53 protein-coding genes (2 of these 53 cut by a window edge) are annotated in these 55,794 nt (G+C 72.1%); 34 read left to right on the top strand and 19 right to left on the bottom strand.

The window, feature by feature from the left end; all coding sequences use genetic code 11:
• Positions 1-82, bottom strand: partial view of an SDR family NAD(P)-dependent oxidoreductase gene (locus ACQPZP_RS42985; protein ID WP_433475357.1) — the 5' portion only. 800 nt of this gene lie to the left of the window's left edge; 82 of the gene's 882 nt are visible here — the first part of the coding sequence; it begins with the start codon at positions 80-82; its stop codon lies beyond the left edge, outside the window.
• Positions 83-115: 33 nt separating this feature from the next.
• Between ACQPZP_RS42985 and nth the strand changes: the two genes are divergently transcribed.
• From nth to ACQPZP_RS42970, 3 genes are all read left to right on the top strand, one after another.
• Positions 116-856 (top strand): endonuclease III, encoded by a 741-nt coding sequence (nth, locus tag ACQPZP_RS42980; RefSeq protein WP_433475356.1) that lies wholly within the window; start codon positions 116-118, stop codon positions 854-856.
• 43 nt (positions 857-899) lie between these two features.
• Positions 900-1,559 (top strand): NUDIX hydrolase, encoded by a 660-nt coding sequence (locus ACQPZP_RS42975; protein WP_433475355.1) that lies wholly within the window; start codon positions 900-902, stop codon positions 1,557-1,559.
• Between the two features lie 191 nt (positions 1,560-1,750).
• Positions 1,751-2,947 carry a MarP family serine protease gene (locus tag ACQPZP_RS42970; RefSeq protein WP_433475354.1) on the top strand — a complete coding sequence of 399 codons (1,197 nt, stop codon included), beginning with the start codon at positions 1,751-1,753 and terminating at the stop codon, positions 2,945-2,947.
• Between the two features lie 55 nt (positions 2,948-3,002).
• Here ACQPZP_RS42970 and ACQPZP_RS42965 read toward each other — a convergent pair whose 3' ends face one another.
• The 5 genes from ACQPZP_RS42965 to acs form a co-directional block, all read right to left on the bottom strand.
• A complete protein-coding gene (locus ACQPZP_RS42965) occupies positions 3,003-3,359 on the bottom strand; it encodes a DUF309 domain-containing protein (RefSeq protein ID WP_433475353.1) in 357 nt (118 codons plus the stop codon).
• Positions 3,360-3,477: 118 nt separating this feature from the next.
• Entirely contained in the window at positions 3,478-4,401 is a 924-nt protein-coding gene (locus tag ACQPZP_RS42960) for an alpha/beta fold hydrolase (protein ID WP_433475352.1), read from the bottom strand.
• An 8-nt stretch (positions 4,402-4,409) separates the two neighbouring features.
• Complete coding sequence (locus tag ACQPZP_RS42955) at positions 4,410-4,841, bottom strand: phage holin family protein (RefSeq protein ID WP_433475351.1); 432 nt, start codon at positions 4,839-4,841, stop codon at positions 4,410-4,412.
• Between the two features lie 13 nt (positions 4,842-4,854).
• Positions 4,855-6,093, bottom strand: a complete 1,239-nt coding sequence (gene nhaA, locus ACQPZP_RS42950; RefSeq protein ID WP_433475350.1) for a Na+/H+ antiporter NhaA — start codon at positions 6,091-6,093, stop codon at positions 4,855-4,857.
• Between the two features lie 164 nt (positions 6,094-6,257).
• On the bottom strand, positions 6,258-8,225 hold the full coding sequence (gene acs / locus ACQPZP_RS42945; RefSeq protein ID WP_433475349.1) for an acetate--CoA ligase: 1,968 nt from the start codon (positions 8,223-8,225) through the stop codon (positions 6,258-6,260).
• A gap of 246 nt (positions 8,226-8,471) precedes the next feature.
• Between acs and ACQPZP_RS42940 the strand changes: the two genes are divergently transcribed.
• The 6 genes from ACQPZP_RS42940 to ACQPZP_RS42915 all read left to right on the top strand — a co-directional run bounded on the left by ACQPZP_RS42940 (position 8,472) and on the right by ACQPZP_RS42915 (position 14,742).
• Entirely contained in the window at positions 8,472-9,263 is a 792-nt protein-coding gene (locus ACQPZP_RS42940; RefSeq protein ID WP_433475348.1) for a Fic family protein, read from the top strand.
• 31 nt (positions 9,264-9,294) lie between these two features.
• The gene (locus ACQPZP_RS42935) at positions 9,295-9,912 is read left to right on the top strand and encodes a pentapeptide repeat-containing protein (protein ID WP_433475347.1); all 618 of its coding nucleotides are present in this window, start codon (positions 9,295-9,297) and stop codon (positions 9,910-9,912) included.
• A gap of 939 nt (positions 9,913-10,851) precedes the next feature.
• The gene (gene ssd / locus ACQPZP_RS42930) at positions 10,852-11,928 is read left to right on the top strand and encodes a septum site-determining protein Ssd (protein WP_433475346.1); all 1,077 of its coding nucleotides are present in this window, start codon (positions 10,852-10,854) and stop codon (positions 11,926-11,928) included.
• Between the two features lie 78 nt (positions 11,929-12,006).
• On the top strand, positions 12,007-13,158 hold the full coding sequence (locus tag ACQPZP_RS42925; RefSeq protein WP_433475345.1) for a TadA family conjugal transfer-associated ATPase: 1,152 nt from the start codon (positions 12,007-12,009) through the stop codon (positions 13,156-13,158).
• On the top strand, positions 13,155-13,850 hold the full coding sequence (locus tag ACQPZP_RS42920) for a type II secretion system F family protein (RefSeq protein ID WP_433475344.1): 696 nt from the start codon (positions 13,155-13,157) through the stop codon (positions 13,848-13,850). Before ACQPZP_RS42925 ends, ACQPZP_RS42920 begins: the two co-directional genes overlap by 4 nt.
• A gap of 322 nt (positions 13,851-14,172) precedes the next feature.
• Positions 14,173-14,742: a type II secretion system F family protein gene (locus ACQPZP_RS42915; protein ID WP_433475343.1), complete on the top strand. Its 570-nt coding sequence runs from the start codon at positions 14,173-14,175 to the stop codon at positions 14,740-14,742.
• Between the two features lie 58 nt (positions 14,743-14,800).
• Here the strand turns inward: ACQPZP_RS42915 and ACQPZP_RS42910 are convergent, their stop codons facing one another.
• Positions 14,801-15,997, bottom strand: a complete 1,197-nt coding sequence (locus tag ACQPZP_RS42910) for an RNA-guided endonuclease InsQ/TnpB family protein (RefSeq protein WP_433475342.1) — start codon at positions 15,995-15,997, stop codon at positions 14,801-14,803.
• A gap of 55 nt (positions 15,998-16,052) precedes the next feature.
• Here ACQPZP_RS42910 and ACQPZP_RS42905 point away from each other — a divergent pair, with 55 nt between their 5' ends.
• The 12 genes from ACQPZP_RS42905 to ACQPZP_RS42850 all read left to right on the top strand — a co-directional run bounded on the left by ACQPZP_RS42905 (position 16,053) and on the right by ACQPZP_RS42850 (position 30,247).
• Positions 16,053-16,727 (top strand): hypothetical protein, encoded by a 675-nt coding sequence (locus ACQPZP_RS42905; RefSeq protein WP_433475341.1) that lies wholly within the window; start codon positions 16,053-16,055, stop codon positions 16,725-16,727.
• A 623-nt stretch (positions 16,728-17,350) separates the two neighbouring features.
• Positions 17,351-17,545, top strand: a complete 195-nt coding sequence (locus ACQPZP_RS42900; RefSeq protein ID WP_433475340.1) for a DUF4244 domain-containing protein — start codon at positions 17,351-17,353, stop codon at positions 17,543-17,545.
• An 11-nt stretch (positions 17,546-17,556) separates the two neighbouring features.
• Positions 17,557-17,901, top strand: a complete 345-nt coding sequence (locus ACQPZP_RS42895) for a TadE family type IV pilus minor pilin (RefSeq protein ID WP_433475339.1) — start codon at positions 17,557-17,559, stop codon at positions 17,899-17,901.
• A 283-nt stretch (positions 17,902-18,184) separates the two neighbouring features.
• Positions 18,185-18,907 carry an Rv3654c family TadE-like protein gene (locus ACQPZP_RS42890; protein WP_433475338.1) on the top strand — a complete coding sequence of 241 codons (723 nt, stop codon included), beginning with the start codon at positions 18,185-18,187 and terminating at the stop codon, positions 18,905-18,907.
• 172 nt (positions 18,908-19,079) lie between these two features.
• A complete protein-coding gene (locus ACQPZP_RS42885; protein WP_433475337.1) occupies positions 19,080-20,354 on the top strand; it encodes a hypothetical protein in 1,275 nt (424 codons plus the stop codon).
• Positions 20,355-20,850: 496 nt separating this feature from the next.
• The gene (locus tag ACQPZP_RS42880; RefSeq protein ID WP_433475336.1) at positions 20,851-21,711 is read left to right on the top strand and encodes a methyltransferase domain-containing protein; all 861 of its coding nucleotides are present in this window, start codon (positions 20,851-20,853) and stop codon (positions 21,709-21,711) included.
• Between the two features lie 185 nt (positions 21,712-21,896).
• Complete coding sequence (locus ACQPZP_RS42875) at positions 21,897-22,664, top strand: SDR family NAD(P)-dependent oxidoreductase (RefSeq protein ID WP_433475335.1); 768 nt, start codon at positions 21,897-21,899, stop codon at positions 22,662-22,664.
• A gap of 468 nt (positions 22,665-23,132) precedes the next feature.
• The gene (locus ACQPZP_RS42870) at positions 23,133-24,065 is read left to right on the top strand and encodes an NAD-dependent epimerase/dehydratase family protein (protein ID WP_433475334.1); all 933 of its coding nucleotides are present in this window, start codon (positions 23,133-23,135) and stop codon (positions 24,063-24,065) included.
• Positions 24,062-24,985: an RNA polymerase sigma-70 factor gene (locus ACQPZP_RS42865; RefSeq protein ID WP_433475333.1), complete on the top strand. Its 924-nt coding sequence runs from the start codon at positions 24,062-24,064 to the stop codon at positions 24,983-24,985. The genes ACQPZP_RS42870 and ACQPZP_RS42865 overlap by 4 nt, the downstream gene beginning before the upstream one ends.
• A gap of 245 nt (positions 24,986-25,230) precedes the next feature.
• Positions 25,231-28,278, top strand: a complete 3,048-nt coding sequence (locus ACQPZP_RS42860) for an ATP-binding protein (protein WP_433475332.1) — start codon at positions 25,231-25,233, stop codon at positions 28,276-28,278.
• A 17-nt stretch (positions 28,279-28,295) separates the two neighbouring features.
• Complete coding sequence (locus tag ACQPZP_RS42855; protein WP_433475331.1) at positions 28,296-29,702, top strand: FAD-binding oxidoreductase; 1,407 nt, start codon at positions 28,296-28,298, stop codon at positions 29,700-29,702.
• A 173-nt stretch (positions 29,703-29,875) separates the two neighbouring features.
• Entirely contained in the window at positions 29,876-30,247 is a 372-nt protein-coding gene (locus ACQPZP_RS42850) for a hypothetical protein (RefSeq protein ID WP_433475330.1), read from the top strand.
• A gap of 38 nt (positions 30,248-30,285) precedes the next feature.
• Here ACQPZP_RS42850 and ACQPZP_RS42845 read toward each other — a convergent pair whose 3' ends face one another.
• Positions 30,286-32,595 carry a DEAD/DEAH box helicase gene (locus tag ACQPZP_RS42845; RefSeq protein ID WP_433475329.1) on the bottom strand — a complete coding sequence of 770 codons (2,310 nt, stop codon included), beginning with the start codon at positions 32,593-32,595 and terminating at the stop codon, positions 30,286-30,288.
• Between the two features lie 249 nt (positions 32,596-32,844).
• Between ACQPZP_RS42845 and ACQPZP_RS42840 the strand changes: the two genes are divergently transcribed.
• The 5 genes from ACQPZP_RS42840 to ACQPZP_RS42820 all read left to right on the top strand — a co-directional run bounded on the left by ACQPZP_RS42840 (position 32,845) and on the right by ACQPZP_RS42820 (position 37,494).
• On the top strand, positions 32,845-33,198 hold the full coding sequence (locus ACQPZP_RS42840) for an STAS domain-containing protein (protein WP_021597910.1): 354 nt from the start codon (positions 32,845-32,847) through the stop codon (positions 33,196-33,198).
• 15 nt (positions 33,199-33,213) lie between these two features.
• The gene (locus ACQPZP_RS42835) at positions 33,214-33,654 is read left to right on the top strand and encodes an ATP-binding protein (protein WP_433465237.1); all 441 of its coding nucleotides are present in this window, start codon (positions 33,214-33,216) and stop codon (positions 33,652-33,654) included.
• A 527-nt stretch (positions 33,655-34,181) separates the two neighbouring features.
• Complete coding sequence (locus ACQPZP_RS42830) at positions 34,182-36,722, top strand: sodium-translocating pyrophosphatase (protein ID WP_433475328.1); 2,541 nt, start codon at positions 34,182-34,184, stop codon at positions 36,720-36,722.
• Between the two features lie 156 nt (positions 36,723-36,878).
• Positions 36,879-37,007: a hypothetical protein gene (locus ACQPZP_RS42825; RefSeq protein WP_433475327.1), complete on the top strand. Its 129-nt coding sequence runs from the start codon at positions 36,879-36,881 to the stop codon at positions 37,005-37,007.
• A gap of 19 nt (positions 37,008-37,026) precedes the next feature.
• Entirely contained in the window at positions 37,027-37,494 is a 468-nt protein-coding gene (locus tag ACQPZP_RS42820) for a SixA phosphatase family protein (RefSeq protein WP_433475326.1), read from the top strand.
• 4 nt (positions 37,495-37,498) lie between these two features.
• Here ACQPZP_RS42820 and ACQPZP_RS42815 read toward each other — a convergent pair whose 3' ends face one another.
• The 5 genes from ACQPZP_RS42815 to ACQPZP_RS42795 all read right to left on the bottom strand — a co-directional run bounded on the left by ACQPZP_RS42815 (position 37,499) and on the right by ACQPZP_RS42795 (position 44,126).
• The gene (locus ACQPZP_RS42815) at positions 37,499-39,748 is read right to left on the bottom strand and encodes an FUSC family protein (protein WP_433475325.1); all 2,250 of its coding nucleotides are present in this window, start codon (positions 39,746-39,748) and stop codon (positions 37,499-37,501) included.
• A gap of 37 nt (positions 39,749-39,785) precedes the next feature.
• The gene (gene serB, locus ACQPZP_RS42810; RefSeq protein WP_433475324.1) at positions 39,786-41,021 is read right to left on the bottom strand and encodes a phosphoserine phosphatase SerB; all 1,236 of its coding nucleotides are present in this window, start codon (positions 41,019-41,021) and stop codon (positions 39,786-39,788) included.
• A 62-nt stretch (positions 41,022-41,083) separates the two neighbouring features.
• Positions 41,084-42,106 (bottom strand): S-adenosylmethionine:tRNA ribosyltransferase-isomerase, encoded by a 1,023-nt coding sequence (locus tag ACQPZP_RS42805; protein WP_433475323.1) that lies wholly within the window; start codon positions 42,104-42,106, stop codon positions 41,084-41,086.
• Positions 42,103-43,461, bottom strand: coding sequence for an MFS transporter (locus ACQPZP_RS42800; protein ID WP_433475322.1), 1,359 nt, complete (start codon positions 43,459-43,461; stop codon positions 42,103-42,105). The genes ACQPZP_RS42805 and ACQPZP_RS42800 overlap by 4 nt, the downstream gene beginning before the upstream one ends.
• Positions 43,458-44,126: an SDR family NAD(P)-dependent oxidoreductase gene (locus ACQPZP_RS42795; protein ID WP_433475321.1), complete on the bottom strand. Its 669-nt coding sequence runs from the start codon at positions 44,124-44,126 to the stop codon at positions 43,458-43,460. Before ACQPZP_RS42795 ends, ACQPZP_RS42800 begins: the two co-directional genes overlap by 4 nt.
• 212 nt (positions 44,127-44,338) lie before the next feature.
• Here ACQPZP_RS42795 and ACQPZP_RS42790 point away from each other — a divergent pair, with 212 nt between their 5' ends.
• Genes ACQPZP_RS42790 through ACQPZP_RS42780 form a run of 3 tightly spaced genes read left to right on the top strand, consistent with a single transcriptional unit; the run spans position 44,339 to position 46,985 of the window.
• Positions 44,339-45,478, top strand: a complete 1,140-nt coding sequence (locus tag ACQPZP_RS42790) for a GAF domain-containing sensor histidine kinase (protein ID WP_433475320.1) — start codon at positions 44,339-44,341, stop codon at positions 45,476-45,478.
• Positions 45,475-46,176 carry a response regulator gene (locus ACQPZP_RS42785; RefSeq protein ID WP_433475319.1) on the top strand — a complete coding sequence of 234 codons (702 nt, stop codon included), beginning with the start codon at positions 45,475-45,477 and terminating at the stop codon, positions 46,174-46,176. Before ACQPZP_RS42790 ends, ACQPZP_RS42785 begins: the two co-directional genes overlap by 4 nt.
• Positions 46,177-46,199: 23 nt before the next feature.
• On the top strand, positions 46,200-46,985 hold the full coding sequence (locus tag ACQPZP_RS42780) for a PP2C family protein-serine/threonine phosphatase (protein WP_433475318.1): 786 nt from the start codon (positions 46,200-46,202) through the stop codon (positions 46,983-46,985).
• Between the two features lie 9 nt (positions 46,986-46,994).
• On the opposite strand, the gene ACQPZP_RS42775 is transcribed toward ACQPZP_RS42780, so the two are convergent.
• Positions 46,995-47,150, bottom strand: coding sequence for a hypothetical protein (locus ACQPZP_RS42775; RefSeq protein WP_433475317.1), 156 nt, complete (start codon positions 47,148-47,150; stop codon positions 46,995-46,997).
• Between the two features lie 179 nt (positions 47,151-47,329).
• Between ACQPZP_RS42775 and ACQPZP_RS42770 the strand changes: the two genes are divergently transcribed.
• The gene (locus tag ACQPZP_RS42770) at positions 47,330-47,779 is read left to right on the top strand and encodes a DUF2752 domain-containing protein (protein WP_433475316.1); all 450 of its coding nucleotides are present in this window, start codon (positions 47,330-47,332) and stop codon (positions 47,777-47,779) included.
• A gap of 88 nt (positions 47,780-47,867) precedes the next feature.
• Positions 47,868-48,590: an RDD family protein gene (locus ACQPZP_RS42765; RefSeq protein WP_433475315.1), complete on the top strand. Its 723-nt coding sequence runs from the start codon at positions 47,868-47,870 to the stop codon at positions 48,588-48,590.
• Between the two features lie 146 nt (positions 48,591-48,736).
• Here ACQPZP_RS42765 and ACQPZP_RS42760 read toward each other — a convergent pair whose 3' ends face one another.
• Positions 48,737-48,958, bottom strand: coding sequence for a hypothetical protein (locus ACQPZP_RS42760; protein WP_433475314.1), 222 nt, complete (start codon positions 48,956-48,958; stop codon positions 48,737-48,739).
• 112 nt (positions 48,959-49,070) lie between these two features.
• Entirely contained in the window at positions 49,071-49,826 is a 756-nt protein-coding gene (locus ACQPZP_RS42755; RefSeq protein ID WP_433475313.1) for a hypothetical protein, read from the bottom strand.
• A 225-nt stretch (positions 49,827-50,051) separates the two neighbouring features.
• Between ACQPZP_RS42755 and ACQPZP_RS42750 the strand changes: the two genes are divergently transcribed.
• Both ACQPZP_RS42750 and ACQPZP_RS42745 read left to right on the top strand, forming a co-directional pair.
• The gene (locus tag ACQPZP_RS42750) at positions 50,052-50,840 is read left to right on the top strand and encodes an ABC transporter ATP-binding protein (protein WP_433479769.1); all 789 of its coding nucleotides are present in this window, start codon (positions 50,052-50,054) and stop codon (positions 50,838-50,840) included.
• A gap of 82 nt (positions 50,841-50,922) precedes the next feature.
• A complete protein-coding gene (locus ACQPZP_RS42745; protein WP_433475312.1) occupies positions 50,923-51,693 on the top strand; it encodes a sulfite exporter TauE/SafE family protein in 771 nt (256 codons plus the stop codon).
• On the opposite strand, the gene ACQPZP_RS42740 is transcribed toward ACQPZP_RS42745, so the two are convergent.
• The 3 genes from ACQPZP_RS42740 to ACQPZP_RS42730 all read right to left on the bottom strand — a co-directional run bounded on the left by ACQPZP_RS42740 (position 51,690) and on the right by ACQPZP_RS42730 (position 55,268).
• The gene (locus ACQPZP_RS42740) at positions 51,690-51,926 is read right to left on the bottom strand and encodes a hypothetical protein (protein WP_433475311.1); all 237 of its coding nucleotides are present in this window, start codon (positions 51,924-51,926) and stop codon (positions 51,690-51,692) included. The two genes, ACQPZP_RS42745 and ACQPZP_RS42740, sit on opposite strands and share 4 nt — an antisense overlap.
• 98 nt (positions 51,927-52,024) lie before the next feature.
• Entirely contained in the window at positions 52,025-52,942 is a 918-nt protein-coding gene (locus ACQPZP_RS42735; protein WP_433475310.1) for a Rieske 2Fe-2S domain-containing protein, read from the bottom strand.
• A 106-nt stretch (positions 52,943-53,048) separates the two neighbouring features.
• A complete protein-coding gene (locus tag ACQPZP_RS42730; protein WP_433475309.1) occupies positions 53,049-55,268 on the bottom strand; it encodes a molybdopterin oxidoreductase family protein in 2,220 nt (739 codons plus the stop codon).
• Positions 55,269-55,404: 136 nt separating this feature from the next.
• Here ACQPZP_RS42730 and ACQPZP_RS42725 point away from each other — a divergent pair, with 136 nt between their 5' ends.
• Positions 55,405-55,794, top strand: the 5' portion of a protein-coding gene (locus ACQPZP_RS42725; protein WP_433475308.1) for an NfeD family protein. 66 nt of this gene lie beyond the right edge of the window; only the first 390 of its 456 coding nucleotides appear in the window; its start codon is at positions 55,405-55,407; its stop codon lies off the right edge, out of view.

Raw genomic sequence — 55,794 nt, 5'->3', positions numbered from 1 at the left:
CGCCGATCCCCCGCGCGGCCCCCGTGATCAGCACGCGCAGCCCGGTGAGGGTCGCCGCCCACCGCGCGGAGTCACGCATCATGCGCCGACACTACAAGGCTCTAGGCTTGCCGGTATGGCGACGGAGGCGTCCCCGAAGGCGCGGGCTCGGAAGTGGAAGGACGAGACACGCCTGGGGCTGGTGCGGCGGGCGCGCCGGATCAACCGCATCCTGGCCGAGACGTACCCCGACGCCCACTGCGAGCTGAACTTCGGCACCCCGTTCCAGCTCCTCGTGGCGACCGTGCTGTCGGCGCAGACGACCGACGTGCGGGTCAACCTGACCACGCCCGCGCTGTTCGCCAAGTACCCGACCCCCGAGGACCTGGCCGCCGCCGACCCCGAGGACGTCGAGGCCATCCTGAAACCCACCGGGTTCTTCCGCGCCAAGACGAAATCGGTCATGGGGCTGTCCGCCGCACTGCGCGACCAGTTCGGCGGTGAGGTCCCAGGGCGTCTCGAAGACCTCGTCAAGCTGCCCGGGGTCGGACGTAAGACGGCCAACGTCGTCCTGGGGAACGCGTTCGACGTCCCCGGAATCACCGTCGACACCCACTTCGGCCGTCTGGCCCGGAGATTCGCCTGGACGAGCGAAGACGACCCCGTGAAGGTCGAACAGGAGATCGGCGAGCTCATCCCGCGCAAGGACTGGACGATGCTGTCCCACAGGCTGATCTGGCACGGGCGCCGCATCTGCCATGCCCGCCGCCCGGCCTGCGGGGTGTGCCCGCTCGCGCGGCTGTGCCCGTCCTTCGGCGAGGGGCCGACGGACGAGGAGACCGCCCGCAAGCTCGTCAAGCCCGGCCCCTTCTCGTGAGGCGGCCGGGAAGGAAAGAGGCGGTCCGGGAGTTGGGACCCACGTGACCGACACCACCCCCGACAGGCCCGCCTGGCTCGACCGCTTCCTCGTGGAGGGGCCGAGGATGCCGGTCCCGCCCATGTTCCGGCCGGCGCCCGCCGCGCGTGCCGCCGCCGTCCTGATCCTGTTCGGAGAGGGGCCGGACGGCCCGGACGTGCTGCTCACCGAGCGCGCCGCCACGCTGAACAACCACGCAGGGCAGCCCGCGTTCCCCGGCGGCCGCATCGACCCCGAGGACGACGGGGCCGTCGGGGCGGCGCTGCGCGAGGCGTGGGAGGAGGCCGGCGTCGAACCGTCCGGCGTGGACGTCCTCTGCACGCTGCCGGAGCTGTACCTGTCGCGCAGCGAGCACCGGGTCACGCCGGTCGCCGGCTGGTGGCGGGAGCCGTCGGAGATCGCGCCCGGCCATCCGGGGGAGGTCGCGACGGTCGCGCGCGTCCCGCTCGGCGAGCTGGTCGATCCGGAGAACCGGGTCATGGTGCGGCACCCGTCCGGGTTCAGGCTCGGTCCCGCGTTCCATGTCCGGGACATGCTCGTGTGGGGGTTCACCGCGGCGCTGCTGATCCAGGTTCTGGACGCCGGCGGCTGGAACCGGCCGTGGGACATGTCCCGTGTCGAGGACCTGCCCGAGGACGTCCTGGATCTCGCCTCCCGCGGGTGAGAAACCCGTTCGTTCCCGAAAAAGGCCTCCCCTCCCGCCGAGCCGGCGGACGAGCCGCAGGTCAGGTGCCTGTTCGCAGTGTGTACGGCGATGGTCACGGTCGCGTGTCACACCTGACGGCTACCCGGCCCATCCGAATCTGGTACATCGAGGGGACGTGAAGCGGCGGCGCGGCACAGTACGGTGAAGCGGTGCTGGACGACCACGTTCTCGACGTCATCCTGCTCGTGCTCGTCGTGCTGTTCGGAGTCTCGGGCTACCGGCAGGGCTTCATCGTGAGCCTGCTGAGCTTCGTCGGCTTCGTCGGCGGCGGTGTCATCGGGGTGCTGATCGCACCGCCGATCGCCGAGGCGGCGGTGGACGGCGCGGCGCAGCAGGCGCTGCTCGCCATCGTGATCGCGTTCTTGACCGCCACCCTCGGACAGCTGGTCGCCTCGTCCCTCGGCGCCGTGCTCCGCAACCGGGTGACCGGCATGAACGCCCGCACCGCCGACGCGGTCGGCGGCACCTTCGTCAGCGCGTTGTCGCTGCTGATCGTCGCCTGGTTCTTCGGCAGCCTGGTCGCCAACTCCGAGTTCAAGCCCGTCCGGACGCAGGTCAAGGGCTCCTCGATCATCAACGGCATCAACGACGTGATGCCGGCGCAGGCGCAGACGTGGTTCACCTCGTTCCAGGGGTTCGTGAAGAGCAGCGAGTTCCCGCAGGTCTTCAACGGCCTCGGCGGCGAGTCGGTGGTGCAGGTGCCGCCGCCGGACGAGTCCGTGCTGAACACCCGGGGGCTGCGGGCCGCGAAGAACAGCATCGTGAAGGTGGTCAGCACGGCGCCGCAGTGCCAGCGCCGCATCGAGGGCACCGGGTTCGTGTTCGCGCCGCAGCACATCATGACCAACGCGCACGTCGTCGCCGGCGCGCGCGGCTCGTCGGTCGTCATGTCGATCAACGGCAACAGCAACCGGGGACGGGTCGTGCTGTACGACCCCAAGCGCGACATCGCCGTCCTGTACGTGCCGAACCTGCGGGCGCCGGCGCTGCAGTTCGCCAAAGAGGCCCGTGTGCGGGACGACGCGATCATCGCCGGGTTCCCGAAGAACCAGCCGTTCACGCCGGGGGCCGCCCGCATCCGCGCCCGGCAGACGGCGCGCGGCCCGGACATCTACCACTCCGGCCAGGTCAGCCGCGAAATCTACGCGATCCGCGGCAAGGTGGAGCCGGGCAACTCGGGCGGTCCGCTGCTGACCACGGACGGCCGCGTCTACGGGGTCATCTTCGCGGCGGCCCTGGACACGGCCTCCACCGGCTACGCGCTCACCTCGGAAGAGGTCGCGCCGGACGCGCGCGCGGGCGCGAACGCCACGGAGCCGGTCTCGACGCAGAACTGCTCTGACTAAGAGGTCGCGCTGAGGCAGGTGGGTGTGACCGCCGCAAGGCCAATGTCAGCGCTGACTAATTCGTTGTGAGGCGGAGGGAGATGGGGCCCTCCTCGGGGTGCTTGGCCAGGCCCCGGGCGCGCCGGACGATTCCTTCGACATCGATGCCGTGCGGTGGGGCGTCCTGGTACGGGACGATGCGGTCGGCGGCGCGGCTCAGGAGGGCATCGGCGCCGCGTGCGTTTCCCCGGCGGAGGTGGGTCACCCCTACGGCGACCTGGGCCAGACCCCGCCACAGTTCCCGTTCGGGCTCTGGCGCCGCCTTCCAGACCGCTTCCAGTACTTCGTGGGCGTGGAACGGGCGGTCGGCGTCCAGGAGACGTTGTGCCTCGGCCAGGGCTTCCTCTGGGGGCATCTCGAGGTCGTCCGGCATCGTCGGTATGCCGGTGGTGCCATGCGGTAGCGGACGTCCGTACGCGTCGCGTGGGCGTGCGTTGCGTGGGCGTCCAGACTCGTCCCGATCCCGCATGCCTCCACGGTACGCGTGGGCTTCAGCGTTCGGGCTCCGGGTCGGCGAGCCAGCCGAGCAACTGGGCGTCGAACGCTCGCGGACGTTCCTGGTGGGGGAAATGCCCCGCACCCTCGATGAGCTTCCAACGGTAGGCGGCCGTCACGTAGCGGCCAGAGCCCTGAGCACTGGCGGGGAGCGTGCACGTGTCGAGCGCACCGTGCAGTTGAAGTGTCGGTGCCTGGATGGGGGCGCGCATGCGGTGCGCGTAGCGGATGCCGTCCGGACGGGCCAGCGACCGGATGAGCCAGCGGTGGTACTCCAGCGCGCTGTGGGCGGCCCCAGGGATCTGCACCGCCTTCCGTACGAGCCGCTCCGTGTGCTCGTCCGGCCAGCCGGGGCCGGACCAGTCGTGCAGCAGCTTCCCGGCAAGCGCCGCGTCGTCGCGGACCAAGCGCTTTTCGGGCCACAGCGGCAGCTGGAATCCGAACGTGTGACGCGCCGCCCAGCCCTGTCCTCGCGGGTCACCCGCGATGGCCTGCCGCAGCCGCAGCGGATGCGGGGCGCTCACCACCGCCAGCCGCTGGACGGTCTTCGGGTGATAGACGGCCGTCGTCCAGGCGAGCAGCCCGCCCCAGTCGTGCCCGACGACGATCGCGTTGGCCTCGCCCAGTGCGCGGACCAGCCCGGCGGCGTCTCCGGCCAGCGTGACCAGGTCGTAGCCGCGCGGAGGCTTGTCGCTGCCGCCGTAGCCGCGCAGGTCGACGGCCGCCGCGCGGTAGCCCGCGGCGGGCAGCGAGACGAGCTGGTGGTGCCATGACCACCAGAACTCGGGGAAGCCGTGCAGCAGCAGGACGAGCGGCCCCTCACCGGCCTCGGCGACGTGGAAGCGCGTCCCGCCGGCACTGACCTGCCGGTGCGTCCACGGCCCGTCGACCTCGATCAGCGACGCGTCGTGCCCGGACATGGCGTCGGTCAGCCCGTCAGCTCGGGGGTGTCGGAGTCACCGCGGCGGCGGAGGGCGGACAGGTCGTCCTTCAGCGTCTTCCGGGTCCGCTTCGCGCCCTCGATCTTGCCCATCCGCCACTTGCCGAACAGGACCAGCAGGCCCGCGAGAATCCCGTACACGAACGCCACGATGAGGAACGCGGCCCAGTGCCAGATGCCGATCGCGACCAGGCCGTAGGCGAAGGCGATCGACAGCAGGATGACGATGAGCCCGCCGATCAGGCCGGCGGCGCTGAACGACGCACCGCCGATCGCGGCCTTCTTGGCGTCGGCCTTCAGCTCCAGCTTGGCCAGGTCCATCTCCGCCCTGATCAGGTTGGAGATGTTGCTCGACGCCAGTGCGACCAGTTCGCCGACGGACTTGTCCTCGACGCGCTCGCCCGGTACTGCCTCGGACATATCGCTTTTCTCCTTAGTCCGGGCGCGCGCGCAGACGCACCCTTCTCCGGAAGACGACGGCGGCGGCCGCCGAGGCGAGAACGCTCGCGATCAGGACCGCAGTCGTCACTCTCTCGAATTGTGACGGGTCGGTATAGGCCAAACCGCCGATCAGCAGCGAAACGGTGAAACCCACCCCGGCGAGCAGCGCGACCCCCGCGATCTCGTGCCAGTGCAATTCCTCCCCGAGCGTCGCCAGGCCGAGCCGGACGGCCGCCCAGGCGCCGCCGAAGACCCCCAAGAACTTACCGATCACGAGCCCGGCGATCACGCCGAGGGCCACCCGGTCGGTGAACACGGCACCCAGCTGGGACGCGCCGAGCCCAACACCGGCCGACACGAACGCGAACACCGGCACGGCCACGCCCGCGGAGAAGGGCCGCAGCGCGTGGTCGGCGCGCTCGGCGTTCGTCGGCCGTCCGTCCGGCGTCTCCTTGGGGCTGGTGAGCATACCGAGCGCCACACCCGCGACCGTGGCGTGGATCCCGCTCCGCTGGAGGCAGTACCAGGCCAGGACGGCGAGAGGCACGTACACCCATGGCGAGCGGACGCGTTTGTACTGCAGGAACCCGTACACACCGATCAGGACTACGCAGAGCCCTAGCGGCGTCCAGTGCAGGGTGTCGGTGTAGAAGAGCGCGATGATGGTGATGGCTATAAGGTCGTCCACCACGGCCAGGGTCAGGAGGAAGGCGCGCAGAGGCGGCGGGCACGAGGTGAACGTCACGGCGAGCACCGCCAGGGCGAATGCGATGTCGGTCGCCGTCGGCACCGCCCACCCGCTGGACGCCCCCGGCTCGCCCGCGCTCACCGCCAGGAAGATCAGCGCCGGCGTCGCCACCCCGGCGAAGGCCGCGATCACCGGCAGCGCCGCGTCCCGCGGATTGCGCAGTTCGCCGTGCGTCAGCTCCTCGCGCAACTCCAGGCCGGCGATGAAGAAGAAGACCGCCAGCAATGCGCTCGACGCCCAGTGCTGCACGTCCATGTGCCCGAGGTGGAGCCAGTGCGGGCTGATCTCGAACGTCTGCAGGCTCTTGTACTGGTGGGCCCAGGGCGTGTTGGCCCACACCAGCGCGGCGATCGCCGCGAGCAGCATCACCACGCCGCCGATCGTCTCCGTGCGGAGGGCACTGGCGACCTGTGCGCCGTAGCGGACGGTGGGGCGGAACGGCCACGTTGCGGCAACGCGGCGTTTCACGGTCGGGCGCGCCATGGAGAACCTCTGGGAAAGTGGCGGACGGTCGGGCGAGGCCACGGCCCGCACTGGCTACGGGACGTTCCTGCCGACCAGACTTCCCGGCGCACCTATGACGATTTTACCGTGCACCCCAGGAACACCGGCCCGGCGTTCCTGGGGTGCACGCGACGCGATGGGGATCAGTCTTCGGATTTGGCGCTGGGCAGCTTCTCGGAGATGAGGTCCATCACCGTGCTGTCGGCGAGCGTGGTGACGTCGCCGATGCTGCGGTTCTCGGCGACGTCGCGCAGCAGCCGTCGCATGATCTTGCCGGAGCGGGTCTTCGGCAGCTCCGGAACCATCATGATCTGGCGGGGCTTGGCGATCGGCCCGAGCGTCTTGGCGACGTGGTCGCGCAGCTCCCGCAGGAAGTCCTCGCCCTCCACGTCCCCGTCGGCGTCGCCGCGCGGGATGACGAACGCGACGATGGCCTGCCCGGTGACCGGGTCCGTCGCGCCGACGACCGCCGACTCGGCGACCTTCGGGTGCGCGACCAGCGCCGACTCCACCTCCGTCGTGGAGATGTTGTGGCCGGACACGAGCATGACGTCGTCCACGCGGCCGAGCAGCCACATGTCGCCGTCCTCGTCCTTCTTGGCGCCGTCGCCCGCGAAGTACAGGCCTTCGAAACGCGACCAGTACGTCTTGATGTACCGCTCGTCGTCGCCCCAGATCGTGCGGAGCATGGCCGGCCACGGCTCCCTGAGCACCATGAACCCGCCGCCGCCGTCCGGCACCGACCGGGCCTGGTCGTCCACCACGTCCGCGACGATCCCGGGCAGCGGGCGCATCGCCGCGCCCGGCTTGCCGGCCGTGACCCCGGGCAGCGGGCTGATCATGATCGCCCCGGTCTCGGTCTGCCACCAGGTGTCGACGACCGGGGTGCGGTTGCCGCCGATCTTGTCGCGGTACCAGACGTACGCCTCGGGGTTGATCGGCTCGCCGACCGATCCCAGGACGCGCAGGGACGACAGGTCGTACTGCGCGGGGATGTCGTCGCCCCACTTCATGAACGTGCGGATCGCCGTGGGCGCGGTGTAGAAGACGGACACCTTGTACTTCTGGATGACGTCCCACCAACGGCCCTTGTCGGGGGTGTCGGGGGTGCCCTCGTAGATGACGCTGGTCGCGCCGTTGGCGAGCGGCCCGTACACGATGTAGGAGTGACCGGTGACCCAGCCGATGTCGGCCGAGCACCAGTAGACGTCCTTCTCCGGCTTCAGGTCGAACACCGCCCAGTGCGTGTACGCGCACTGGGTCAGGTAGCCGCCGGAGGTGTGCAGGATGCCCTTCGGCTTACCCGTCGTCCCGGACGTGTACAGGATGTACAGCGGGTGCTCGGCGTCCATGGGCTCGGCGGTGTGCTGGTCGCTCTGCCGTTCGACGAGGTCGTGCCACCACACGTCACGGTCGTTCTCGGCGACGTCTTCGCCGGTGCGGCGCACCACGAGGACGTTCTCGATCGTCGGCGTCTGGGCGACCGCCTCGTCCACGATGCCCTTCAGGTCGGAGGGCTTACCGCGCCGGAACCCGCCGTCCGCGGTGATGACGAGCTTGGCCTGCGCGTCGTCGATGCGGGTGCGGAGCGCCTCGGACGAGAAGCCGCCGAACACCACCGAGTGGGTCGCGCCGATGCGCGCGCACGCCAGCATCGAGATCGGCAGTTCGGGGATCATCGGGAGGTAGATCGCGACCCGGTCGCCCTTACGGACGCCCAGTTCGAGCAACGCGTTGGCGGCCCTGTTCACCTCGCTCTGGAGGTCGGCGTAGGTGAGGGTGCGGGAATCACCCGGTTCACCCTCCCAGTGGTACGCGACCCTGTCCCCCAGTCCGGCCTCGACATGGCGGTCGACGCAGTTGTAGGCGACGTTCAGTTCGCCGCCTACGAACCATTTGGCGAACGGGGGGTTGCTCCAGTCCAGGACGTCGTCCCAGCGCTTCGTCCAGGTGAGCCGGTCCGCCTGCTCCGCCCAGAAGCCCAGGCGGTCTTCCGCGGCCTGCTCGTAGGCGTCCGCCTTGACGTTGGCCTCGGCGGCGAGTTCTGCGGGCGGGGAGAACCGGCGCGTCTCCTGCAGAAGGTTCGACAGTGTTTCTTGGCTCTGACTCAACGCGAGCTCCTTGCTAGGTGATGCGGGGGTCGCCCGGTATCCCCACTCCACCAGGAAGGTCCCGGTCCCACAAGGCCGCAATCCCGGGTGTCGAGGATGAACGCGACCGGCGCGCCCGTCTCCGGACGTGTTGTGCGGGGCCCAACACGACTGACCTTCCCAGATCTGACATGCGGGAACCGTCTCCGTTTTACGCCCTCGCGGGCCGTTGCGCGAGTGCCGAAGAGGACCGCATAGGGTCGGGCCGTGACCGATGCGCTTGCTGATGTAGCGAATCTGCCCGGCGTCGCCGGCGCCGTCGACGAGGCGCGAAAGGCCGTCGACCGGCTGCTCGGCCACCGCGTCCTGCGGCGGCGCAGCGCCGAGGTGTCCACGGAGTCGGCGCTGCGCGGGGCCCGGGCGTCCGCCGTGCTGGACGGCGCTTCGGTCACGCTGGAGGAGCTGCGGACGACGGAGCACCCGTCCGACCCCGTCGTGCAGGGGGCTCTGCGTGTGTCGGCCGAGCTGGGGACGCTGACGGAGGTCTGGCGTAACGCGCCGCGGCAGGCGCTGGCGCGTCTGCATGTGCTCGCCGGGGCGGACGCGGTCGACAGCGCCGATCTGGGACGTCCGCGCTCCGGCGATGCCGCCGTCAAGGACGTCCCGGGTCTTGGTGAGCCGCCTTCGCCGTCGGAGGTGGCCGCTCGCCTGGACGCCCTCAGCGGGCTGCTGACCGAGCCGACCAAGGCGCCCGCCCTGGTGGTCTCATCGATCGTGCATGGCGAACTGCTGGCCCTGCGTCCGTTCGGCTGGGGGGACGGCGTCGTCGCGCGCGCCGCCGAGCGCCTCACCCTGGTCGCCCGCGGCTTCGACCCCAAGTCGCTCGTCGCGCCTGAGGTCGGGCACCTCGAACTCTTCGACGACTACGGCGAAGCCCTTCGCGCCTACGCGGCCGGTACGCAGGAAGGCGTCGCGCGGTGGATCGTTCACTGTTCGTCCGCGGTGGCCGCCGCCGCGCGTGATTCGCAGGCCATCTGCGAAGCGTTCATGCGGGGCTGATGCTGTCGGTGCCGGGGGCCATGCTGTTCGCATGGCCGATCGCATGCACGGACGACCCGCGGCGCCGACGGAGACCACGATTTTGTCGGCGAACTGGGATTCGCGTGACCTGACGGGTGAGAATCACGAAAACGTCCTGTTCGTGGACGTGGACATGACCGAGGCCAGTGGCACCGGTGCCACGTTCAGGGACTGCACGTTCCGCGGTGTGCGTTTCAACGCGTCCAGTCACACAGACGCCGCGTTCCTGAACTGCACCTTCGTCCGATGCGTTTTCTTCGACGCCGCCTTCACGGGGTGCAAGTTCGTTGGCAGCCTGTTCGACGGCTGTACGCACGACCTCCTGAAGGTCAAGGACGGCGACTGGTCGTTCACGGGCCTGCCGGGGGCCGACCTGCGGCATGCGTCTTTCGTCGACGTGCGCATGCGCGAGGCCGACCTGACCGGTGCGAGGTGCGCCGGCGCTGAGCTGCGCCGCATCGACCTGTCGGGCGCGTCACTCCACAAAGCCGACTTCTCCGGCTGCGATCTGCGCGGAAGCGACCTCTCGGCGGTCGACCCGTTCACGGTCGAGCTGAGGGGTGCGGTGATCGATCCGTACCAGGCGGTGGTGCTTGCGACGACGCTGGGCCTCGACGTCCGCGAGTGAGCGGACGGGGCTTTCCGCGGGTGACACAAGCGAACGGCGCCCCTCTCCGGGACGCCGCCGCCAAGCACGTCACACCGGGTTACCAAGCGTGCACCTCAAATTCGTCGGATCGGGTCAAGCCCGTCTCGACGCGCCTCCCGCGGCTGGTCGCGCGTGGGTGCCCGGGTGCCGTGCTCGGACCTTTGGTCCGTACGACCTGTCTACGCCTCATTTGCCCTGTTGACAAGCCCCGATTGGGAAAACGCGCGGCATCGGCGGGCGCGGCGGCGGGTGGGGCGCCGGTGTCCACTGTGGGCAAGGTGGGATATTTAGGGCTATCCGTAACCTCGTCCGATACGCGAAATTGATCACTCAACGTGAGCGTTTCCTTTTGGACGCCGATCTCGCATGCAGCCGGAAAGATCTTTAGTTCTGCTGTACGCTCCCACTCCCGTCCCTATGCACTCCGTGTGCGCAGGAACGGGCGCCCTGTCGCGGGTGGGACGGCGCCTTCCAGGTACCGCCCAGGCGGAACGTCGCGGCCAGGTGAGAAAAATCGTCACCTGACGGGCGAGTTTGCCGCTCGACGGAACTCTCGACGATCGGGCAGCATATGTTGTATCCACCTAGACTGGAGTTGGTGAGTTTGCTTCTCCCATAGAGCGAACTTACATACGGCTTAGCCCGAACTCCCTGAGACTTTCTGGGAAAGCGGGCCGGCTCTACCCCCCCGGAGCCGGCCGCACGGCGACCCCCGCTCTCCCCCCCGGCGGGGGTCGCCCAAACGTGAAGCGGCCGGGCGGTGGCGCCCGCGGTGAACCCCCCCGCGCCACCGCCCGGCCCCTCCGACCGCCCTCGATGCGGCGTCGGGGCGGAAGTTATCCACAGTTGAGGGAATGTCTTCGCGCTCGTCACCGCGGGCCGCAAGGTGGGTGTCTCCGAACGTCGAAGGAGCATCCGATGAACCTCGCGGCACTGATCGTCACGGGCGACCCCGCCCTCGCCGACGGCCTGCTTCGCCTGGCGGCCGCCGCCGACGCACACGCCGAGGTCGCCTACGGCGCCGATGAGGCGAGACCCGCCTGGACGTGGCCGACCCTGATCCTGGTCGGTGCCGACGTCGCCGCGGACGTCGCGGCCGCCGGCCTCCAGCGCCGTCCCGGCGTCGTCCTCGTCACCGGCGACGGCGCCACCGCCGAGGCGTACCGGCTGGCGGTGGAAGCGGGCGCACAGGACGTCGCCGCGCTGCCCGACCACGAAGACTGGCTGATCAACGCGTTCGCCGCCGCCTGCGAACCCGAGGGCGGCTGGGCCACCACCCTCTGCGTCGTCGGCGCGCGTGGCGGCGCCGGAGCCAGCGTCCTCACGACGGCGCTCGGCCTCGCCTCGGCGAGGCAGGGCCTGCGCACGCTCCTGGTGGACGCCGACCCGTTCGGCGGAGGCGTCGACCTCATCCTCGGGCTGGAGTCGCACGAGGGCGTCCGCTGGCATGACCTCGCCGAACGCCGCGGCCGCCTCAGCACCGCCACCCTCCGCGAGAGCCTGCCCCGCGCCGGTGACCTTTCCGTCCTGTCCTGGCGGCGCGGTGAACCGGTCCCGGTCTCCGAGGCGGCCGTCCGGGCGCTGTTCGACGCCGCCGTCCGCGGGTTCGACCTGGTCATCGTGGACGTCCCCCGCTACCCGGGGGACGTCGGCCGCGCGGCCCTGCGCTCCGCCGACGTGACGTTCCTGCTCGTCCCGGCCGAGGTCCGCGCCACCGTGGCGGCCGACGGCCTCGCCGCCGCCCTCCGCCGCGACACCGCCGACCTGCGCCTCGTCGTCCAGGGCCCGGCCCCGGGCGGCCTCACGCCGGACGCGGTGGCGGCCGCCCTCGACCTGCCGTCCGCCGGCACCTTCGACCGCGACCGCCGCCTCCCCGTCGCCATGGACGAGGGCGACCTCGAACGCGCGTGCCGCCGCGGCCCCCTGACCGACTTCTGCACCGCCGTCCTGGCCGACCTGGCCCTCCAGCCCTACGCCTACCGAGAGGCCGCCTGATGCGCGCGGTGAGTGGAGTGCGGGCGCCTCGGGAGGCGCTCCCCTCGTGGGAACGGTACGGCCGGACAGGGGGACGGCATGAGCGGGCTCTCTGATGCGGTACGGGATCGGCTCGCCCACAGCGGTGGCGAGGCGACGATGGGCCGGGTCGCGGCGGCGTTGCGTGCGGAAGAACGGCTCCTCGGCGACCGCGAAGTGTTGTCCCTGGCGGACGAGTTACGCGCCGAGTTCGTGGGCGCCGGGCCGCTGGAGCCGCTGCTGCGTTCCCCGGACGTCACCGACGTCCTCGTGAACGGCGCGGACGAGGTCTGGATCGACACGGGCTCCGGCCTCGTCCGCACCTCGGTGCGCTTCCCGGACGAGGCGGCCGTCCGCCGCCTGGCCCAGCGCCTCACGGCGGCCGCCGGCCGCCGGCTCGACGACGCCTCCCCGTACGCGGACGCCCGCCTGCCGGGCGGGGTGCGGCTGCACGCCGTCCTGCCGCCGGTGGCCGCGACCGGCACCTGCCTGTCCCTCCGGCTCCCCCGGCGCCGCGCCTTCACGCTGGACGAGCTGGTCACCGAGCGCACCGTCCCGCCAGAGGGCGCCGAACTGCTCGCCGCGCTGATCGAGTCCCGAGCGGCCTTCCTGGTCACCGGCGGTACCGGATCAGGCAAGACGACCTTGCTGAGCGGCCTGCTGTCCCTGGTGGACCCGGCTGAGCGTCTGCTCCTCGTCGAGGACTCGGCCGAGCTGAAACCGTCCCACCCCCACGTGGTGCGGTTGGAGGCCCGCCCGCCCAACATGGAGGGCGCCGGGGGCGTGACCTTGAACGACCTCGTCCGCCAGGCGCTCCGCATGCGCCCTGACCGATTGGTCGTAGGCGAGGTGAGGGGTCCGGAGGTAGTCGTCCTGCTGCAGGCGCTCAACACGGGCCACGAGGGTGGTTGCGGCACCCTTCACGCCAACACGGCCGCGGACGTCCCCGCGCGACTCGAAGCGCTGGCCTGCGCGGCGGGCCTGACCCGGGAGGCCGTGCACAGCCAGCTGGCCGCCGCCCTGGACATCGTCGTCCACCTGGTCCGGGATCCGGGCGGAGGCCGTCGCCGCGTCGCCGAGATCTGCCTGCTCCGGCGTGCTCCCGACGGACTGGTCGGCGTCGTCCCGGCCGTCTCGTTCACCGCGTCCGGCGAGGTCATCCCGGCCCCGGGCGCGGAGGCCCTCGCGGCCCGGCTGCGAGGCAGCCCATGATCACCACACTCGCCGCCCTCTGCGCCGCGGCCGCCGTCTGGACGCTCCTGACGCCCCCTCCGGCAGCCCATCGCCTGGGCCGTCTGACCACCCGCCCGCCCACGGAGCCGCTCCCCTCCTTGCGCACGAGAGCCGAGGCCTTTCACGAACGCCGGACGCGTCCCCACCGCCGCCGGACCTCCGTCATCGAACTCTGCGACGCCATGGCCGCCGAACTGTCCGCCGGCCGGACGCCCGACGAGGCGTTCATCGCGGCCGCGGCGGTTCTCGACCCGCAGGTGTCGGAGGAACTGCTCAGCCTGCCCCGCCCACCTCCCGATCACCTGGAGGAGGCCGCCACACGGCCGGGCGCGGAGGGGCTCCGCCTCCTGGCGGCCTGCTGGCGCGTCGGGTCCGAACGCGGCGGCACCCTCGCCACCGTCCTGGACGGCCTGGCCGGCGCCTTGCGTGACGAAGAGGCCCAACGCCAGGACGTGGCCGTCCAACTGGCCGGCCCTCGCGCGACCGCCCGCCTGCTGGCCGCGCTGCCTCTCCTGGGTCTCGCCATGGCGGCGGCCCTGGGCGCCCACCCCATCCCGTTCCTGTGCAGCACGGTCCCCGGCCTCGCCTGCCTGACCACGGGCGTGCTCCTCAACGCGGCCGGCCTCTACTGGACCCGTCACCTGGCCCGATCCGCCGAATCACCCCGCTGACCGCACCGGTTGCCGCGGTTGCACGCAGGACCGAGAGGGCTTCGGAAGGCGACCGAAGCAGGAAGGAGACGAAGTGACGACCGTGCTGACGGCCATGCTCTGCGCAGCGGCATCAGCCTTCCTCCTCCCGCGGGGGACGAACCCCGCCGCGCAGAGGTTGGCCGTCCAGTTCCGAGGGAGGCACGCGGCCCCGAGGCGCTCACCTGTAAAGGGCAGCGCCCATCGGGGAGGGACGGCGAGTCACATGGACACGGCGAAGGAGCGAGCCGGCCCGTCACAGGCGACACGGCGCGATGTCCTCTTCCGGAGGACGGCGGCGGGCATGGCAGGTGTGCTGTGCATAGTGACGGTGGGCGGACCGACCGGCGGCGTGGTCGGCGTCCTGGCCGCGGGGGCCGTCTGGTGGTCCTTCAGCCGCATCGGAAGCGGGGAGCGCCGCAGCAGACAGGCACGGCTCATCGCCGACCTTCCCGTCGCGGTGGATCTCCTCGCCGCCTGCCTGCGTGGCGGCGCCCCCTGGCACGAGGCGGTCCTGGCGGTCGCGGACGCGGTGGGCGGCCCGCTCGGGGACGAGCTTCGGGCGGTTTCCGTCCAGATCCGCTTGGGGGCGGATCCAGCGGACGCCTGGCTCGCCCTCGCGAAGGAGCCGATGCTCGCGCCCCTGGCCCGGGCGGCCGTCAGGGCGGCGTCCACGGGCGCGTCACTCGCCCCTTCCCTCAGCCGCCTCGCACGCGACCAGCGCCGGGTCGCCCGCTCGGCCGCCGCCGCCAGAGCCCGGTCGGCGGGCATCCGGGCGCTCGCCCCGCTCGGCCTGTGCTTCCTGCCCGCCTTCGTCCTGCTCGGCGTCGTCCCCGCCATCGCAGGCATCGCCTCGACGATCCTCCTGCCCTGACGACAATCCTCCTGCCCTGTTGACATCCCCCCTCGTGAACGAGGGGTTCCAACAGCACCTACCCCGTGAGGGCCAGGTCGTGCTGGGGTTCACGGTTCGCGGGCCTGCCTAATGGCGGGCCTCCCCGTGCAGCGACCGCATGCCCTGCGGCCGTATCACGAATATTGCAGGCCGCGTTCACGTCGGCGTTGACCCGGAACCCGCAGGCGACGCACGAGAAGACCGCTTGGCTCTTGCGGCTCTCCCCGGCGACATGCCCGCAGGCGCTACAGGTCCGCGAGGTGTTACGCGGATCGATCTTGATGACGCGCCCAGGCGCCTTGTGCTCCAGCCGGATCACCAGCGCACCCCAGCCAGCGGCCAGGATGCCCCGGTTCAGCCCCGCCTTCTGCCGTACGCGGCGGCCCGGCGCCTCCACCGTGCCCCGCGCCGATCGCGTCATGCCCTTGATATTGAGATCCTCAACCGCGATCACATCGAACCGGCGGGCCAGATCGGTGGAGGTCTTCTCGATCCAGTCATTGCGCCGGTCGGTCTCGCGAGCCCGCAACCGGGCGATCGCGGCCTTGACCCGGGCCCGCCGCCTCGAGCCACGCTTGGCGCGGGCGAGTCTGCGCAGCAGCCGCGCAAGCCGCGCCTTCTCGCCCTCCCGCAGCCCGGAGACGTGCAGCAGGTCACCGGTCGACAACGCCGCGGCCACGGCCACACCACGGTCCACCCCCACCACCTCACCCGTACCCGGCGCGGGAATCGGGTCCGGGATCGCGGCGAACGCGACATGCCAGCGTCCGGCCCGGTCACGGGTGATCCGGTAGGACTTGGCGGTGTCGGGGACGGGCCGGGACCAGCCGAACCGCACCCACCCCACCTTGGGCACCTTCACCTGGCCCACCCGGCGGGACACCCGCCGCACGTCGCCGGGTTTGACCGCCACGATCCGGAACCCTTCATGGCGTCCGGCCTTGCGCCAGGTGGGGCGGCTGTGGGTACCGGCGAAGAAGCCCGCCATGGCTTGGTGGAAGTCCTTGAGCCCCTGCTGCTGCACCGTCACCGACCCAGCCCGCAACCAGGCGAACTCCGCCCTGGCCTGGGTGAGTTGGCGGCACTGCTCGGCGAACCCCGGCGCCGACCCGCGCCCCGGCCGCCACCAAGCGTGCTGCTCCACCGCCAGGTTCCAGACGAACCGGGCGTGCCCGCAATGCTCCAGCAACGCCTGCTGCTGCACGGGCGACGGCTGCAGACGGTAGCGAGTCATGCCCGGAAAGCTACCGGCCACCACCGACTAAACGCGGAGAGCGCATAGCAGGACTGTGCTGAGCCTCCTCCCGGCCCTGAAGGACGTGGCCTCCACGTTGGGGGCAACAGGTGAAGTGCTTTCCTCGTTCCGGATCATGCGGCTTCTGCACGAGTCGGCTACGCAGGCCCGGCGCCCCAGGAACTGTCCGACGACGCGCCCCGTGCTTTATCGGCTGGTGCCCGCAGCGGCGGGCGGGATGGACGAGGGGGTGGCCGTGTGGGATCTGCCCTTGGGCGCGGAATTGGGGTCGTTGGACACCGACGAGAAGTCCGTGCTGGCCGTCTCGCTGGCGCGGCTTACGGGTGACGCGATCACGGTGGCGGGCGTCAAGCTCGCGGGAGACCCGATCGTGGTGGCAGGGGTCGAGGACGAGATCCTTGTGTGGGGCTTGGCCGACGAGCACGGGGACGACCCCGTTCAGGACCCGCTGACCGGTCACGAGGATGTCGTCGTCGCCCTGGACACGGCCGTGATCGGCGATCGTGTCCTGGCAGTGAGCGGGGGCGACGACGCAACGGTGCGCCTTTGGGACCTGGCGACCGGCACACAACTCGGCGAGCCGCTGATCGGCCATGGCGGAAGCGTCGAGACGGTCCGGACCGCCGTCCTCGACGGCCGCCTTGTCGCCCTGAGCGCGGGCAGGGACAGCCGCATCAACATCTGGGACCTTCAAGCCATAGCGCGATAGCGGGCACACATGGACCTGCGCTCGGCCTCCAGCCGATCACCGGACCGAACGGTCTCGGCCGCGACGACCGCGGACCCGGTGTCTGCGCTGAGCCGACTGCACAGGCCGAGCGCCTCAAACACCGTTCGACGATGCCCCCGCGCTTCTTGCGCGGGCGCTCCCCGGCCACACTGACCGCCTCACCACAACCACGCCGCCCCCACCGACTACCGGCCTGGCCCCGTTCGCCGCAGGTCTGGGGACCTGGACGCGGTGCTCCCGGCTCATCCGCCCACGGCATGATCCTTTCGAGCGCCTGCTCGCCGGGATCGCGCCAACGTCCATCGCTCAGCATCGCCAGCAGCAGGGGCGGCTGGGGAGGTCCCCGGACGCTCCTCGGCGCTTCGGGGCTCGGCTGGTCCACGAAGCGCATCCTGCCAACCCAATGCCCGCATATGTCACGGAACGTGGGCCAGGTTCCGGAAACAACGCCTAGGACCGGGAACCGCGCGTGGAAGCCAGCCTGTTCGCGCCCTGTCGGGCGGCGCTGAATCCCGGAGGTTATCCACAGAACGGGGTTCGCCTGTCGCCCGGACTGCCCTCACAGCAGCCTTGGAGAGAGCCACGAGCGAAAGGAGCTCTCGATGAGGGCGATGAAGATGGTGGTGCGGCGATGGTCCGGGACGTGCAGAGATCGCGGGATGTCCACCGCCGAGTACGTGGTCGGCACCATCGCCGCGGCGGCCTTCGCCGGCCTGCTGTTCAAGATCGTGACCAGCTCGCAGGTCAGGTCGCTGCTCTTACAGATCATCGAGAAGGCCCTCAAGCTGGCCGGCTGAGGGACCGCGGGATGGCCACGGCGGAGATCGCCGTGGCCCTCCCCGCCCTGGTGCTGATCACCGCGATGGCGCTCTGGGGCGTGACGGTCGCCTCCGTCCAGCTCACCTGCACTGACGCCGCCTGGACCGGCGCCCGCGCGGCGGCCAGGGGCGAGTCGCTCGCCGCAGTACGCGATCTCGTGGTGAAGGCCGTGCCGCAGGGGTCGAGCGTCCAGGTCCGTCGTGACGAGGCCGTCGTCTACGTGGACATCTCCGCCCCTGTCCGGCCTCCTGCGGCGATCGGCTTGCCGCCTCTGACCGTCCACGCCCACGTCGCCGCACCTACAGAACCAGGAGCCCCACCCAACGCCCGCTGAGCACCCCTGCCCCGCTCGCCATCAATACCTGCGGACCTCTTCGAGCAGCGCGGGACGCATGGCGCCACACCATCCTCCAGGTCCAGCGGAAACGCATCGACCGACAACCCGGCTCACCGACTGGGCCCCTTGGAGATCTGCGGCCGGGCGCTGTGTGCGGCCCGCAGGCCGAGGGTGCCTGCGCGGTTGGTGGGGCTGCGGGCTGTAGGGGCTGCGGGCTGTAGGGGCTGCGGGGCTGTAGGGGTTGCGGGGCTGTAGGGCGGCGCGGTGTGCAGGCGGCGCGGTGTGTGGTGTGCGTTGTGTGGTCCATGCGTTGTGCGGTGCCTTTGTGAGGCGCCGCCTGTGGTGTGCGGTCTGCGCGGTCGTCTGCGTGATCTGCGCTCTGTGGGTCGGCGTCTGCGGGGCAGGCGATGTGCGGGGTGTGGCGACGCCGGTCGCGCGGCGCCAGGCCTGCGAGCTCGCGGGCCTGGCTCCGTGGTTGGAGCTGCGCCGGGCGGCGCGTGGTGCGACGGTCCGCGGGGTCTTTGTGTGCGGCGTGCGGTCTGCGTGGTTGTGGAGTCGTGGTGTGGTGATTCGTCGGTCTGTAGTGGGGTGGGTGGTCGTGCGGGGGTTCGGGGCGGATCGAGGTTCGGGGACGGTTTGGGTGGTGGCGTTCTCCGCGGTCATTTGGGTGGTCGGAGTCGCAGCGATCATGGTGGGCGGGGTGCGAGGCGCGCGGCATCGGGGGGACGCCGCTGCCGACATGGCGGCGCTTGCGGGGGCGGCGCGGGTCGCGGACGGGGGCGGGGCCGCGTGCGAGAGGGCGAAGAAGATCGCGGTCGAGTCCGGGGCGCGGGTGTCGCGGTGCCGGGTGCAGGGAGACGAGGTCGAGGTCTCGGTGACCGTCGAGCTCAAGGTGCCGATGGGGATGGGTGCCATGCGAGTCGTGTCACGGGCCAGGGCTGGCCCCGTGGGACGGGTCGGCGTAACCTGGCGCGACGTACCTCGTTGCACTGAGTGTCAATAGGTGGGAGGGCCGCGGAGAATGAAAACACGTTCCTCTTTGTCATCCTCCTGTGACTTTTGCTACCCGGTGGTACGTTACGCTGCCGTAAGCCCGTAGTTATCACCGGACGCGGTGTCCCCGCGAGGCCCTCCGCGGGACGGGACGAGCAGGCGCTGTCGAAGGGATTGAGGCCGTGACCATGCTTCGCAGGATCGGTGCAGTCGCGCTCGCGGCCCCCCTTGCGATGAGCTTCCCGGTACTCGCCGCCCTGCCCGCGCAGGCCGCCTCGACCAGCGTCATCACCCCGGCGGACGGTGCGGTCGTCACCAGCGGTTCCGAGCTGACCGCCAAGGCTCACTTCGACTTCGCGATCAGCATGCAGCTCCGGGTGAACGGCCCCGGGATAGGTGACACGTTCCTCCAGGAGAAGGGCCTCTCCGGGGACATGTCCGGAACCTTCTCGATCAGCCGGAACGGCCGCTACAAGGTCTATCTGAAGGGCAAGCAGACCGGCAACATCTACGACTCCAACAGCTTCACCGTGCGCATCGCGCCGGCGGCCCCCACGGGCGTGTCCGCGACCGCGTCCGGCGGGAAGCTCGTCGTGAAGTGGAACCGCGGCCTTGAGGACGACCTCACCGGCTACACCCTCGCGGGCTCGGGCGTGAAGTCCAAGTCCGGTTCGCTGAACTCGCTCTGCCAGGGGACGAGCTGCTCCACGACCTTGTCGTTGACCCGGTCCACCGGCGCGGTCTCCGTGGGCGTCCGGGCGAAGCGTTCCACGGGCACCGGTGGATCGCTGTACTCCGGCACCTCTTCGGCCACCACGTCGCTGGGGGGCGGGTCAGGGTCGGTCCCGGGCGGCTCGGTGCCGTCCCTCCCCTCCGGGTCACAGGTTCCGGGCACCGGGACACCGCTGACTCCGTTCAACAATGACTCGCCGGTCACCCTGCCATCCGTCCAGCCGGACGGTGCGACGCCCGGGTTCACCTACCCCGCGCCGCAGATCGCCACCGACTCGCCGAGGGCCCAGAACGTCGCGGCGACCGACCGGCTCCAGTGGGGCAAGAGCGTGGGCATCGCGATGGTGCTGCTGATCGTCGCCGCGCATCTCGGAACCTGGACGCGGCGGCTGCGCGTCGCCCAGGCGGGGGCGAGCACCAAGGGCATGGCGGCCCGGATCGCGCGCGGCGGCACCGGCCGGAAGCGGGTCAAGAACGCACGCGAGCAGATCGCCCGCGCCGAGGCGCGCGCCAAGACCGCCCCGGTCGTCGCGGCCGGAGCCAAGAAGGCGCGGCCGTCCAAGAGCGCCGGAGGCACCGCGGTCATCGATCCGCAGGGGCAGAGGACGAGGGCGGGACGCCGTCCGGCGACCCTCGGCAAGCGTTCCGGCGGCGTGAGCGTTCGCATCGCCAAGCCCGCCGCCGGCACCAAGCCAAAGCGCGGCGGCGGCCGCCGCCGCAAGTGACCGCGCCGTCGCCTCCGTCTTGCCTGTGCGCGTGACGCGTCACGCGTCGCGCGTGACGCGTCACGCGTATCGCGGGTTACGTGGCTCCCGCGTCGGCGGGGTTGAACTGGGCGCATGCGGCGAGCATTGGGCGTATCCACCGGCCTGGTTCCGTGAGTGGGCCGTGACGGCAATGACGGCCGTACCCACCGGAAGGCAGGCGCGAGGTGTTGCCCCTGCAAGCCACTTTCTGTGATGTGACGGTGGCGGCCTCCACATCGCCTTGAGCCGGTGCCGCAGCGTCCGCACCTGTTCGCGGCGCCGGTAGCTGACAGCATCCGGCTGGGAGATCCGGGCTCCGGCATGGAGCGGGTGGTGGAGGCGGCGCTGGCCCAACCGCGCTGCTGGCTGAGTTTCGCCGCATGGGGTGGCCGGGTGACGTGGTGTCGGCATGGACCACATGAAGTCTCGACGCTCTCTCCACAGGAACTCCAAAAGCGCGCAATTGGCTGTGGGCATGAGTGAGCCCGACAACCTGTTCCGTCCTGATCCGATCGTCTATCTCGACCAGGTCGCCGCGAGCGCGCCGGGTCGCGCCTATAAGCGGCACGCGCTGGAGCTGCTGGACCTCAGGCCGGGGCATACCGTCCTCGACATCGGATGCGGACCGGGAACGGACCTCGCCGCGATGGCGGCGGCCGTCACGCCGAACGGAAGAGTCATCGGCGTCGACCGGGATCCGGCGATGATCGCGGAGGCCCGTGTCCGTTCGGCGGGCCGGCCCTTGGTCGACGTTCGCCCCGGCGGCATTCACGCGCTGCCGCTGGACGACGGCAGCGTCGATCGGGCCTGCACCGACGGTGTGCTGCAGCATGCGGCCGACCCGTCCCGGGTGCTGGAGGAGTTTCGCCGGGTGGCCCGCCCCGGTGGACGGATCGTCATGGCCGAGCCTGACTGGGACGGCCTGCTGATCGACTCCCCGGATCCGGCCATCAGCCGCGGGCTGACCCGCCTCATCACCACGGAGATCGTCCGCAACGCGACCATCGGACGCAGCCTTGCGCGGCTGTGCCTGGAAGCGGGCCTCAGCGTGCGGTCCGTGGTGACCGCCGCGCCGGTGTTCCAGGACTTCGACACCGCTGATCAGCTCTTTGGGCTGCGCCGCAACGTCGCCCGGGCCATCGACGCCGGTCACCTCGACGGCGGCGCCCGGGAATGGATCGAGGAGGCCGGCTCCCAGCCGTTCCTCGCCACGGCTCTCGCCGACCCGGTGCGCCGCTACATGCTCCCGGTGTTCCGGGTCGGCAGCGGTGTCCTCGACGAGGCCGAGGCGGCAGAGTCAGCCTGCGCGACTCCGAAGTGGAGGCCGATGCCCTAGCGCCGCCCCGCACGCCGCGCGGGTCCGATCCACGGTATTCCCTGGCCGGGGGCGGTCACGTTGATGGCCGGGCGCCTCGCCCGCCGGCCTCGCGGTCGAAAGATCTTCTGGTCGTGTCACAGGCGGCCGGGCTGTCTCGTCTCGGGTCCCGACGACGACACACCCTTCTAAGGCGAGGAGCCGACATGAGCGAGCAGAGCACACACCAGAAGGTCGCGCTGGTCACCGGGGCGAACAAGGGGATCGGCCGCGGGGCCGCCGAGCAACTCGCCGAGCTGGGCATGACGGTCTTCATCGGCGCCAGGGACCCGCGGCGCGGTGCGGAGGCTGCCGAGGCGCTGCGCGCGGCCGGCGGCGACGTGCACACGGTCACCCTTGACGTCACCGACCCGGCCACCGCCGGGGAGGCGGCGCGACGGATCGAGGAGCGATCCGGCCACCTCGACGTGCTGATCAACAACGCCGGCATCACCGGCTCCGGGCAGGTCTCCCCCCAGGACGCGCACGATCAGATCCCCAGTTCCGTCGACCTGGACATGGTCCGGGCCGTGTTCGAGACGAACGTCTTCGGTGTGATCGCGGTGACCAATGCCATGCTGCCGCTGTTGCGCCGGTCGTCGGCGCCGCGCATCGTCAACGTCAGCAGTCACGCCGGGTCACTGGCCCTCACCAGCGACCCGGACGGCCCCTTCGCAGCCCTGCTCCCGTCGGCGGCGTATACGCCGTCCAAGAGCGCGCTGAACGCGCTGACCGTGCAGTACGCCAATGAGCTGCGGAAGGACGGCATCCTCGTGAACGCCGTCGCCCCCGGCTATGTCGACACGGACAGCAACAACCACACCGGATTCCTCACGGTCGCGCAGGGCGCCGCGGTCCTGGTGCGCCTGGCCACACTCGGTGTGGACGGCCCGACCGCCGGATTCTTCAGCGAAGAAGGCCCGCTGCCCTGGTGATGACGGCCCCTGGGCCACGGCAGACGGACGGCGCGAACGGCCTCCGCGCGGGCCCCTGGTGGAAGGGGGCCGCACTTGCGACGGTCACGACGGCGTCCGTGGCCAGCCCCAGCCGCCGGGCCGACGAGGCAGCGCACACGCGATCGGGCGGCCCGGCGGCGCTCACGGGCGGCGGTCCACTGGTCAGGAACCGCGGCCAGCACGCCACCATCCCTTCGATGGCGGCGGGTGGCTCTTGGGGAGCGTGCGCTGGTCTTCGGCGGGGGCGAGTTGCCGTCATCGGCCTTTGGGGCGTCTGGCGGCGGACTGCGGTGTTCGGGCGGTGGGCGTCGGGCTCTGGGGGGTGGGCAGGGCAAGGGGTCATGGGGTGCGCGGTTTTGCTCGTGTGGTTCTGGTCGGGTGTCACAGATGGGCGGGCCGGATCGTCTCGGGTGTCAGAGACAGGTTCTGACCAGGAAGGTGATGGTTATGCGGGTATTCGTGGCAGGGGGGACCGGGGTTCTCGGGCGGCGGCTGGTGCCGCTGCTGGTGGAGCGCGGTCACGAGGTGACGGCCACGACGACGGGCGCGGGCAAGCTGGAAGCGCTGGCGCGGCTGGGCGCCGAGGCCGTGGTGATGGACGGGCTGGACGCGGAGTCGGTCGGTGAGGCGGTGGCCAGGGCCTGGCCGGACGTGATCGTGCACCAGATGACCGCGATATCGGAGGCGCACGCCGGCAAGCCCGACATGAAGCACATGGATCGCTGGTTCGCCGGGACCAACCGGCTGCGCACCGAGGGGACGGACCACCTGCTGGCCGCGGGCGAGGCGACCGGCGTGAACGGCTTCGTCGCGCAGGGTTACGCCTCCTGGAACGGTATTCGCGAGGGCGGCTGGGTGAAGACCGAGGAGGACCGGCTGGACCCGATGACGGGGACACCGGCGGAGCCCGGGATGGCGGCGCTCGGCCACGTCGAGGACGTGGTCGGCAAGGCGGGCGGTGCGGTCCTGCGGTACGGCTGGTTCTACGGGCCGGGCGCCACCGAGGGGCTCGTCGAGCCCGTTCGCAAGCGGCAGTTCCCCGTCGTCGGGGGCGGCGCGGGCCACTGCTCGTGGGTGCATCTCGACGACGCGGCGAGCGCGACCGTCCTGGCCGTGGAGCAGCGGGCGGAAGGGGTGTTCAACATCGTCGACGACGAGCCGGCCCCGGCGAGCGAGTGGCTGCCCTATCTCGCCGGGTGCGCGGGGGCGAAGCGGCCGATGCGGGTCCCCGCGTGGCTTGCCCGGCCCCTGGCCGGGGACGTGGCGGTGACGATGATGACCGAGGGGCGCGGCTTCTCCAACGCCAAGGCCAAGGCCGAGCTCGGCTGGCGGCTGCGCCATCCTTCGTGGCGGCAGGGCTTCAAGGAGGAACTGGCGTGAGCCGGGTCGAGGAGTTCGAGGAGCTGCGGCCGCTGCTGTTCTCGATCGCCTACCGGCTCCTCGGCAGCGTGAGCGAGGCCGAGGACGCGGTCCAGGAGACGTGGCTGCGCTACGAGAACTCCCCGACCCGGCCCGCCTCGGCCAAGGCGTTCCTGGCGGCCACCGTGAGCCGGATCTCGATCGACGTGCTGCGCTCGGCCCGCGTCCGGCGGGAGCGGTACGTGGGGCCGTGGTTCCCCGAACCGCTGCTGGCCGACCCCTACGAGGACCCGCAGCGCTCGGCGGAGCTGGCCGACTCGCTGTCGATGGCGGCCCTGCTGCTGCTCGAACGGCTCAGCCCGCTGGAACGCGCGGTGTTCGTGCTGCGGGAGGTGTTCGCCTTCGGCTTCCCCGAGATCGCCTCCGCCGTGGGACGTTCGGAGGCCGCGTGCCGCCAGCTCGCGGTGCGGGCGCGCCGCCACATGGACGCCGGCCGGCCCAGGTTCGAGGCCGGCCGGGCCGAGCGCGAGAAGCTCGCCGGGCGGTTCCTCGACGCCTTCCGTGACGGGGACGTCGACGGGCTGACCGGGCTGCTGGCCGCCGACGTCGAGATGATCGGCGACGGTGGCGGCAAGGCCCCGCAGTGGGCGGACCGTTTCATCGGCGCCGGGTACGTGGCGCGGGTGCTCGCCGCGTTCGTCCCGATGTTCGCCCGCATCGGGGCGGAGGTGGAGCCGCACCGGCTGAACGGCCAGCCGGGCGCGATCTTCCGCGACCGGGACGGCAGGGTCCTCAGCACCTGGACGTTCGACATCCTCGACGGCCGGATCCAGACGATCCGCACAGTGAACAACCCCGACAAACTCGGGCACGTGGGCCCCGTGGCCGACGTCTGGACGGCTTTCCGCGAAGCGAACAAGGCCCATCTGCGCACAGACTGACCACAAGAGCCGCCCCGGCGCGCAACGGTGGTTGTTTGTGCTGGTCGGTTGGGGTGGGCGTACCGTGGAGCCATGGTCGGGCGGGAGTGCCGGCCTGGTGCCGGCTGCACGCTGCTGCGGGCTCTCGCACGCGGTGCGGGCGCGGTCTGCCCGGAAACGCATATCGCCGGGGCCGCTCTTCGAACGCACCCGGGCCGTAAGGGGGGCCGCGGCGGAGGGGTTCCGCCCGTCCCGGGGGCGGATTGATGGGGGCGTTGCGGGCCCGGCTGCTCGGCGGGGTGGACTTGCGGGTCGACGGAGAGCCGCTTCCGCCGCTCGAGTCCGCGCGGGTCGAGTCGTTGCTGGCGTATCTGCTGCTCCACCGGGACGCGCCCCAGCTGCGGCAGCGGCTGGCGTTCCTGTTGTGGCCGGACTCGACGGACGCGCAGGCCCGCACCAATCTGCGCAAGGTCCTGCATCATCTGCGCCGCTCGCTGCCGGACATCGACCGCTTCATCGACATCGGGCCGCGGACGCTGAGGTGGCGGGAGGACGCGCCGCTGTGGCTGGACGTCGACCAGTTCGAGCGGGCGCTCGCCGGCGGGCGGCTCGAAGAGGCGGTGAACGTCTACGGCGGCGAACTGCTGGAGGGCGGCTACGACGAGTGGCTCGCCGACGAGCGCGAGCGGCTCGCGAGGCTGCACATGGAGGCGCTCGCGGAGCTCGCGCGCCGGCACGAGCGGGAGCGGCGCTGGACGGAGGCCGTCCGGTGCGCCGAGCGGCTGGTCGCCTGCGATCCGCTGCGGGAGGAGAGCCACCGGCTGCTGATCCGCCTGTGCCGTGCGGGCGGCGACCGGGTGCGGGCGCTGCGCGCGTTCCATGTCTGCGCCACGACCCTGGAGAGGGAGCTCGGCGTGGAGCCGTCCCCGGAGACGCGGGAGATGTACGAGGCGCTTCTCGCCGAGGCCGGTCCGATCGAGGAGGTCTCGCAGATCCGCGGCACTCCGTTCGTCGGACGGGCCGACGAGTGGGCCGAGCTGGCGGACCTGTGGCGGTCGGCGGCGGCCGGGCGCGCCCAGCTGGTGCTCGTCAGCGGCGAGGCGGGGGTCGGCAAGACCCGCCTGGTGGACGAGCTGCGCGTGCGCGTGAACGCGACCGCCGTGGAGGCGAGGGCCTATCCGGCCGAGGGGACGATCGCCTATGGCGTCGTGACGGCGTGGCTGCGAGCCCGGCCGGTGCGGAGGCTGGACCGCAGGCGGCTGACCGAACTGTCCCGGCTCCTCCCCGAGCTGGGCACCGAGGTGGCGCCGCCTGAGCCGCTGCCGGAGCCGGAGCTGCGCCGGCGCCTCTACGCGGCGATCGGCCGGGCGCTGTCACCGGCGGGCGCGCCGTTGCTGCTGATCGTGGACGACGCCCAGTGGTCGGACGCGCAGTCGCTCCGGCTGATCCACTACCTCGTCCGGGTGGCGCCGTCCGCCCGGCTGCTCGTCGCCGTCACCGCGCGCAGGGAGGATCTCGACGCCGGCCACCCGCTCGGCGCGCTGATCGAGTCGCTGCGGGCGCTGGAGCGGTTCACCGAGATCGAGCTCGGCCGGTTCGGCCGGGCGGAGACGGCGCTGCTCGCCGAACGCATCACGGGCACCCCGCTGGACGCGGAGGACCTGCGTCGCCTGTACGGCTACAGCGAGGGCAATCCGCTGTTCCTCGTGGAGGCGTTGCGGGCTGACGCCCCGGCGGACACCCCGAAGGTGCAGGCGCTCATCGCCGGCCGGCTGGCGCGGCTGTCGAAGCCGGCCGCGGAGCTCGCCGGCATCGCGGCGACGGTGGGCCGCGCGTTCACCGCGAACGTCGCGGCCGCGGCGAGCGGGCTCGACGAGCGGACGTTCGTCGCCGCGCTGGACGAGCTGTGGCGCCGCGGGATCATCCGCGCGCACGGTCCGAGCGCCTACGACTTCAGCCACGGCCGGATCCGGGACGCCGCCTACGCCGCGCTCGGCCCGCCCCGCCAGCGGCAGGTCCACCTCGCCGTCGCGCGGGCGCTGGAGGAGTGCGGCGGCGCGGCGGCGGCGCTCGCGCCGCACTACGAGAAGGCGGGCGCGACCGCCGAGGCGGTCCGCTGGTACGAACGGGCGGCGCGGGACGCGCAGTGGCTGCACGCGCACGCCGACGCGGCCCGGGCGCTGGAGCGGGCGGTGGCCCTCGCGGACGGGCTGCCCCCCGGCCCCGGCACGGCCGGAGTCCAGCTTCGGCTGCTGACGGCGCTGCCGGCGCCGCTCGTGGCGTGCGAGGGGTACGGGTCGGAGCGGATGGCGCGGGTGCACGCGAAGGCGCTGCGGCTCGCCGACCGGCTCGGCAGCGAGCCGGAGCCGCCGCTCGTGTGGTCGCTGGCGCTGGCCGCGCTGACCCGCGGCGAATGGGCGCCGGCGCACGACTTCGGCGAGCGGCTGCGGGTCCGCGCCGAACGCGACGGCGACGAGGTCCTGTGGGTCGAGGCCGACTACATCCGCGGCATCGCCGCCTACTGGGCCGGGGACCTGGAGGAGGCCCGCCTCCATTTCGCCGAGGCGATGCGGCGGTTCCGGCCCGCCCGGCGCCGGGCGCACGTGCTGCGCTACGGGCAGGACACGGAGCTGATCGTCCGGCTGCGGCTGGCCCACGCGCTGTGGCTCCTCGGGCGCGGTGCCGAGGCGGACCGTGAACGCGACGCCGCATTGGCGGCCGCGCAGGGGTCCACGCACGCCTACAGCCGGGCGGTCACCTGGCTGTGGGCGGCGATCGACGCCATGGACCGCCGGGACTCCGTGCAGTTCCGCCGCCATGTGCGGGGGCTGGAGGCCTATCTGGTCGACGACGCGCCACGCCATGTGCGGGTGCCCATGGAGCTGTTCGGCGGATATCTCGACGTGCTCGCCGGACGGACGTCCGCCGGCCTGGCGCGCCTCCGCCGTTCCCGCGACCAGGTCGTCCAGGGGGAGGCGCCCGCGCCGGGGCTGCCCGGCGTCGCGACCCGGCTGCTGCTGGAGGGCTATGCCCTGGCGGCGGAACCGGCCCCCGGGCTGGTCCTTGCGGACGAGGCCCTCGGGATGGGCCGCGGCGCCCGGCTGTGGGAGGCCGAGGTCCGGCGGCTGCGGGCGACGTTCCTCGCCGCGCTCGGCAAGCCGAACGGCGAGGTGGACGCGGAGCTGCGGCGGGCCCTGACCGCCGCGCGACGCCAGGGGCAGCGCGCGTTCGAGCAGCGGGTGCGCGGAACGCTCGCGGAGCGGATGCGGGGAACGCTCGCGGAACGGGCACTCCGCCACGATCGTGCCATCTGACGACCGAAGGAGGAGCAATGGGCATGATCGACCCGATGGACGCCCTGCGCGGCGGGTTCTCCGGCACGGTGCTCCTGCCCGCCCAGCCCGGATACGAGGAGGCGCGCAGCGTCTACAACGGGATGATCGACCGCCGTCCCGCGGTGATCGCCCGGTGCGCCGACGCGGCCGACGTGGCCGCGGCGGTCGACACCGCCCGCGACAACGGCCTCATCGTGGCGGTCCGCTGCGGAGGGCACGGCGTCGCCGGCCTCGCGACCTGCGACGACGGCATGCTGATCGACCTGGGCGGGCTGAAGACGATCACCGTCGATCCGGAGACCATGACGGCCCGGGCGGGCGGCGGCGTCCTGTGGGGCGAGTACGACGCGGCGACCCAGGCGTTCGGGCTGCACAGCCCCGGCGGGCGCGTGACCACGACGGGCATCGGAGGGTTCACCACCGGCGGCGGCTACGGCTGGTCGTCGTCCAAGTACGGGCTGGCCTGCGACAACCTCCTCTCCGCCGAGATGGTGCTCGCCGACGGGAGCATCGTCCGGGCGAGCGAGGACGAGCACGCCGAGCTGTTCTGGGGCATCCGGGGAGGCGGCGGGAACTTCGGCGTCGTCACCGAGTTCGAGTTCCGGCTGCGTCCGCTCGGCCCGACCGTTCTCGCCGGGCTGATGGCCTTCCCGGTCGAGCGCGCCGAGGAGGCGCTGCGCGGCTGGCGAGACTGCGCCGACGCCGCGCCCGACGAACTGTCCACCGCCTTCGCCGTCATCACGGCCCCGCCGGAGCCGTTCGTCCCGCCGGAGCTGGTCGGCAAGCCCGTGGCGGGCGTGCTCGCGCTCTACGTCGGCCGGCCGGAACGCGGTGAGGACGCGGTGCGGCCGCTGCGGGAACTGGGCCCGGCCATCGACCTCGTCGCGCCGATGCCCTACACCGACTTCCAGGCGATCATCGACCCGGCCTGTCCGCCCGGTCAGCGCAACTACTGGCGGGGCGAGTACATGCGTGAGCTGGGCGACGAGGCGATCGACGTCTACCTCGACCATGCCGTCGACCTGGCCGGACGCGGGGCGCCGCTCAGCCAGATGATCATCTTCCGGCTCGGGCAGGGCGTCGCGAAGGTGCCGGACGAGGCGACCGCCTTCTCCCACCGCGACGCCGGCTACCTCTTCCACCCGATCTCGGTGTGGTCGGACCCGGCCGACGACGCCGCCCTGATCGCCGCCAACCGCGCCTTCGCGGCGGCCATGCGCCCGTTCAGCACGGGTGCGTCCTACCTCAACTTCACGCTGGAGGGGGACCGCGTCCGCGACGCGTTCGGCGAGGAGAAGTACGCGCGCCTGGTCGCGCTCAAGGACACCTACGACCCGGCCAACCTGTTCCGGCTCAACCACAACATCCGGCCGACGCATCCGGCGGAGCCCGCCCTCGCCTAGCCACGGAGCCTAGCCACGGATGATCGGGAAGGGCTGGCCACCGGTTTGGGCAGGGTCTAGGCTGCCATGCCGAGTCTGACCGACCGGATCGTCCGGCAATGTGGCCTGTCGTCCGAGACCTCGGCCGCGTCCCGCCCGGGGCGGAAGGGCCGGATGGAGAGGAGACCCTCCGCATGATCTTCCTGGGGCTGATCGTCGCGCTCGCCGCCATGGTGGCCGGTGTCGCCGTGGTGCTGGACAACACGGGCTCGGCCCAGATGACCGTGTTCGGGAACGAGGTTCCGGGCCTCACCGCGGAGTGGCAGGTCTTCCTCGCCGGGTCCGTGGTCGCCATCGTCCTCATGGCGGGCGTGATGGTCGCGACGCTGGGCTTCCGGCGGTCGATGAACATGCGGCGGGAGCTGAGGGATCTGCGGGACGAGCACCAGGAGTCCCTGCAGACGCTGGAGATGGAGCGGCGGAAGCTGCAGCAGGCTCTGGCCCAGGCCCGCCGCGGGATGGGCGACCAGGCCTCGGTCCCCGCCCAGCGCGGGGTCCCCGGCTGACGGTGTCGCCCGGCCCGCCCGGCGACCGCCGCACGCGGTCATTCGGGCGCCTGGTCCAGGAGGACGGCCAGCAGGTCAAGGGCCCCGCGCTTGTCCAAGGGGTCGTTGCCGTTGCCGCATTTGGGGGACTGGATGCAGGACGGGCAGCCCGAGTCGCACTCACAGGACGCGATGGCGTCGCGGGTCGCGCGCAGCCAGGAGGCGGCGTCGGCGTAGCCGCGCTCGGCGAAGCCCGCGCCGCCCTCATGGCCGTCGTAGACGAACACGGTGAGGAGCCCGGTGTCGGGGTGGACGGCGGTGGAGACGCCGCCGATGTCCCAGCGGTCGCACGTGGCGAACAGGGGAAGCAGGCCGATCGAGGCGTGTTCGGCGGCGTGGGCGGCGCCCGCCAGGTCGAGGTCGTCCAGATGCGAGATCTGGGCGTCTGAGAGCGTCCACCACACGGCGCGCGTGCGCAGGGTGCGGGGCGGAAGGTCGAGCGGCTTCTCGCCGAGCATCTCCCCTGTCTGCAGGCGGCGCATCTGGTACGCGACCACCTGGCGGGTGACTTCGACTGTTCCGAAGCACAGCGTTGCCTCGCCCCAGGAGATCGAGCGGAGCCGTTCGACGATGCCGATGTCGGTCACGTCGCGGGCGGTCGTGGAGTAGTCGGGGTCGGCCGCTTCCACGAGCGCGACGGAGTCGTCCAGGTCGAGGGTCTGGACGATGAACGACTCACCTTGGTGGATGTAGACGGCGCCATCGTGGACGGTGGTGTGCGCGGAGGCTTCGTCCACGGTGCCGAGCAGGCGTCCGGTGGACAGCTCCACCACCTGGATGGGCGCTCCGCCCGCCCCTCGGATGTCGGCCAGGTCGGCGGCCCTGTCGCGGCGCGTCCAGTACCAGCCGGCGGGACGGCGTCGCAGGAACCCGCGGCGCACCAGATCGGGCAGCAGATCGGCGGTCGCGGGCCCGAACAGCGGGAGATCGTCCTCGGTGAGCGGCAGCTCGGACGCCGCCGCGCACAGGTGCGGTTCGAGGACGTACGGGTTGTCGGGGTCGAGCACGGTGGCCTCGACCGGCGTCCCGAAGATCGCTTCCGGATGGTGGACGAGGAACGTGTCGAGCGGGTCGTCGCGGGCCACCAGGACCGACAGGGCCGCCTGCCCGGAACGTCCGGCGCGTCCCGCCTGCTGCCACAGGGACGCACGGGTCCCCGGCCAGCCGCAGACCAGGACGGCGTCGAGGCCGGAGACGTCCACGCCGAGTTCCAGGGCGTTGGTGCTCGCCAACCCGACGATCGAACGCGAGCGCAGGGCGGCTTCCAGGGCGCGTCGTTCCTCGGGCAGATAACCGGCACGGTAGGCGGCCACTTGCTCGGTCAGTTCGGGCGCCGCCTCGTGCAGAGCGCGTTTGGCGCCGAGTGCCACAGACTCCGCACCCCGCCGGGACCGGACGAACGCAAGCGTCTGGACGCCCTCGACGACAAGGTCGGCCAGAAGGTCACCGGCCTCGGCGGTGGCGGTACGGCGAACGGGAGCGCCATGCTCACCGCGCAGTTCTGTCAGCGGCGGCTCCCACAGCGCGAACGTGGCGGGCCCGCGCGGCGAGGCATCGTCATCGACCGCGACGACGTCCAGCCCGGTGAGACGGGACGCGGCGACTGCGGGCGACGACGCGGTGGCCGAAGCCAGAATGAACGTGGGAGACGCGTGGTACCGCGCGCACAGCCGGCGCAGGCGCCGCAGCACGTGCGCGACGTGGGACCCGAAGACGCCTCGGTAGCCGTGGGCCTCGTCGACGACCACGTACCGGAGACGACGCAGGAACGACGACCAGCGGGCGTGACCGGGCAGGATCGACCGGTGCAGCATGTCGGGGTTGGTCAGCACGTAGTTGGCGTGCTGGCGGACCCACGTCCGCTCGTCCTGCGGCGTGTCGCCGTCGTAGGTCGCGGCGCGCACCCGCGTGAGGCGCAGGGAGCGGAGCGCGCGGAGCTGGTCGGCGGCCAGCGCCTTGGTCGGCGACAGGTAGAGGACCGTCCCCTCGCGGCGCGGATCGTCGTCCCCCGCGTAGATCGCCTCGACGCACGGCAGCAGGTAGGCCAGGGACTTGCCGGACGCGGTCCCTGTGGCGATGATCACAGAGCGTCCGGCGCGGGCGTGTTCGGCGGCGGCGGCCTGGTGTTCCCACGGGGCCTCGATGCCGGCCGCGGCGAGCCGCTCCAGCAGCAGCGGCGGCGACCAGTCCGGCCACCCGGTCCGGCGGCCCCGACGTGCGGGAACGCTCTCGACATGGGTGATGCGATCGCGCCGCGTGGGGTCGGCGAGCAGCCGGTCCAGGGGAGTTGAAGATCTTTGGGCGCCCATCAGGTTTTCAGTTTGCCAGCCGGGGCAAAACTACGGGAACGCCCCGGCGCCGGAGGGCTGATACCCCCTGCCCTGGCCATGAGATGAGCAGGTCAGACGGGACGGCGCGAACTTTCGCCCGGGTGGGCGAATACGTGCGTGCACGACGCCGGAGCGTGGTTGAATCACGGCGAAGTCTCGGTGCACGGCCGCCGCCCCGGCGGTTCAGATGCCGGGATCAGATAGTGCTGCACGGCGCGTGGAGGATCTGTGGACCTGAAGGTGAACGACTACACCACCGACGATGGCCTCACCGTCATCAACGTGGAGGGCGAGATCGACGTCTACACGGCGCCGAAGCTTCGCGAGAAGCTCATCGACCTGGTCAACAAGGGCAAGTTCCACCTGCTCGTGGACATGGAGAAGGTGGAGTTCCTCGACTCCACCGGGCTCGGCGTCCTCGTCGGCGGGCTGAAGCGGGTGCGCGCCCACGACGGCTCGCTGGAACTGGTGTGCACCCAGGAGCGCATCCTCAAGATCTTCCGGATCACGGGGCTGACCAAGGTCTTCGGCATCCACGACTCGATCGCCGAGGCCGAGGAGAAGCGCAAGGGCGCCAAGTAGGCGCCCGCGGCTGAGATGTCGACCGTTGAACTCTCCTTCAGCGCGCTGCCCGTCCACGTGCGGACCGCCCGGCTGATCGTGACCGCCGTCGCCCGTCGCAGCGGGGTCGCCGAGACCCTGCTGGACGAGGTCAGGCTCGCGGTCGGTGAGGCGTGCTCGCGGGCCGTGGAGGCGCATCGCCTGCACTGCCCGGACGAACCCGTCCACCTCGAACTGCGGGGCGCCGAGCGCCGCTTCGAGGTGACCGTCAGCGACACCGTCCCCGGTGACGACACGGCCGGGGGGCTCCCGGCGGCCCCGGACGCGGAGGACTTCGAGTACGGCCTCGGCGAGGGCACCGCCGAACTGGGTCTGGCCGTCATCGCCGGGCTCGCCGACGACGTGGAGATCGCCGCCACGCCGAAGGGGGTCCAGATACGGATGAGCTGGCCGGCCGAAGCCGAGGCGACCATCTGACGCGCACGTCCCTCACTCGCGGCCGAAGGCCCCGCCCACTCCGGGCGGGGCCTTCGGCGTGTCGCCCTGTTCGCGGGCGCGCGGTGGTCCCCTGCGGTGGGGCCGGTGGGACGGGTGGTGCCCGTGTTGTGAGATTCTCTGTTGATCATCGGTGTTCGATCCCGATTTGGGGCTGGACATATTCCGTGTTAATGCCTAGCTTGAATGTGGACGCCGGTGCTCGCGCCGATGCGTCATTAGGCCGTGCACCGGTCGGGCTAACCGTGAGGTAATAGACGACTCACCCGGGTTGACCTGGGTCGATGTCGCTTCGCCGGGCTAATAGGTCAAATTCCGGCGTATCGTCCGTTGCATTTCGGCGACATCTTCATCAAGGGCGTCGCGGCCTTAACAATCGACTTGCGCGTGCGTAGACTCCCGGCACCCGCGCTGCCGTGCGAGGCGTTCGAAATCATGACTCGCGGGGTACGCGGTAAAGATCGTCTTTTGTGGCGGTCGAGACGCATTGCCCCTGTCGAGGAGGACGGATGTCCGGGTTTTCCCTGTCAAGCCCGGCCAGCGCAGAAGTGGATCTCGGCGGCGGCGACCTTTCCCTGGTCGTCGTCGTAGCCGTGGTCGCGCTGCTCGCACTGGCCGTCGCCGCGGGTCTCGTCCGCGATGTCCTGGCCGCAGGCCAGGGCACCGCGAAGATGCAAGAGATCTCGCGAGCGGTACAGGTGGGCGCCAGCGCCTACCTGAAACGCCAGTTCCGAACGGTCGCGGTCTTCGTGGTCCTGATTCCGCTCGTTCTGCTGTTCCTGCCCGCCGACTCGACGAGTGAGCGGATCGGGCGGTCCGTCTTCTTCGTCATCGGGGCGCTCTTCTCCGCCGTCACCGGTTTCACCGGCATGTGGCTGGCCGTCCGGGGCAACGTCCGGGTCGCCGCCGCCGCCCGCGAAGAGGGCGGCGAGAAGACGGCGATGCGGATCGCCTTCCGCACCGGCGGCGTCGCGGGCATGTTCACCGTCGGCCTCGGCCTGTTCGGCGCCGCCGTCGTCGTCCTCGCCTACCAGGGCGACGCGCCGAAGGTCCTGGAGGGCTTCGGCTTCGGCGCCGCGCTGCTCGCCATGTTCATGCGTGTCGGCGGCGGCATCTTCACCAAGGCCGCCGACGTCGGCGCCGACCTCGTCGGCAAGGTCGAGCAGGGCATCCCCGAGGACGACCCGCGCAACGCGGCGACGATCGCCGACAACGTGGGCGACAACGTCGGCGACTGCGCCGGCATGGCCGCCGACCTGTTCGAGTCGTACGCGGTCACGCTCGTCGCGGCGCTGATCCTCGGCACCGCGGCGTTCGGCACCGAGGGCCTGGTGTTCCCGCTGATCGTGCCGATGATCGGCGTGGTCACCGCGGTGATCGGGATCTTCGCGGTGGCGCCCCGCTCCGGCGACCGCTCCGGGATGACCGCGATCAACCGGGGCTTCTTCATCTCCGCGGGGATCTCGGCGGTCCTCGTCGCGGTCGCCGCGTTCGTGTACCTGCCCTCGTCCTTCGCCGACCTGAACGGCGTCACCGACAAGGAGATCGCGGGCCTGGACGCCGACCCGCGCTGGGTGGCGCTCGGCGCCGTCATCATCGGCATCGTGCTGGCCAGCGTGATCCAGCTGCTCACCGGCTACTTCACCGAGACCAACCGCAGGCCGGTGAAGGAGGTCACCGGCAGCGCCCGGACGGGCCCCGCGACCGTCATCCTGTCCGGCATCTCGCTCGGCCTGGAGTCGGCCGTCTACACCGCGCTCGTGATCGGCGCCGCCGTGTACGGGGCGTTCCTGCTCGGCTTCGGCAACACCACCGTCGCGCTCTTCGCGGTGGCGATGGCAGGCACCGGGCTGCTCACCACCGTCGGCGTGATCGTCTCGATGGACACCTTCGGTCCGGTCTCCGACAACGCCCAGGGCATCGCCGAGATGTCCGGGGACGTCAAGGGCGAGGCCGCGGCCGTCCTGGAGCGGCTGGACGCGGTCGGCAACACCACCAAGGCGATCACCAAGGGCATCGCGATCGCGACCGCGGTGCTCGCCGCGACCGCGCTGTTCGGCTCGTTCCGGACGACGGTGATCGACGCGCTGGGCAAGGCCTCGCAGAGCGCCAAGGACGCGATCGGCGACGAATTCCTCAACTTCAACCTGTCGATCGCGAGCCCGAACGTGCTGATCGGGCTGATCGTCGGCGCGGCCGTGGTGTTCCTGTTCTCCGGTCTCGCGATCATGGCGGTCGGCCGCGCGGCGGGACGGGTCGTGGTGGAGGTGCGCGACCAGTTCCGCACCAAGCCCGGGATCATGGACTACACCGAGAAGCCCGACTACGACCGCGTCGTGGACATCTGCACCCGGGACGCGCAGCGCGAACTCGCCACCCCCGGGCTGCTGGCGATCATGACGCCGATCGCGGTCGGCTTCGCCCTCGGGTACGCGCCGCTCGGCGCCTACCTGGGCGGCGCCATCGCGGCGGGCGTGCTGATGGCGGTGTTCCTGTCCAACTCGGGCGGCGCCTGGGACAACGCCAAGAAGCTCGTCGAGGAGGGCCATCTCGGCGGCAAGGGCACCGAGGCGCACGAGGCGACCATCATCGGCGACACGGTCGGCGACCCGTTCAAGGACACCGCCGGCCCGGCGATCAACCCGCTGATCAAGGTTATGAACCTGGTCGCGCTGCTGGTCGCGCCCGCGGTGGTGACCTATGCGGACAACATCGCGCTGCGCGTCGGGGTGACCGTGCTGTCCGTCGGGGTCATCGTCGCGGCGATCCTGATCTCCAAGCGGCGCGCCGACCCGATCGGCGAGGCGCCGGCCCCGGCCGTCGAGAGCGGCACGCCGGACGCGGCGGCCGAGAGCGGCGAGGCCGAGGGAGTCGCCATCGAGAAGGAGGCACCCGAGGAGGGCGCACCCGAGCAGGCCAAAGTCGGCGCCGAAGGCGCTGCGGGGGGCGCGGGGGGTCGTCCCCCCTCGGACAGTACCGTCGGCGCCGAGGCCAACGGTGCCAAGGCCGAGTCCGGCAGTGAGGAGGAGTCGTCCGCCGGCAAGGCATGACAGTTCCGGCATGAGGGGCCGGTGGCGACGCGCCACCGGCCCCTCTCGCGTTTCCAGGGGTCCTGTCCCGACCTCGCGGGACCGGTCATACGCTGTACGTGGGCGCTGGGCCGGTCCAGCGCCCGTATCCAGGTGGGACGAACTCGGGAGGCGGCCGTGGCGAGCAGCGGCAGCGGCAGCGGCAAGCCGGCGATGTCGGGCGCCAAGGGCTTCGCGCTCGTGGTCGGCGGGATGTTCGGCGTCATGGCCGTGCTCTGGGGGATCGCCATCCTCGTGTCGCCCTGAGCGCCCTAAGGTCGACACCATGCCGACGCTCATCGTGCTCCGCCATGCCAAGGCCGTCGCCGGCCTCGGAATGCTCGACTTCGACCGCCCGCTCAACGACCGCGGGCGCCGGGACGCCACGGCCGCGGGTGAGTGGCTGCGCGCCAACCACCTCGTCCCCGACCACGTGCTGTGCTCCACAGCCGCGCGGACCAGGGAGACCCTCGCCCGGCTGGAGCTCGACACCGAGGTGAGCTTCGAAGGCGCCATCTACGACAACGAGCCCGAAGGGCTGCTCGCGCTCGTCGGCGAGGCGCCGGACGAGGCCGGGCGGCTCCTGCTCGTCGGGCACAACCCGTCCGTGCACCAGCTCGTCCACGACCTGACCGGGCAGGCCCCGGACGCCTTCCCCACCTGCGCCCTCGCCGTGATCGAGCTGCCGGGCGCCTGGACGGACGTCCGGCCGGGGCTCGGCACGCTCCGCACCGTCCACACCCCGAAGGACTGACCGGTCACGGACGCGGCTCGGCGGCCTCCAGCGACGCCTCGATGACCGTGCCGACGTCGCGGCGCAGCGCCCGGATCGTGTAGCGGGTGCCGGACACCTGGAGGAGGGCGTGCCGGAGCGGGGTGGGCTCGTCCCGGCCGACGCCCGCCTTGATCTCGGCGCGGCGCCGCCGGGTGAGCGTCGACAGGTGGGAGTCGAGGTCGGCGAGCTCCTCCTTGAGCTCCTCGGCGGGCGTGTCGGCCTCCGGGTCCCGCTCCCCGGGCTCCTCCAGCAGGCCCGCCGCCTCCTCCAGCTGGTCGGCGAGGCGGTCGAGGATCTCGGGGATCGGCCCGGTGTCCACGGCCTTCTCCCGGGACAGCTTCGCGGCCGCGATCAGATGGTCGCGGGTGCGGTGCGCGGCGGCCACGGACCGGCGCAGCTCGTCGATCAGCTCGATGTCGGGCAGCCGCTCCTGCCCGAGCCGGGTCCGGGTCTCGGCGACGGCCTCCGCCGCCCGCTCCGCCGCCACGATCCTGTCGTGCGGCAGCCGGACGCGTTCCCCGGACAGGACGTCCGCGGTCGTCCGGACGAGGCCGGCGTGCGTGCGCAGGAGCCGCTCCAGCTGGACGGGCAGGCGTTCGAGATGCCCGGCGGGCCACAGCAGCCGGACGGCGAGGAACGACATCAGCGCCCCGGCGAACGTCAGCCCGATCCGCTCGCCGGCGGTGCGCCAGTCGGCGGGGGTGGAGAAGTCGAGCAGCATCATCGCGAGCGGTGTCCCGAACAGCGCCCAGTAGGCGAAGTTCACCGACCGCATCGCGAACCCGGCGACCGCGAAACCGAAGACGATCAGCGCCACGACGGTCTGCCCCGGCGCGAGGGTGAGGATCACCGCGGCGACGGCGGACCCGGCCGCGGTGCCGCCGACGCGCTGGACGAGCCGCTCGACGGTCTCGCCGTAGGTGGCCCGCAGGCTGAGCACCGCGGTGATCGTCATCCAGTGCCCGTGCGAGAACCCGAGCGCGGCGGACAGCGCCATCGACACCGCCGCCGTCACGAACACCCGGGACGCCTGCCGGAACGTCGGGGAGCGCGTGCGGACGGCGCGGCGCAGCCGGTCCCAGACCGGCATCGGGTCCAGCGTGTCCGGCATCCGCGGCGGGGCGAGCCCGATGCGCAGCCCGCCCGCGACGACGCGGCGCGCGGACGCGACCTCGCCGGCGATGCGGTCGATGGAGCGGCGCACCTGGGCGAGCAGCGCGACCGCGACGAGGTCCTCGTCGCCGGCGAGCCCGGCCCGCCTGATCTGCTCGACGGTGCGTCCCATCCGCCGGACGGCGGCGGACTCCTCCCGCCCGAGCGGCGCCTCGCCGGCCGTCGCGATCGCCCCGGCCAGCAGCCGCAGCCGCGCGGCGAGCGCCGAGATCGCGGTCTGCGTGTCCAGCCGCCACTCGCGGTCCGGCGGATAGTTCTTCGCCGCCTCCAGGACGGCCTGGAGCGTCACCGTCTCGTGCAGGACGCGCCCGAGGGCGTCGATGAGCCGCTCGGGCCGCGTCGGGTCGCCGCGCCCGCGTCCGGTCCGGTACAGCGCGTAGGTGGCGCGGGCGGCCGTCAGCGACTCCGACGCCGCCCGCCGCCTGGCCTCCCAGTCGGGGATGCGGGTGACCGCCATCAGGTCGGGGTCCGCCAGCTCGACGGCGTCCAGCACCTCGGCGTCGTGCGCCCCCACGTCCTCCGCCACCGCGTCCAGCGCCTCGGCGACCGCGTCGGCGGACTCGCTCAGCGCCTCCCGCAGCGGACGCAGCCGGCGCGCGGGCCAGGGCGCGAGCAGCAGCCCGGCGGTGAGCAGCCCGCCGAGCAGCTCCAGCGTTCCGACGTGCAGGACGTCCGCGGACGGCGGCCGGACGGCGCTCAGCAGCACCGCCAGCCCCGCGGTCGACCCGATCCGCGGCACCGCGACCCCGAGCGCGACCAGCGGCGGCACCACGATCACGGTCGGCCACAGATGCCCGCTGAGCAGCCCGCCGACGCCCGCGCCGACCGCGACGATCACCACGCCGGCGGTGAGGTCCCGCGCCCGCGCCCCGTAGGGCCCCTCGGGCGCCCGCAGCGCGACGAGATAGGCCCCGAGCGCGATCATCGACCCCTGCGCCGCGTGCCCGCTCAACGCCCCCACGAGCATGGGAACGGTCATCGCGACGGCGGCGGCCACCCCGTAGAAGGGTGCGGCCTGCCCATGCACCTTGGCATAGGCCTCCCGCACCCGCTGAAGCATGATCTAGATCTACCCGAACGCCTCTTGAACCGGAACCTCAGCGGGGGCGTGACGGGGGTTCCAGGGGGTCGCTCCCCTGGGAATCAAGAGCGTCGGCGGCTTCGACCTCTTCGCGGGAGATGCCGAGGAGGAAGACGATGGTGTCGAGGTAGGGGACGTTGACGGCGGTGTCGGCCGCCTGGCGGACGACGGGCTTGGCGTTGTAGGCGATGCCGAGGCCGGCGGCCTGGAGCATGTCGAGGTCGTTGGCGCCGTCGCCGATCGCGACGGTCTGGCTGACCGGGATGCGGGCCTCGCGGGCGAAGCGTTCGAGGGCGGCGGCCTTGCCGGCGCGGTCGATGACCTGGCCGGTGACGCGGCCGGTGAGCTTGCCGTTCTGGATCTCCAGCGTGTTCGCGGCGGAGTAGTCGATGCCGAGGTCGTCGACGAGGGCGTCGGTGACCTGGGTGAAGCCGCCGCTGACGATGGCGAACTTGTAGTCGAGGCGCTTGAGGGTGCGGACCAGCGTGCGGGCGCCGGCGGCGAGCCGCAGCCTGCCGCGGACGTCGTCGATGGCGGAGGCGTCCAGCCCGGCGAGGAGGGCGACCCGCTCGCGCAGGGAGCCCTCGAAGTCGAGTTCGCCGCGCATGGCGGCCTCGGTGACCTTGGCGACCTCGTCCAGGCAGCCGGCGTGCTCGGCGAGCAGCTCGATGACCTCGCCCTGGATGAGGGTGGAGTCGACGTCCATGACGATCAGCCGCTTGGCGCGCCGGTGCAGGCCGCTCTGCTGGACGGCGACGTCGACCTGCTGCTCGGCGGCCTCGGCGGTGAGCGCGGCGCGCAGCGCGTCCGGGTCGGCGCCGGAGACGTCCATCTCGATGCAGGTGACGGGGTTCTGCGCGAGCCGCTCGATGCGGTCGATGTTGGCGCCGTGCGCGGAGATCAGCCCGGCGATCCCGGCCATGGCGGCGGGCTTCAGCGGGTGGCCGAGGACGGTGACGTGCAGCCGCCCCGTGCGCTTAGGCATCCGCTTGTTGCGCCCGGTCGACAGCTCGATCTCCATGTCGAGGTCGTTCGCGACGCGTTCGGCGGCGTTCCAGACCCGGCCGATGTCGGCGCCCTCGGTGTAGTCGAGCAGGACGCCGAGGACGAGCCGACCGCGGATCACGACCTGCTCCACGTCGGCGACCGTCAGCGGGAACTGGGCGAGTGTCCGGAAGAGACGCGACGTCACGCCGGGGCGGTCGCGTCCGGTGAGCGTGATGAGCAGCGTGCGCTGTGCTGACCCGTCCATACTGGTCACCACGGTACCGGCCGCGCCATCCGCCCCGTCGGGCAGGTCCAGCATGCAAGACGCTAGCCGCTGACGATCAGGTTCGCGTCGCCGAACTCGTGCCAGAGGTAGCCCTCTGCCAGGGCGGCCTCATAGGTCGCGACGAGGAGGTCGTGGCCCGCTATGGCGGTGAGCATCATCAGGTGGGACGACTTGGGTTCGTGGAGGCCGGTGAGGAGGCCGTCCACGGCCCGGACGCCGCTCTCGGGGGTCACGATGTGCTCGGTCCAGCCGGAGGACGCCCGGACGTGTCCGGAGGCGTCCACGGACGTCTCCAGGGCGCGGACGGCGGTGGTGCCGACGGCGATCACCCGCCGCCCCCGCGACCGGACGTGCTCGACCAGCGCCGCCGTCGCCTCGGGGACCTCGTAGCGCTCGGCGTACGGGGGCTCGTGGGCCTCGGGGGACGCGACGCCCGTGTGCAAGGTGATCGGGGTGATCAGGACGCCCCGCGCCACCAGCCGGGTCACGAGCTCGGGCGTGAAGGGGCGGGCGGCGCTCGGCATCTCCGCGCTGCCGGTCGAGCGGTCGTGGGCGAAGGCGGTCTGGTAGGCGGAGGCGGGCCAGTCGCGGCGGACGTACCCGTACCGGATCGGCACCCCGTGGCGCCGCAGGTAGGGGACGACGTCGGTGCTGAGCCTGGCCTGCCACAACCGGCCCGAGTGCCGTCCCACGAGCGTGAGGGTGGCGCCGCCGGGCATCGGGATCCACTCGCCGGGCGAGCCGCCCGCGTAGGGCCGGCTGGCCTTGCCTGCGAGGCGGCGCAGCTCGACGAGCCACAGCCGGTCGTCCGCGCCGGGCACGGGGGTGGAGAAGTGCACGCTGATCCGGTCGAGCCGGACGGCGGCGGGCAGCGTGGCCGAGGTGTTGACGACCAGCAGGTCGCCCGGGTCGAGCAGGGCGGGCAGGTCGCGGAACCCGTGGTGGGCGATCTCGCCGGTGGCGCGCCGTCCGACGAGGAGCCGGACGCCGTCGCGGGTCCGGCCGCGCGCCTCGGGCGGCTCGTGGGCCTCCAGGGCGGGAGGGAGGGTGAAGTCGACGGTCATGTCCGGACCTCCAGCCGGAGTGCGGCGATCACGCCGAACGCCGCGATGGCGGCGAACAGCGCCCCGGCGACGGCGAGCCCGGCGTCCAGCCGGGCGGCGCCGAAGCCGGTGACCAGCGCGCCCGCGACCCCCACCACGAGGGAGGAGCCGAGCGTGTCGGCGATCTGCAGCGCGGACGAGTTGACGCCCTGCTCGTCCTCGGCCGACAGGTCGAGGAGCAGGACGGAGAGGCTGCCGATGGAGAAGCCCATCCCGGCGCCGCCGATGATCCACGCCGGGGCGGCGAGCCAGCCGGAGAACTGCAGGGCGATGGTGGCGAGGACGATCCCGGCGGTGACGAGCACGGCGCCGAGGACCGCGTAGAACTCGCGGGGCCGCTCGGACCGGCCCTGGACCTGCGACGCCGCCGACCAGCCGAGGCCGCCGACCGTCAGCACGATCCCCGCCTGCGCGGCGCTGAAGTGGTGCAGCCGGGTCAGCGCCAGCGGGATGAAGACGTCGGCGCCGAAGAACGCGCCGGACAGCAGGCCCCGGACGAGGATGACGCTCGGCAGCCCGCGGCGGAGCCGGAGCGTCCCGGCGGGCACGAGCCGGGGCAGCCCGAACGCGAGCCCGGCGAGGCCCGCGAGAGCCGCCGGGACCATCGTCCAGCCCGACCCGTCGAGGCCGTAGAGGAGGATCCCGGCGCCGGCGGCCACGGCGACGGCGGCCAGGTAGCGCGACCCGGGCGTCGCCGGGGCGGCGTCCGCCGGCCTGATGCCGCGCAGGGCGGGCACCAGCAGCAGCGTCGGCGGGACCACCAGCGGGACGAGTCCGAGGAACACCCACCGCCAGCCGATGTGCTCGGCCACGACGCCGCCGACCGCGGGACCGATCAGCGACGGCAGCACCCACGCCGCCGACAGCGCCGCGAACACCCGCGACCGGAGCTCCTCGGGGTAGACGCGGGCGATCACCACGTACATCGCGACCATCGCGACGCCCGTGCCGAGTCCCTGCACCGCGCGCCCCGCGACGAACAGCCACATGGACGGCGCCGCGCCCGCGATCACCAGCCCGGCGACGAACGTGCCCAGGCCGATCGCGAACGGCCGGGACGGCCCGGACCGGTCGACCCAGCCACCCGCCAGCACCGTGGACAGCAGGCTCGTGATCAGGGTGGCGCTGAAACCCCACGCGTACAGCGACAGGCCGTCGAGATCGTCCGCCACCGCCGGCATCACGGTGCCCACGGACATGCTCTCGAACGCCAGCAGCGTGACGACGAGGACGATCCCGAGCGTCGCGCCCCGGAATCCGGCGCCCAGCACGCCCCGCGCGGGCACGGCCTGATCGGGCTCCAGCACGGTCGTCATCGCGCGCCCGCCAGATGGGATGCCTGGTACCGCCCGCTCGGCAGGCGGCCTGCGATGAGGCGGCGGAACGCGGCGGCGGCCTCCTCGGGCGGCGGCGCCGCGTCGGCGTCCTCACCCGCGGCGCGCAGCATCGCGGTGTTCATCTCGCCCGGATCCGCCCACCACACGGCCACGTCCGGCTCCTCCGCGGCGAGGACGTTCGACAGCTGCTCCAGCGCCGCCTTGGACGTCCCGTAACCGCCCCACGTCTCGTAGTTCTCCACGGCCGCGTCCGACGTGATGTTGAGGATCGCGCCCCGCCGCTCCCGCAGGCCCGGCAGGACCGCCTGGATCAGCGCGAGCGGCGCCAGGACGTTGGTCGCGAACGTGGCCGCGAGGGCGTCCACCGGAAGCGCGGCGAGCCGGGGCATCGGCGTCGGGCCGAGCGTGCTCGCGTTGTTGACGAGCAGATCGAGCCCGCCGGCGACGGCCCGGGCGAGATCGGCCCGGTGCGCGGGATCGGCGACGTCCCCGGCGATCGCCGTCGCACCGGTCTCTGCGGCGACCGCCGACAGCGCGGCCCGCTCCCGGGCGTCGATGACGAGGTTCCAGCCGTCCTGCGCGAGGCCGCGGGCCAGCGCCCGTCCGAGCCCCCGGGAGGCCCCTGTGATCAGTGCCGTCTTCATGCTCACGACGTTAGGAACCGGCGCGTCCCGCGGCATCGGCCGACGGGTCCTCTGCCCGGTCGTCAGATGGTCCTAGGACCGGTGTCCCCCCACGGGGGAGCGGACACCGCGGGCGTGTACTCCCGGCGGCTGATTCGAGAAGACGCGCCCAGAGAGTACGGTCTTCACATGTGAGCACCGGAGGGCGCTCGCAGGGGCGACGAAGGGCCGGGATGGACACGGGCGACGGCTGCCGAGGCGACCAGGGCGCGACCCTGCACGCCGTCAGCTCCGCCGTGCTCGCGGTGACCCGGCACCTGTCCGTGCACGAGGTGCTCCAGGTGATCGTCCGGGCGGCCGCGCAGCTGCTGGACGCCCGGTACGCGGCGCTCGGCGTGCCCGACGACGAGGGCTCCTTCGCGGAGTTCGTCGTCGAGGGCGTCTCGGACGAGGACTGGGAGCGGATCGGGCCGCTGCCCCGCCAGCACGGCATGCTCGCCGCGATGCTGCACGGCGCCACGGCCAAGCGCCTCGGCGACATCCGCAGGGAGCCGGAGTTCGAGGGCTGGCCGGTCGCGCATCCCGTCCTGAAGGACTTCCTCGGCGTGCCGATCCGCGACGGCGAGGACGTCCTCGGCATCGTCTTCCTGGCCAACAGGCGGCGTCCCGGCGGCTTCACCCAGGACGACGAGGACCTGCTCTCCCTGTTCGCCGCGCACGCCGCGATCGCCATCACGAACGCCCGCCTGTACGAGCACAACCGCGAGCTGACGGTCGTCGCCGAACGCAACCGGCTGGCCCGCGAGCTGCACGACGCCGTCGCGCAGAAGCTGTTCTCGCTGCGGCTGACGGCGCGCACCGCGTCCGCGCTGGCCGAGCGCGACCCGGTCCGGACCGTCCGGGAGCTGGAGCAGGTGGAGCGGCTGGCCGCCGAGGCGCTCGCCGAGCTGCGCGCCGTGATCTTCGAGCTGCGTCCGGCGGACCTCGCGGACGGCCTGGTCGCGTCGCTGCGCAAGCACGTCGAGGTCCTCGACCGGGCGCACGAGACCAGCGTGCGCATCTCCGCCGACGAGGCGGTCGTCCTGCCTGAGGAGCACGAGGCCGTCGCGTTCCGCATCACGCAGGAGGCGCTCTACAACGCGCTGCGACACGCCGGTGCGCGGTCCGTGGAGGTGCGTCTCGGCACGGAGGACGCCCGGGCCGTGCTGGAGGTCGCCGACGACGGCGCGGGCTTCGACGCGTCCGACACCGAGCCGCAGGGCGGGCTCGGCCTCGCCTCCATGCGCGACCGGGCGTACTCGATCGGCGGCGAGCTCACGATCGACGCCGCGCCCGGGAAGGGCACGACCGTACGGCTGGAGGTGCCGCTGTGAGCCCGCGGCCGGTGCCGATCAAAGTGCTGATCGCCGACGACCACCCGGTCGTCCGGCAGGGGCTGCGCACGTTCCTCGGCATCCAGGACGACATCGAGGTCGTCGGCGAGGCCGAGGACGGCACGTCGGCCGTGACACTGGCCGAATCCCTGGAGCCCGATATCGTGCTCATGGACCTCAAGATGCCGGGCGCCGACGGCCTGACCGCGCTGACGGAGCTGCGGGCTCGTGGGGTGCGGGCACGGGTTCTCGTCCTGACCAGTGTGACGGAACGCGGGCACGTGCTGCCGGCCGTCCAGGCGGGGGCGGCCGGGTACCTGTACAAGGACGTCGACCCGGCGGCGCTCGTCCAGGCGATCCGGGCGGTCCACGACGGGCACGTGCTGTTCGCGCCCGACGCGGCCGAGGCGATGCTGCGCGACGGGACGGCGGGCGGCGCCGGAGGCGACGACCGCGGCCTCGCCGCGCTGACCGAACGGGAACGGGAGGTGCTCGTGCACATCGCGCGGGGAAGGTCCAACCGGGAGATCGCCCGCGCCCTCGTGGTGTCCGAGAAGACGGTCAAGACGCACGTCAGTAATCTGCTCATGAAACTGGGAGTCCAGGATCGGACGCAGGCGGCGCTGTACGCGGTCCGGCATGGCGTGGGAACGTCCGGCGCGACCGGGGAAACCGGGGGGACCACCGCCCGCGGCTGATATACCTCCTCAGAGAAATTGGTATGAACGTAGCAATCAGGTACGCAGCAGGCAGCGACATCGGGTGCAACCGGGAGAACAACGAGGACTCCGGGTACGCCGGTGCACGGTTGATCGCGGTCGCGGACGGCATGGGCGGCTATGCGGGCGGCGAGGTCGCGAGCTCGACCGTCATCGGCTCCATGCGCTCGCTGGACACCGACGCCCCCCAGGACGATCTCGTCGACATCCTGGGCCGCGCGGTGGCCGAGGCCAACGAGAAGCTCCGCATCGTCCGGGAGGAACGTCCCGACCTGAGCCGGATGGGCACCACGCTCACCGCCATGCTCTGGTCCGGCGAGTCCGTCGCGCTGGCGCACGTCGGCGACTCGCGCGGCTACCTGCTGCGCGACGGCGAGCTGTTCCAGATGACCCAGGACCACACGATGGACGAGCTGCTCAAGGCGGAGGCCGAGCAGGCCGGCCAGCAGGCCGATCCCGCCGAGACGTCCCGGCTGTCGCACGTCCTCTACCGGGTCCTGGACGGGCGTGAGGACCGCGAGCCCGACCTCCGCCAGCGCGAGGCCCGCCTCGGCGACCGCTACCTGCTGTGCTCGGACGGGCTGAGCGGCCCGGTCGACGCGCAGAAGATCTACGAGGTGCTGTCCGCGGAGGCCGACCCGCAGCGGGCCGTCGACCGGCTGATCGAGCTGGCCAGGGAGAACGGCGGCCCGGACAACATCACCGCGGTCGTCGCCGACGTCGTCGAGTCCGAGCACATCACCGGCGACGAGGGGCCCCTCGTCGTGGGCGCCGCCGCGCAGAGCTGACGCTCCCCCTCACCCGGCGCGGCCTTCCGCCCGCGCCGGCGTCCCGGCGCGGAGCCCGGTGCCGTCCTGCCGGCGGCTCGCGCAAGGTGAGCGCCGGGCGGTGCCGTTGACCGCCGTCTTCGTCGCCAGGCCCCGCCACAGCGGCGATCCGGCCGATTCATTCATGCCGGTAACGCTAAAGAGTGCTCATGTAGCTGGCGATTTGTCCTACTCTTGCCCCTGAGGTGGTGTCACCGAGCGCAGAGTAACGGTCCCATAGCGTATTGTTGCCTGCACTTGACCCACCTCAGGGTGCACCCGGTATACGGGTCACTCAGCTGTTTGTCATCGAGGCGGAGGATTCGTTGGGGGGAGCGCCCGGGGCGGCGGCCGCCGGCGCACCGGAAGGTGTGCTCGGCGGAATCGTCAGCCGGACCCTCACCGCAGCGCGGCACGGCCCCCTGGGCGCGGTGCTGCGTGTCGCGGCGATGGCCGTCGCGGCCATCGGCGTGTCATGGATCCATCGCGTGAACGACCCCGGCGTGCTCTGTCCCATGCGGGCGCTCACCGGAATCCCGTGCCCGCTGTGCGGGGGCACGACCGTGTTCATCGAGCTCGGCTCGGGCCGTCCAGGCCCCGCCGTCCTCGCGAACCCGGTCGCGCTCACCGTCGCCGTCGCCGTCGCCGCCGCACCGCTGGGCCTGGGTGGACGGTGGTGGGCACTCCAGCCGAAGACCCGTGCCTGGATGCTCGGCACCGCCCTCGTCGGGTCGGAGCTGTGGCAGCTCGTCCGGTTCGGTGTTCTGCGGGTTTGAGCCGCGGTCGATCCTCGGTCAGACTTGCGGAGCCCACCGGGTCCGGCGGGCGTCACATAACCACAGGGTCAATCAATAAGGAGCAAGTGTGGGTAACCCCTACGACCCGTACGGTCAGCAGCCGGGCTACGGGCAGCAACAGCCCGGGTACGGCCAGCAGCCTCCCGCGCAGCCGGGCTACGGCCAGCCTCCGGCGCAGCCCGGCTATGGCCAGCAGCCTCCCGCGCAGCCGGGCTACGGCCAGCCTCCGGCGCAGCCCGGCTATGGCCAGCAGCCTCCCGCGCAGCCGGGCTACGGCCAGCCTCCGGCGCAGCCGGGCTACGGCCAGCAGCCTCCCGCCCAGCCGGGCTACGGCCAGGAGGTCCACCACCACCACTACGGCTCGACCGGCCAGCTAGCCGAGTGGGGCTCGCGTGCCGGTGGCACCATCATCGACGGACTCATCATCGGCGCCCCGGTGACCGTCCTCTACATCCTGATGATCATCCTGTCCAGCTCGGGCAGCAGCGGCGCGGCCCTGTTCGGCCTCCTGCTGATGCTGATCGGCGCGATCATCTCCTTCGCGGGCAGCCTGTGGGTCTGCTACCAGGAGGGCACGACCGGCCAGTCCATCGGCAAGCGTCAGATGGGCATCCGCCTCGTCAGTGCGCAGACCGGCCAGCCGATCGGCTTCGGCATGGCGTTCGTCCGCAGGATCGCGCACGCCGCGGACAACTTCGCGTGCTACATCGGCTGGCTCTGGCCGCTGTGGGACGAGCGCAAGCAGACGTTCGCCGACAAGATCTGCAACACCATCGTGGTCCGCGCCTGATCATCGGTCCACGAGAGCGGGGCGTCCCTTCCGGGGGGCGCCCCGCTTCGTCATGGGGCCTTCCCGGTCCCGTAACGAGGTGTGGCCCTCCCGACGTGCGGAAGGGCCACAACTGAGGAGACCGCCGCGAGGCGGTCTCCGGTGGTTCAGGCCATAGTGATCTTCAGTGCGGGGAACCAGAAGGGAGGGTCCCCGTGACCCGACGCCCGGAACGCGCTGGCATCCGCGTAATACCGGATGATCGCGTTGCTGGGGTAGAGCCGCTCCACCCGCGCCCTGACGAGTTCCCGGTGCCGCCTGTGAAGATAGACGGTGGTGTCCGTTCCGCGTCCGGCCGCTGACTTGGCGTCGCCTTGCTGGTCGACCATCGGCTCTCTCTTTCTGGACGATCGCGTCGTCCGGCTCGGTTTGTGACTGCCCTACGGGCTGGACAGTCCGGAGAGCACCGAGCCATGCACGAGCGCCAGGTCGCGGCTCCGCTCAGGGGACCGGGTCGAAGGCGCTGTTGCACGCGGCGACCAGGGCGCGGCGGACGGCCGAGTCCAGCAGGCGCAGGGCCTCACCTCGGCGCCTCATCTGGTCGGCGCTGAGGCCACGGTCGTCCATCTGCCGGGCAAGGTCCACGACGAGGGACAGCCGTCCGGCGAGCGCGGCGACGCGGTGGGCGCGGGGCGGGTATCCGGGGGCGAGCGGGTGGTCGCCGCGGTCCGGGTCGCGCAGGTCGACGAGCGCGTCCGCGATCTCGGGCGGGACGCCGGCGAAGTCGTCCACGGTCAGCAGGGCCTCGGTGGCGTCCCGCATCGCGAGCGTGAGCCGCCGGTCCGCCTCGGCGAGGGACGGGACGTCCGGGGGAGCCGGCGACGCCTCGTGCGTCGTCCAGCGGACGCCGACATAGGACGAGCCGCGCCGGTCCTCGGAGGGGACGAGCCCCATCGCCCGGCCGTCGAGCACGGCGACCACGGCCGCGCCCGCCTCGATCGCCGCGGCGTTGAAGCCCGGCGGGCCGGACAGCCCGAGCGGGTCGCCGGGCTCGGGCAGGGCCGGCCGGAGCGCCGCCATCCCGCCGACGCGCAGGTCGCCGAGGCCGCGGCGCAGCGTCACCTCCGCGGGCTCGCCGCCGATGATCTGCGGGCCCGCGCTCTTCTCGATCTCGTCGACCGCCTCGTCCAGGCCGACGTGGCCCGTCAGCCAGGCATTGCCCCAGGCGGCCAGAGCGATCGCGACGGCCCTGCTCATTCGTTCGTGCTCATTCCCGGTCTCGGACAGTGCGCATTGGGCATGCGATCCACGATAAGCGCTCGGATCGCGTGCGCCATCGGACGTAAGGGACCTCTCGCGTCCCCGAGGTGTCCCGGGGCCGCCGTTCCGGTGGGGAGCCGGGGGCCCACGTCCGCACCGGATCGCATAGGTTCTTTCCTGATGGCGGCGGCACGGGCCACCGGATTGGAGACGAAGGCGCGCATGGCAGGCGAGGTGCTTCAGCTCCGCGGAGTCGGGGTCAGGCGCGGCGGGGCGGACCTGCTGCGCGACGTCACATGGACGGTGAACGAGGGCGACCGCTGGGTCATCGTCGGCCCGAACGGCGCCGGCAAGACCACGTTGCTGCAGGTCGCCGCCGCCATGCTGCATCCCACCGAGGGCGGCGTCGAGATCCTGGAGGAGGAGATCGGCCGCACCGACGTGTTCGAGCTGCGTCCCCGCATCGGCCTCGCCAGCTCGTCCGTCGCGGAGAAGGTCCCGGCCGGCGAGACGGTCATCGACCTGGTGCTGACGGCCTCCTACGCGATCCTCGGACGCTGGCAGGAGGAGTACGACTCGACCGACGTGGGCCGCGCCGTCGCGCTGCTGGAGGCCCTCGGCTGCGCCGACCTGATCCGGCGCACGTTCAGCACGCTGTCGGAGGGCGAGCGCAAGCGCGTCCAGATCGCCCGCGCCCTCATGCCGGACCCGGAGCTGCTGCTGCTGGACGAGCCCGCCGCCGGCCTCGACCTCGGCGGCCGCGAGGACCTCGTCGCCCGCCTCGCCGCCCTCGCGGACGACCCGACCGCTCCCACCATGGCGATGGTCACGCACCATGTGGAGGAGGTCCCCGAGGGCTTCACCCACGCGCTGCTGCTCCGCGGCGGCCAGATCGTCGCGCAGGGCAAGGTGGACGAGGTCTTCACGGAGGAGCACCTGTCCGCCACCTTCGGCATCCCCCTCACCATCGACCGCCAGAACGGCCGCTGGTACGCCCGCTCTACGCGCTGACGGACCCCCCTTGCGCGGCGTGAGCTGCGGTCTCCCTACGATGTGCGCCGTTGGGAATTCGTAGCGCTGGGATGGGACGCATTTGAATCTGCTGGACGCGGCCGCCGTCTTCGCGGCCGGAGTGGCCGCCGGAGGCATCAACACGGTCGTCGGGTCCGGCTCCCTGATCACCTTCCCGACCCTGGTCGCGCTCGGCTACCCGCCCGTGGTGGCGAACGTGTCGAACAACATCGGGCTCGTCCCGGGCGGTGCGACGGGCGCGTACGGCTACCGCAAGGAACTCGAGGGGCAGCGCGGGCGGCTGGCGCGGCTCGCCACCGCCTCCTGCCTCGGCTCGGTGATCGGCGCCCTCCTCCTGCTCGGCCTCCCCGCCAAGGCGTTCAACGTCATCGTGGTCGCGCTGATCGCCATCGCGCTCGTCCTGGTGGTCGTGCAGCCGCGCCTGCAGAAGTGGATGGTGCGCCGCCGGGAGGGCGAGCACCGGCCGCACGGCGGCCCGCTGCTCTGGGTAGGGGTCCTGTTCGCCGGCATGTACGGCGGCTACTTCGGCGCCGCGCAGGGCATCATCCTCATCGCGCTGCTCGGCATCATGCTGGACGACGACCTGCAGCGCCTCAACGCGGGCAAGAACGTCCTGTCGGCCGTCGTGAACGGCACCGCGGCGATCCTGTTCACCCTCACGTGGCTGTTCGGCGACACCGGGATCGACTGGTGGGTCGTCCTGCTCATCGCCGCCGGGTCCACCTGCGGCGGCATGATCGGCGCCTCCGTCGGCCGCCGCATCCCGCCCATGGTCCTGCGCGGCGTCATCGTCGTCGTCGGCCTCGTCGCGATCGTGAACCTGGTGTTCTAGGCGTCGTCCCCGTGGCTCGGCTCCGTGGGGTGCTCCACCAGGGCCAGGACGCGGCTGGCCATGAAACGGGCCGTGCGGACCGCGGTGCCCGTGCGGGTGACCTCGCTGACCTCCACGACGCCGCGCCGGGTCGCGATCTCCACCCGGCGTCCCGCGCGGCTCGCCGCGACCTCGTACGTCCGTGTCCCGTCGCCGCCGGCGTCCACCACGATCTCGACCCAGTCGCCCTTCATCCCCGCAACCCCTCAGTCGATCGAACGTATATTCGAATTGTACCCCGAACGACCGATTTTGAATCACGGCACAACGCACGAATCCCCTGGTCCTGGGGCTAGACGGGCCGGACCTGGAGGATGCCCTCTTCGGTGACGCGGGCCTCGAAGGACGGCTGGCGGGCGGTGGCCGGGCCGTGGACGACGGCGCCGTCGGCGACGCGGAAGGTGCTGCCGTGCCAGGGGCAGACGACGCAGGTGTCCGCGTTGTCGTCGGTGATGACGCGGCCCTGGTGGAGCGGCCCGGCGAGGTGGCTGCAGCGGTCGGCGAGCACGTGCACCTCGTCGCCGTTGCGCAGGACGAACAGGCTGATGTAGCCGAGCCGCCGGGTGACGGGCCAGCCGTCGGGCAGTTCCTCGGCGGCGCACAGGTCGTGCCAGCCGAGCGGGACGAGGTGGGCGAGCTGGTCGGCGTGGCTGGCGCCCGCGGCCTGCCGGAAGGCGAGATGCCCGCCGAGGTAGGCGCCGGCGACGAGTGCGCTGAGGCCGGCGAAGCCGAGCGCGCGTCCGGCGGCGTCCCGTCCCTGGTAGCGGGCCACGAGGGACGCCGAGTACAGCATGCTCGCGGTGGCCGTCCCGGCCGCGTGGACGAGGCCGACGCGCTGCTGCTCGCGGTGCAGGGCCGACCAGTCGGCGATGCCGGTGAGGACGGTCGGCACGGCCCCGGCGAGCCCGGCGGCGACGAGGGCCTGCGAGGCGCGGCGCGTCCCGGGCATGAGATCCAGCAGGGCGGCGGAGACCCACATGCCGATGGGCAGGTCGGTGAGGGGCGCGTGGGCCGGATGGCCGATCGGGACGCCGTGGAGGGTGTCCTTGACGGGGCCGGGCCGCAGTGTCCGTTTCACGGCCGTGGAGAGCACGCGGATGGTGCGGTCGAGGCCGCTGGCGTGCTCCAGCCCCTCGGTGGCGTCGGCCAGCCGCGCGGTGGCCTGGGATTGGGAACCGCGCCGGAATATGTTGTTCACCCGTCGGTTCATGTCCCTCCTCCGCGTATGCACTGGGACGCCTGTTGAGACACTAGTCTTCCGCGTTCACCTGCGGCCAGTCATACGTACCTGATGCCGGGAGGGGCTAAACAACGGGTCAGTGCGCGGCCTTCAGGGTGACGGGGACGCCGTTGAACACCGCGTTGCCGGACAGGGGGTCGATGTCCTGCTCGTCGGTGACGGCGTTGACGTTCACTCCGGCGTGCCGGCTCGCGACCTCGGTGCGGGTTCCGGGACGGTCGTGGCCCCACCCGTGCGGCAGGCTGACCACTCCCGTCATGATCGTGTCGGTGGGTTCGGCGACGGCCTCGACGGTGCCCGTCCGGGAGGTGACGCGGACGGTGTCGCCGGCGGCGATGCCGAGACGCCCGGCGTCGGCCGGGTTGAGCTGCAGGGTGCAGGTGTTCGAGCCGCGCACCAGTTCGGGGACGTTGTGCAGCCAGCTGTTGTTGGAGCGCAGGTGGCGGCGTCCGATCAGCACCATCCCGCCCGGGTCGCCGGCGCTCAGCGCGGAGTGCAGGCGGTCGACGTCGGCGGCGAACGTGGACGGGCACAGCTCCACGCGGCCGGAGGTGGTGCAGAGGACCTCGTCCAGGCGCGGCTTGAGGGCGCCGAGGTCGAGGCCGTGCGGGTGCTCGGTGCGCAGCCGTGACATTGAGAGCCCGGCGGGGTCGGTGCCGAAGCCGTCGCCGTAGGGGCCGAGGCGCAGCATCATGTCGAGCCGCTGCTCGGTGAGCGTGCCGGTGTCGAGGAGCATCTTGCGCAGTTCGTCCGGCTCCCGGCCGTGCACCGGGGAGCCCGGGAGCGCGACGGCCTTCTCCAGCGTCGACCTGATGATCATCTCGTCCAGCGCGGCCGGGTCGCCGTCCGCGCCGGAGGCGATCATGGCGAGCCGGCCGAGGATGACGGCCTCGCTCGGGCGGCCGTCCGGCAGCGGGACGACCGGCGGCGAGTAGCGCGCGTAGTCGCGGACGGCGAGACCGGTCAGCGCGATGTCGTAGTGCGGCGTCTGCGCGGGGCGCGGCGGCGGAAGGATCACGCTCGCGTGCCGGGTCGTCTCGTTCAGGTAGGGGTCGACGCTCACCATGAACTCCAGGCCGGCGAGCGCGCGGTCGAGCCGGGCGGCGTTCGGGGCGGACAGCGCCGGGTTCCCGCCGATCGTGATCAGCGCCCTGACCTGGCCCTCGCCGGGCGTCTCGATCTCGTCCGCCAGCGTCGCGACGGGCAGCTCCCCGTTGACCTCGGGCAGGCCGCGGGCGCGGCTGCGCCACCGTCCGGTCGTGAACGGCTTCTTTCGGCGGTAGACGGGCGCGTGCGCGGGACGCGGGAACATCGCCCCGCCGGGTCGGTCGAGGTTCCCCGTGAGGACGTTCAGGACGTCCACGAGCCAGCTGTTCAGCGTCCCGTACGCCTGCGTGCACGTCCCGATCCGGCCGTAGACGGCGGCGCGCTCGGCTGCGGCGAGCTCACGGGCGGTCCGCCGGATGGTCTCGGCGGGGATGCCCGTGACCGCGGCCACACGCTCCGGAGGGAAGTCGACGGCGAGTGCGCGCAGGTCGTCCAGGCCGTTGACGCGACCGGCCAGATGCTCGGCGGAGGCGACCAGGTCCTCGGCGAACAGGGTGTGCACGAGCGCCATGAGGAAGAACGCGTCCGTCCCTGGGCGGATGAACAGGTGCTCGTCGGCGAGGGCGGCCGTCCGTGTCCGGCGCGGATCGACGACCGTGACCTTGCCGCCGCGCGCCCGGATCGCCTTGAGCCGTCCGGGGAAGTCGGGCGCGGACGCCAGGCTGCCGTTCGACTCCAGCGGGTTCGCGCCCAGCATGAGCACATGCCCGGTCCGGTCGAGGTCGGGCACGGGGATCGCGAGGGGATCGCCGAACATGTGCCCGCACGCGACGTGCTTCGGCATCTGGTCGGCGGTGCTCGCCGTGAACAGGTTGCGGGTGCCGAGCGCCTTCACGATCGCGGCGGCGTACAGCGGCCCGGCGATCGAGTGGGCGGTCGGGTTGCCGATGTAGACGGCGACGGAGTCCCGCCCGTGCCGCGCGATGACGTCGGCCAGCCCCCGGCCGACCGCCGCGAACGCCTCGTCCCACCCGGCCTTCTCGCCCCTGACGAGCGGCTCCGCCAGCCGGTCGGGGTCGCCGTCGAGGCTCCCGAGCGTCGCGCCCTTGGGACAGATGAAGCCCTTGCTGAACGGGTCCTTCGCGTCGCCGCGGACACGCGTCACGGCGCCCGCCTCGTCAAGGGTCAGTTCGAGCCCGCACAGGGCCTCGCAGAGCGGACAGGTGCGGAAGGCCGTGCGGTCGCCCATCGGGACACTCCTTGTGAACGGGACCGTTTCCATCATGGCCCGTCCTCGCAGGCGACGCCATCGGGCATGGCCGTCCCGGCGATTTCGGAGTTACTTTGGGAGACAGAGGACTTTCGGCAGCCGCTAGGGAGCTGCTATGGAGCCGTGGGTCGCCTGGTTGCTGGTCGCCGCGCTGCTCGGGGTCGCCGAGCTGCTCACCGTGACGTTCGCGCTCGGCCTGCTGGCCGTCGCCGCGCTCGCCGCCGGCCTGGTGGGGGCTCTCGGCCTGCCGCTCGCCGTCCAGGCGGCCGTGTTCGCGGCCGGCTCGATCGCGGGCCTCGCCGTCGTTCGCCCCATCGCGATCCGGCACGTCCGGCAGCCGCCGCCGCTGCGCTCGGGCACGGCCGCCCTGGTCGGACGCGAGGCGTTCACCCTCACCGAGGTGACCCGGCGCGGCGGGCGCGCCCGCATCGGCGGCGAGGAGTGGACGGCCCGCCCCTACGACCCGGACCTCGTCATCCCGGCCGGCGCGACCGCCGACGTCCTC

It is taken from the genome of Spirillospora sp. CA-142024 (assembly GCF_050942325.1).
In the GTDB taxonomy this organism is placed as follows: domain Bacteria; phylum Actinomycetota; class Actinomycetes; order Streptosporangiales; family Streptosporangiaceae; genus Spirillospora.
The sequence above is the reverse complement of the archived record's forward strand: the minus strand, read 5'-3'. Positions and strand labels throughout refer to the sequence as shown.

Excerpts from the sequence above, each read along its gene's own strand:
- nth (WP_433475356.1), top strand. The coding sequence starts at position 116 with ATGGCGACGGAGGCGTCCCCGAAGGCGCGGGCTCGGAAGTGGAAGGAC.
- ACQPZP_RS42965 (WP_433475353.1), bottom strand. The coding sequence starts at position 3,359 with ATGCCGGACGACCTCGAGATGCCCCCAGAGGAAGCCCTGGCCGAGGCA.
- ACQPZP_RS42960 (WP_433475352.1), bottom strand. The coding sequence starts at position 4,401 with ATGTCCGGGCACGACGCGTCGCTGATCGAGGTCGACGGGCCGTGGACG.
- ACQPZP_RS42955 (WP_433475351.1), bottom strand. The coding sequence starts at position 4,841 with ATGTCCGAGGCAGTACCGGGCGAGCGCGTCGAGGACAAGTCCGTCGGC.
- nhaA (WP_433475350.1), bottom strand. The coding sequence starts at position 6,093 with ATGGCGCGCCCGACCGTGAAACGCCGCGTTGCCGCAACGTGGCCGTTC.
- ACQPZP_RS42935 (WP_433475347.1), top strand. The coding sequence starts at position 9,295 with ATGGCCGATCGCATGCACGGACGACCCGCGGCGCCGACGGAGACCACG.
- ssd (WP_433475346.1), top strand. The coding sequence starts at position 10,852 with ATGAACCTCGCGGCACTGATCGTCACGGGCGACCCCGCCCTCGCCGAC.
- ACQPZP_RS42925 (WP_433475345.1), top strand. The coding sequence starts at position 12,007 with ATGAGCGGGCTCTCTGATGCGGTACGGGATCGGCTCGCCCACAGCGGT.
- ACQPZP_RS42920 (WP_433475344.1), top strand. The coding sequence starts at position 13,155 with ATGATCACCACACTCGCCGCCCTCTGCGCCGCGGCCGCCGTCTGGACG.
- ACQPZP_RS42915 (WP_433475343.1), top strand. The coding sequence starts at position 14,173 with ATGGCAGGTGTGCTGTGCATAGTGACGGTGGGCGGACCGACCGGCGGC.
- ACQPZP_RS42910 (WP_433475342.1), bottom strand. The coding sequence starts at position 15,997 with ATGACTCGCTACCGTCTGCAGCCGTCGCCCGTGCAGCAGCAGGCGTTG.
- ACQPZP_RS42900 (WP_433475340.1), top strand. The coding sequence starts at position 17,351 with ATGAGGGCGATGAAGATGGTGGTGCGGCGATGGTCCGGGACGTGCAGA.
- ACQPZP_RS42895 (WP_433475339.1), top strand. The coding sequence starts at position 17,557 with ATGGCCACGGCGGAGATCGCCGTGGCCCTCCCCGCCCTGGTGCTGATC.
- ACQPZP_RS42880 (WP_433475336.1), top strand. The coding sequence starts at position 20,851 with ATGAGTGAGCCCGACAACCTGTTCCGTCCTGATCCGATCGTCTATCTC.
- ACQPZP_RS42875 (WP_433475335.1), top strand. The coding sequence starts at position 21,897 with ATGAGCGAGCAGAGCACACACCAGAAGGTCGCGCTGGTCACCGGGGCG.
- ACQPZP_RS42870 (WP_433475334.1), top strand. The coding sequence starts at position 23,133 with ATGCGGGTATTCGTGGCAGGGGGGACCGGGGTTCTCGGGCGGCGGCTG.
- ACQPZP_RS42860 (WP_433475332.1), top strand. The coding sequence starts at position 25,231 with ATGGGGGCGTTGCGGGCCCGGCTGCTCGGCGGGGTGGACTTGCGGGTC.
- ACQPZP_RS42855 (WP_433475331.1), top strand. The coding sequence starts at position 28,296 with ATGGGCATGATCGACCCGATGGACGCCCTGCGCGGCGGGTTCTCCGGC.
- ACQPZP_RS42850 (WP_433475330.1), top strand. The coding sequence starts at position 29,876 with ATGATCTTCCTGGGGCTGATCGTCGCGCTCGCCGCCATGGTGGCCGGT.
- ACQPZP_RS42845 (WP_433475329.1), bottom strand. The coding sequence starts at position 32,595 with ATGGGCGCCCAAAGATCTTCAACTCCCCTGGACCGGCTGCTCGCCGAC.
- ACQPZP_RS42835 (WP_433465237.1), top strand. The coding sequence starts at position 33,214 with ATGTCGACCGTTGAACTCTCCTTCAGCGCGCTGCCCGTCCACGTGCGG.
- ACQPZP_RS42830 (WP_433475328.1), top strand. The coding sequence starts at position 34,182 with ATGTCCGGGTTTTCCCTGTCAAGCCCGGCCAGCGCAGAAGTGGATCTC.
- ACQPZP_RS42820 (WP_433475326.1), top strand. The coding sequence starts at position 37,027 with ATGCCGACGCTCATCGTGCTCCGCCATGCCAAGGCCGTCGCCGGCCTC.
- ACQPZP_RS42815 (WP_433475325.1), bottom strand. The coding sequence starts at position 39,748 with ATGCTTCAGCGGGTGCGGGAGGCCTATGCCAAGGTGCATGGGCAGGCC.
- serB (WP_433475324.1), bottom strand. The coding sequence starts at position 41,021 with ATGGACGGGTCAGCACAGCGCACGCTGCTCATCACGCTCACCGGACGC.
- ACQPZP_RS42805 (WP_433475323.1), bottom strand. The coding sequence starts at position 42,106 with ATGACCGTCGACTTCACCCTCCCTCCCGCCCTGGAGGCCCACGAGCCG.
- ACQPZP_RS42800 (WP_433475322.1), bottom strand. The coding sequence starts at position 43,461 with ATGACGACCGTGCTGGAGCCCGATCAGGCCGTGCCCGCGCGGGGCGTG.
- ACQPZP_RS42795 (WP_433475321.1), bottom strand. The coding sequence starts at position 44,126 with ATGAAGACGGCACTGATCACAGGGGCCTCCCGGGGGCTCGGACGGGCG.
- ACQPZP_RS42790 (WP_433475320.1), top strand. The coding sequence starts at position 44,339 with ATGGACACGGGCGACGGCTGCCGAGGCGACCAGGGCGCGACCCTGCAC.
- ACQPZP_RS42780 (WP_433475318.1), top strand. The coding sequence starts at position 46,200 with ATGAACGTAGCAATCAGGTACGCAGCAGGCAGCGACATCGGGTGCAAC.
- ACQPZP_RS42775 (WP_433475317.1), bottom strand. The coding sequence starts at position 47,150 with ATGAATGAATCGGCCGGATCGCCGCTGTGGCGGGGCCTGGCGACGAAG.
- ACQPZP_RS42760 (WP_433475314.1), bottom strand. The coding sequence starts at position 48,958 with ATGGTCGACCAGCAAGGCGACGCCAAGTCAGCGGCCGGACGCGGAACG.
- ACQPZP_RS42755 (WP_433475313.1), bottom strand. The coding sequence starts at position 49,826 with ATGAGCAGGGCCGTCGCGATCGCTCTGGCCGCCTGGGGCAATGCCTGG.
- ACQPZP_RS42750 (WP_433479769.1), top strand. The coding sequence starts at position 50,052 with ATGGCAGGCGAGGTGCTTCAGCTCCGCGGAGTCGGGGTCAGGCGCGGC.
- ACQPZP_RS42740 (WP_433475311.1), bottom strand. The coding sequence starts at position 51,926 with ATGAAGGGCGACTGGGTCGAGATCGTGGTGGACGCCGGCGGCGACGGG.
- ACQPZP_RS42735 (WP_433475310.1), bottom strand. The coding sequence starts at position 52,942 with ATGAACCGACGGGTGAACAACATATTCCGGCGCGGTTCCCAATCCCAG.
- ACQPZP_RS42730 (WP_433475309.1), bottom strand. The coding sequence starts at position 55,268 with ATGGGCGACCGCACGGCCTTCCGCACCTGTCCGCTCTGCGAGGCCCTG.